We start from the raw sequence: 57,671 nt of genomic DNA, 5'->3' as shown, positions 1-57,671 counted from the left end.
GTGTTGGAATTGGCAATAAAGTAGGTTTCGAACGCCTCGTCTTCCACGCCTTGAGCTATGGCTTCAGAGCCTGGCACCAATCTGCGGGCCTGAACTCCCGAAAGGCCTCCAAACCATGCAAGCTGAACCTGATTATTACGGAACGCTGAAACGGCAGCTGCATAGGACTTCACCGGAATGTAGCGAACGTCCACATCAAGTTGCTCGGAAAGGTAATCCGCTACTCCACGAAAACGCTCGACCAGTTTGGTTTCGTCTTCATCCGGGATCGCAGTGAATACAAACGTCTCAGCCGATGCCGCAGCAGCGGTGAAACATAAAAAGCTGGAAAGCATCAACTTCCGTATGATATTCAAAGCCATTTGAATTCCTTGATTTGTTATCTGATTGATTAAACAGAAATGCCGCTTACGTATTAAATCATAAGCGTCTGAGAGTTGGAGGATACTCTGATTTCCTGTAACCCTGAACCGCTATGGATCTCATCATGGCTACGCCGGGCGCTACTTCTCACTCTCGCAACGTGATCGGTTCTATGGACCCGCTTTCATCCTGAAGGGTAACCCTCCCGATGATAGCTGCGTGCGGATAACCCAGCGCTTTGAGTTCCCGGACGCAGTCTTCCGCGTTATTCACCGATACGCCCGCCAACAAACCACCTGCGGTTTGTGGGTCGAAAATAAGTGGGTAGCGAGGGTGTATTGCCCACGTCTGCTGATCCCGGATACTACAACACATCCGTATATTCGCCGGCTGCAAGGAGCTGAGAACGCCCGCCGCTGCAGTTTCTTCAGCACCGGGTAAGATCGGGACAGCTGTAAGATCCAGTTGCGCATCCACTCCGGAAGGTTGCGTCATCTCTAACAGATGGCCCAACAACCCGAACCCGGTCACATCCGTACAGGCTTTTGACCCAAAACGTCGGAAGCAGTCTGCGGCGGATTTGTTGGACTGAACCATAGAGGCGAGGGCGGAATCAATCCAGCGACCTTTGGCTGCAAGGCGTGCGTGGGCCGCAAACAGTGTTCCTGTACCTATCGGCTTGGTGAGGATCAGGACGTCGCCCGCTCGCAAGCCACCTTTACTCATCACCTGATCCGGATCAATCAAGCCATTAACTGCAAAACCCAGCGCCAGCTCACGACCTTCTCCCGTATGCCCCCCAACCAAGGCGCAGCCGGCTTCATTTAGCACATCGAGGGCACCCGACATCATCTGGAATACCACGTCTTCAACTTTGGATTCAATGCCGTAGGGTACCGTAGCCACAGCGGTCGCACTCTGAGCTTCCGCGCCCATGGCATAGATATCACCGAGGCTGTGGTTCGCTGCGACGCGACCAAAGGTGTAAGGGTCATCGATGAACGCCCGGAAGAAATCGACGGTGTGAACCACGGCTTTCCCGGGAGGTACTTGTAAAACAGCAGCGTCATCTGGGGCATGAAGGCCAATGATGATGTCGTCCCGATCGATAGGTCTGAGTTCACCCAGAGCCCTTAACAGTGCGGTGTTGCCTACTTTAGCACCGCACCCTCCGCAGCGCATGGCAACCGCCGATATCGCCTGAGCGGCGTCTTCGGGATTCTGTGCTGCGGCGGTATCGGGCAGGTTACCGACTTCTTCCATGGGCGGGAGATCGGTGAATTTTTTCATGAACTGGCGATCAATCCAGTCTTTCCAGCGCCACACCATAGTGCCGTCAAACTGCATATCGCCGCGAGACGCTACTGCAAATTTATCGCCAGTACTGATCAGTGCCAGCCATTTTTTCTGGGGATGAAAGTCTTTTGGTGCTTTGCCCAGAGCCATACGCTTGAGGTTATCCGCAAGAGGCGGTCCTTGGCGTACCGCAAACACTCCGGCTTTTTCCCGTGGGTGATTGATTACATTGGCAATGTCACCTGCGGCAAAAATACTGTCATCATTTTCAACCTGTAGCGTGTCGCGAACACGCAGAAACAAGCCTTCATCCAATGCGAGCCCGGTTTCCTCAAGCCACGACGGTCCGCCCGCTCTGGTTACCCAGAGAACTTCATCTGTCTGCAAGGTTTCGCCAGCAGCCGTACGCAAAAGCCCTGCGCCAACTTTTTCAACAGGAGATCCAAGGTGGAGTTTTACCCCACGCTCAGAGAGGGTTTTCCGGAAGACTTCACGGACCTTGGCGTTATGGGTAGGAAGAATTTCCTCGGCAGCATCAAATAGATGAAAATGCAGTTGATCGGAATCCTGACCGCGCTGCTTCAGCTCATTTTTCAGGCGATACTGCATTGCCAGTGTAAGCTCGACGCCCCCCGCACCTGCGCCCACAACAGCGACAGTAAGCGGACCCTGGTGACTTTCAATCCGCGTAAGCAAGGCGAGCCAGCGATTGTTGAAGCCGGTAATTGGTTTTACCGGAACCGCGTGTTGTGGAGCACCTTCAACCTCATTCACTCTGGGAGAGGAGCCAATATTGATCGACAGTATGTCATAGGGAACATCTGGACGATCTTTACAAATCACACGTTTGTTATTTCGATCAATTCCGGTAGCTTCTGCGCGGTAAAAGCGTGCACCGGCAAACTCGGCCAGGCGGCTCAGATCAATATGAACATCATCGTAGGTGTAATGCCCTGCAACATAGCCAGGTAACATTCCGGAGTAGGGGGTATGGGTGTCTCGGCAAATAAGGGTCAGCCGGACGCCGGGAACCGGTTTCATTGCAAACCGTTTGAGTACCCCGACGTGGCTGTGCCCGCCGCCAATCAGAACAATGTCCCGTAAAACAGGCTGGTCAGGCGTTAGCATCAACTAATTTTCTTGGCTTCGACTGTAAACTGGTCAGAACCTTTGATGTTTGAAAAACCCTTCAACGTTTCCAGATCTGCGGCTGACGGGTTGGCAATCTGGTCAATCGAGGTGATTCCTGCCTCTTTCATTTTTTTCGCAGTCGCCGGCCCGATACCTTTCACCAGAGTAAGATTGCTTTTATCAACCGGTTTTTTGGCTCTGGCCGCTGGCGCCTTCGCCACTGCAGGCTTTGAAACAGCTGCTTTCTTGGCTGCCGGCTTCTTGGCTGCAGCTTTCTTGGGTGCAGCTTTTTTAGGTGCGGCTTTCTTGGCTGGCTTCTTGGTAGCAGGCGCCTTTTTGAGCTCTTTTATGCTCTCTTTTTCAGCTTTACGAATATCTTCTTTAGAAGCAACCCCCAAGCGTTCGAGTATGTTGGATTGCAGCTCATGGAACTCGTCTAGGCGGCGCTCGAACTCATCGTTAAGGCGCTTCATCTCACGTTCGCGAAGCTCATCAACGTCTTTCAAAAGCTTACGAACCGGATCCTGAACCTGATGTTGAAGGGTTTCAAACTGCTTCATAGCATCGCTGATCAGTCCTTCGATTTGAGAGGATGTTTTCTCAAATTCCTGGTTTACCTTCTTAACGATCTTTTCAACACTCGCTTTGGCTTTCTTCGCCATGGGGTTGTCTCCTCGCAGACAAATAAAACGGATAATGTGATCAGGCCATCTGCCGGAATCCGGGCATGGAACCTGAGGAACGACGTGATTTTAACGACTGCTTTTTGGTAAGAACTTCTCTGATGCGGCGCAGTTTTTCTTCAAGTGCGGTACCGCCGTCAGACTTCAAGTCAACAAAATCAATAGAATAGAAGAAGTTGCTGCAGTGCTTTCTGCGCTCGGTAATAAGCCCCGTAACATTCTCCGCACGAATCTTATCAAACGGCATGTCCATAATCAGATCGAGTACCACGGTATCACCCGGATTGAACATTTTGTCCGTCTTCATAACGCAACCATATCCATCCAATTCGAAAAGCGCAGCCTCGACCCGTTCCTTTCGGAACAGGCCGTGCCGGACAATGAATCGGGCGACAAGATCGGGCAACGCTTCTTTCATGAATACAGGGTCTCTAACAGAGATTACTTGATATTGATTAAACAATAGACACTGGCAAGCTATTTTGCAACGCCATCAGTGCCATACGATAAACCTTTGAGGCTGTTCTTCAACACTTAACGGGTGATAATTTCATACATATCAATTCTGCGGTCTTTAATGTTGGTAACAGAGCCTTCATTGCGTACCAGTTTGAGCTTTTCCAGGTCCATATCCGAGAACATGATCATCTCGGTATTTGGTGTCGTTTCTGCCATCACGGCATCATGAGGAAAGGCGAAATCAGAGGGCGAAAACACGGATGACTGAGCATACTGTACGTCCAGATTTTCGACCTTCGGCAAGTTTCCTACGCTACCGGTAATTACCACGTAACATTCATTCTCGATCGCACGAGCCTGGGCACAGTGGCGGACACGCAAATAGCCGTTTTTGGTGTCTGTCCAGAAAGGCACGCAGATAATATCGACTTCGTTTATGGCTGCAATTCTGCCCAGCTCAGGAAACTCGATGTCATAACAGATAAGAATGGCAACGCGCCCGGCATCTGTGTCAAAGACTTCAAATTTGTTCCCGCCTTCTATAACCCAGTCGCGACGTTCGTGAGGCGTAATGTGAATCTTGCGTTGTTCGTCCACCCGGCCATCCCGGTGACACAAATAGGAAACATTGAAGACCCGGTCGTTTTCCAGTAAAGGCATAGAGCCGGTGATAATGTTGATGTTGTAGCTCACAGCCATTTCGGACATGCGATCCCGAAATTGTTGGGTGAACCCGGCGAGAAAGCGGATAGCGCGGGTTTGGTCTACCTGGTCAGTCAGCCCCATCAGCGGCGCGTTGAAAAATTCCGGGAACAACGCAAAGTCGCTCTTGTAATCCGACAATGCATCTACGAAATACTCAACCTGCTCCAGTACCTCTTCAACAGATAAAAATTCACGCATCTGCCACTGAACGGCACCCATACGGACCTGGGTTTTCTTTTCGTTCAACACTGAGGAGGGCGGGGTATAAAGGATGTTCCGCCATTCAAGCAAGGTCGCATACCCCTGAGACTTCTCATCCTCCGGGAGGTACTTGTGCATTAGCCGGGTGACCTGAAAGTCATTCGACAACTGGAAGCTCAGAATCGGGTCGTAAATGTCTCTGCGGTCGACCCGGTCAATGTACTCGGCAGGTGAACACTGATCCGAATACTTGAAATAACCAGGTATACGGCCTCCAGCAAGGATAGCGCGCAGGTTAATGGCGCGGCAAAGCTCCTTGCGAGCTTCGTATAACCGTCGGCCAAGGCGATAACCACGGTAGTCCGGGTGAATGAAGACATCCAGTCCATACAGGGAGTCACCGTTTGGGTCATGCCGGATTTGTTCGTTGCGTTTGATGAGGTCGTCATAGGTATGAGGGTTACTGAAGCGCTCGTATTTGACGGATACCGTAAGGGCCACAGCAACCAACTGCCCCTTGTCCTCAATACAGATCTGTCCATCCGGGAACTGTTCAACCAGCGCTTTGATGGTGTCTTTTGGCCAGGCACCGCCAATATCGTCATACACCCGGTCCATCAATACCTGGAGTTGTTCGTAATCATCAAGTGTCAGGTTGCGAAGATTAAGATGCAGTTCTTCATGGGCCATTCAGCGGGGCTCCTGTATGGCTGGGAATGGATTTGATAACCAAGTTTATCAGAAGGCTTCAAATAGGTCGCACAGGGAGCTAAATACCTGCGTGGGGCTCAGCGACCAAGCAGCTCAAGGCGCCAGCGCAGGTTGCGCAGCGTTTGGCGCCCCAGGTTGTCGGATTCATCACTTAGAAACGGATTTTCCAGAACGATCATCGTGCGACGATCAAGGTTAAGTGTCGAGACCGCTGCGGCGTAATATTGCTGGAGAAAAGCACCGAAACTCCCATCCCGGATAGCTCGTTCCATTCCCAAGTGCAGGCGGTGTGCCGTGGCGAGATCTTCAGGCCCGACAAACAGGTAAGAGGGCATTGGATAAGCCAGCATCAGCTTTGGCTCTATTACCAGCTCCGGATCATTTTCAACTCCAAGGTCGTTCAGAACTTCGCTGACGCCCCTGGCAAAACAGTCGAAGCGCTCATTCTTCAGCATGCCGAACAGGATTTCATAGCGGGAATGGGTAATTACGGGTATCTTATTTTCGATCAGGACCGGCGTGTCCGGCCAATGCGAACCCTGGCCTATCCGAATGCCTTTCTCACGAAGATCTGCAAGAGAATGGATGTCCTCGAACAACGGAAGGCTTTCAGCTGTAACGACACACACTCGAAAACCAAGCAGTCCACCATCCACAGGAACCGGAACTGGGGTGAGAAAAACTTCTCGCTCTACCGAAGTAGCCACATTCGCTATATCCAGCAGGCGGTTATCGCCTTGCGCGAGCTCCCGCAGCGCTCGGCCCTGGCTCAGCTCCTGACTTCTAAGAATGCGGAAATCGCCGTATTCCGGTGTCTTCTGCAAGGCGAGGCTAACCAAAGCATGAATCGCCGGGCTGTCGTAATTCCGGTACCACAGAACATAATCTTGCGAAGGGGGGTTAACTGAATGATCGACAGCCCACAGTGTCGTGGATGTGCCCGCTAATAAAAGCACAACAGCGACAGTTAACCTGACACCCAAACGAACACAAGCTGAAAAGCCGTGGCCACATCTCAATTTCTGAATCCTTTTTCTTGTCTGTTCTGAATCCATTCCTGCGAACTCAATACCTGATCGCACGTGCATCGCGGTTTATGCATCTTCGCTCTTACTCTAGATCAGAATGAATATGGCGAGTGTGAATCCAGCAAAAATATTGTAAAAGAGTGTTGCGATGTGCAGGTGCCATTGTAATGATTCGCTCCAGGCAAAATTCAGGAGCGTAAAAATGGCCTTAATTGACAGTATTATCGGTGCAACCGGAAACTGGATTTCCACAACGGACCCTAAGGCAACCTTGGCACAACCTGTCGAGTGGTTAAAGAAAACCGGGGGATATGCGGCCGTGAACCGCATCATAGGATTGTCGATTCCGTTTGCGCCCCGAAATCGCTTCAGTGTGGAAGAAGTTAGACCAGGATATGTTCGAGCGCGCATACAGCTGAAGGGCAACAAGAACCACTTCGGTAGCTTGTATGCCGGCGCCTATTTTCTTGTAGCGGAAATTCCTGGTGGGGTGCTCACGCTGTTTGATCTTGGCCCGGCCTACACGCCAATCCTGAAGGAAATGACTCTTGAGTTTCTGCAACCGGCTAATTCTGATGTCACAGTGGAGTTCTCTCTGTCGCCGGAAGACGTTGCTTCAATCCGAGCAGATGCCGACTCTACCGGCCGCGCCAAATTCATGCTGAAAGGGGAGTTACGTGATTGCGATGGCAATCATGTTGCTACATCTATCGCGCAGTACCGGGTACGCAAGAAAGGATTCCAGCAGGCTGCATAAATGAAAGCTCCGGCATTTCCTCATGCAGGATCCAGCCGGGCGATGGCAGAGAGGAATATCTCACCATACTTCTCCAGCTTTGCAGCGCCGACGCCGCTTACGCCAGCAAGCTCATCAAGGGTTTGCGGCTTGCGTTCAAGCATATCGAACAGGGTGGTATCATGGAAAATAACATAGGGTGGCACTCCCTGCTTGTCAGCAAGCTCCTTGCGACAGGCTCGCAAGGCGTCCCAGCCGGCATGATCGGTTACCTGATCCTTGACCGCGCTGCCGGTTCTGCCGCCAGACCCACGCCCAGCCGATGCCTTAACAACTGGATCCTTGCGCAATTCAACCTTGTGTTCACCTTTCAGTAGTGGCCTGCATTGTTCAGTTAATTGAAGAGCGCCATAGCCCTCCGGGTCGGCCCGCAGGTATCCGTTAGCCACCAGTTGCCGAAACACGGATTTCCACTCGTTTACGGAGAGTTCCGTTCCTATGCCGTAGGTTGAGACCTGATGGTGACCCGACTGCATAACCCGCTCGTTTTCCGAGCCGCGCAGGACATCAATCAGATAGGTAACCCCAAAGCGTTGTCCGGTGCGGAATACACAGGATAGAGCCTTTTGAACAGCAACTGTTCCATCCCATGTTTCGGGCGGATTAAGACAGGTGTCACAATTGCCGCAAGGCGCCTCAAGCTCGTCACCAAAATAGTTCAGCAATACCTGACGACGGCATTTTGTGACTTCACAAAGGCCCAGCATGGCATCCAGCTTCTGCCTTTCTACACGCTTGAAGTGATCATTCCCCTGAGAGGCTTCCAGCATCTGCCGAAGCTTGATCACATCCTGCAGACCATAAACCATCCATGCAGTAGAAGGCTTGCCATCACGGCCTGCACGGCCGGTTTCCTGATAATAGGCTTCAAGGCTCTTAGGCAGGTCAAGGTGAGCAACAAAGCGCACATCGGGCTTATCGATGCCCATGCCAAAGGCAATGGTGGCCACAATAATTACCCCGTCCTCCCGCAAAAACCGCTCTTGATTCTGGGCCCGGTCATTTGCTGGGAGCCCGGCGTGATAGGGCAATGCGGTGTAGCCTTTTTGCGCCAGCATTTTTGCTGTGGCATCAACCTTATTACGCGAGAGGCAATAAACAATCCCGCAATCTTCTTCATGTTCTGCTTTTATAAAATCCAACAACTGTTTGTTTGCATTGGTTTTCGGGGCTATCCGATACTGAATGTTAGGGCGATCAAAGCCACTTATGAAATGCCGGGCTTCGGTCAGGGATAGGCGTTCGGCGATTTCCTTACGAGTACGCTCATCAGCGGTCGCAGTCAGCGCAACCCGCGGAACGGTTGGAAACTCATTTGCCAATACTGCCAGCTGCAGATAATCCGAGCGGAAATCGTGCCCCCATTGGGAAACGCAGTGGGCTTCGTCGATGGCAAACAATGAGATGGACGCGTCATGAAGTAGCTCCAGCGTACGGGGCTGAATCAATCTCTCCGGAGCACAATACAGGAGGTCCAGTTCACCGGTGCTCAGCGCATATTCGGTAGCCCGCGCCTGCTCAAAATCCATCGTTGAATTCAGGAAGGCTGCCCGCACTCCCAGTTCTCGAAGGGCTGCAACCTGGTCCTGCATCAGGGCGATCAGCGGCGAAATAACGATGGCCGTGCCTGAACGAACAAGTGCGGGAACTTGATAGCAAAGCGATTTACCACCGCCGGTGGGCATCAAAACCAGGGCATCTCGGCCTGCGGCCAGCTCACGGATGATCTCACCCTGCAACGGACGAAAGGACTCATAACCAAACACCTCATGCAATACCTGTTCAGGGCTTCTGCCGGAGGTAGTTGGGCGCTGTGCAGAGAGCTGTTCAAAGTCTTGGTCGGGATACATAGAATAACCGGCTAATCGCTATGCTGGGGTGAAATCTGGTAGCGGATCATACCAGATTCAGCGCGAGGAAAGGCCTTAAGGGCAACCTTTGGGGAGGCAAAACCAAAGAAGAAACGTTACAATGGCGCGGTTTCAAACTACCGTTTCACGGCTCAACATAATCGTTACTGATAACAACAGGGCACCCATGCAGGAATTTGACGCCATCCGTCCGTATTCGGACGACGAAACTGGCCCCGCAATTCAACGATTGTTAAACGACCAAGAATTTCTGGATATGGTGGGGCGCTTCAAGTCGCCGGCACTGGCGCGCTGGGCACCCTCACTACTAAGGTTTTTTACGCGCCGCTGGCTCGCTAGCCATTTTGGCCATGTTACAGAGGTGGATGAACTTCAAGCCGGGCTTTCCGGATATATCGGTGAGCTGATTACAGGTACGACCACCCGAGTTACCACCAGCGGTGTGCAGGATCTCAGTAAAGATGGCGCCTACCTGTTCATCTCGAACCATCGCGACATTGTGTTCGACCCGATGGTAGTCAACTACCTCCTTTTTCAGAACGGGCTGCGCACCACACGAATAGCTATTGGCGACAACTTGCTGGCCAATCCCGTTTTTGCCGAAATGATGCGTCTGAACAAGAGCTTTATTGTTCGCCGCAACATGACAAGCCCGCGTGAAATGCGTGACGCCTATATTCTGCTTTCGGGATTTATTAATCACAGCATCGCTAATAACGAGAACATCTGGATCGCCCAGCGAGAGGGGCGTGCAAAAGACGGCCTGGATTTCACCGATCCTGCCATCATCAAGATGTTCTACATGAGCTGTAAGAAGAGCGGCCTTAGCTTCGCTGAAGCAATGAACAAGCTCCGCATCGTTCCGGTATCCATATCCTATGAATACGATCCATGCGATGGCGACAAAGCCCGCGAGCTGGAAGCCAAGGCTAGGGCTGGCAGCTATAAGAAAGCGGAAGGCGAGGACACAGAGCAGATCATGAAAGGCCTGACCGGTTTTAAGGGCCATGTGCACGTTCATTTTGGCGCTCCCATTGTAGATGCACCTGAAAATGCCAAAGAGCTTGCAGCCCTGATCGACCATGAAGTGCATGCCAATTACCACCTGCATGCCTCTAATCTGGTGGCCTACGAGAAGCGTGGACTGCATTCCCCCGGGATCATGGATGCAGAGAAGATCCGTGAATCTGTGGTAACTGCCGGAAACTGGTCTGAAGATGACATGCAGGTCGCACGCCTGGAAATGGAAAAAAGGTTGGAGGCTTGTGATCCCGACATCCGACCCTACCTACTGGACATGTATGCTAACCCGGTGCAGACCGCGTTAAATGCAAACACCAGTGAGAACACTCCGGATTAATCCGGACCACACATTCTTTAAAAGACGAGGTACTGCGTGCAGGATCTTCAGTATATTGAGGTAGAAACCCGAGCCAACCCTACAGCGGCCGTTATCTGGCTGCACGGTCTCGGTGCCAGTGGCCACGACTTCGAGCCTGTAGTGCCGGAGCTAGGTTTACCGGACGATGCTGCCGTACGTTTCATCTTCCCGCATGCGCCCAACTTGCCTGTCACTATCAATGGTGGCATGACCATGCCTGCCTGGTATGACATAAAAGCCATGGATATTGACCGGGTTGTGGACACCGAACAGCTGATGGATTCTGCCCGGGCGGTAGGCAAGCTGATCGAGCAGGAAATAGAGCGGGGTATTCCTGCAGAGAAAATCATTATTGCCGGTTTTTCACAGGGCGGAGCAGTTGCCTATGAACTGGGCCTGTCTTTCCCAAAACGCCTTGCAGGTATTCTGGCGCTCTCGACCTACTTCGCCACAGAGAAAACTGTCCAGCCGTCGGAAGCAAACGCAGGTATTCCGATAAAAGTCTATCATGGTACTGCCGATCCGATGGTTCCGGAAACACTGGGCGTGCGAAGTGTCGCAGCACTGAAAGGCATGGGCTACGATCCCGCCTACATGACCTTCCCGATGGAGCACAGCGTGTGCCTTGAAGAAGTTCAGGATATAGGGCGTTTTATCTGCAAGCACGTACTCTGACAACCCCGTCGGCTGGATAGGCTCCAGAGACGGCAACGGGCTGAGGCGGGCTTGTTCCGCTGCCTCAGCTGCGCCAGAAAGCTGGTGAAAGCACAATGACCACGCTCAGAATCTCCAGCCGCCCCATGAGCATACCGACAGCCAGCACCCACTTGGCGGCATCGGGCAGTGGGCCGAAGTTCCCCGCAGGGCCAATAATGTCGCCCAACCCAGGCCCTACATTGGTCAAGGCTGTAAGTGCCCCGGATAAAGACGTAATGAAATCGAGCTGCATAGCGGCCAGCGCAACGGTGATCAGCAACAGACACAACAGGAATATAAAGGTGTAGGCGATCATCGACGCGATGATATCGTCACTGACAGCACGGCCATTGTAATTGCGAGTCAACACCGCACGGGGGTGCAGTAAACGGATCATTTGCTCCCGCAGGACGATCACGGATAACTGAAAGCGGAAAATTTTCATGCCCCCTGAAGTGGAGCCTGAACACCCACCAATAAACATCAGGAAGAAAAACAACACAAAAGCCAAGGGTCCCCAGGCCGAATAATCCTCTGACGCGTAGCCAGTTGTTGTTACAACAGATGTTACATTAAACAGCGTTGCAACATAGTTATGCAGAGGATCAAAAGGCACAGGAGAAACAGCCCAACGATATAGAGTGAGAAGAGCAGGCACCACTAGCAAGATAGTCAGGAACAACCTGACCTGCTGATCCCTGAAGAGCACCCCACGCTGGCCGTGGAGCTCCCTTACAAACAGAAAGAACGGCAAGCTGCCGATCATCATGAAAAATGAAGCTTCCATCAATATCAGATCATTGAACTTACCCATGCTCAGATCTGAAGTAGAGAATCCGCCAGTGGCGATACTGGTCAAGCCATGGTTGAAGGCATCGAAGAGCGTCATGCCCGAAAGCCAGTAGGTCACAACTGCGATGATCGAAAAGCCGAGATAGACGAAAAGCAGACCGCGGCTAAGTGTTTTCATTCTCGGAAGCGCCTTGTCAGTCCACTCCGATGACTCAGTAGCGAACAGCCGCATTCCGCCAACACGGAGGAATGGCAGCACAGCTACGAACATGCCGATAATCCCGATCCCGCCTATCCACTGCAGGATAGAGCGCCAAAGGAGCAGGTCCCTGTCCATGGTATCCAGACCACTTAACACAGTCGCTCCAGTCGTGGTTATACCGGAGGCACCCTCAAAAAATGAATCTGCCGCAGAAATACCATGGCCACTAAGGTAAAAAGGAAGTGAAGAGAGCAGGGCGATGATGAACCAGGAGGAGACCGTAAGCACGAACATATAACGTGGCTTCAGCTCTCGGGGTTGTCTGTACGTGGACACAATACCCAGCAAACCAATGCCGAAGACAATCGCCGCCGACTCCACAAACGACGCTGCGTTCGGCGCTTCCGAGCCGAGTAACAGAAATATCGGCAGCGTCATGAATATGCTCAGCAGCACAAACATAAGGCTGACAATAAAAACAACGGGATAGAGGTTTCGCAATGGATGCCCGAATCAGCTGAACCGAGAGATGCGTCAGAATACCTGCGGTGAACCACATCCGCAAGGTAACCGGGGGCCTGTAGCTTTATGAACCACACATTAAAACACCGACAGTTAGGGCCTCGTGTAGCGGTTGGATATGGAAAAACGGTCAAGTTTGATGCAGTCTCAATAGTCACCATCAACACAAACATACCGGGATTCGAACGTTGAACCATCTCGCCCACCTTTTTCTTGCCCCGGACTCGCCCGAAGCACGGGTGGGCAGCCTGCTTGGGGACTTTACCCGGGGCGTGGATCTTGCGGCGTTGCCGCAGACCGTAAGGTTTGGCGTTCGACACCACCTGGCAGTGGACACTTTTACTGACAGGCACCCCGATGTATTGGCAAGCAAACGGCTTTTTTCCGGGCAGCGACGAAAATTTGCGGGCGTGGCTCTGGATATTCTGTACGACCACTTTCTTTTGTGTCATTGGAGCGAGTTTACTGATACCAACCCGAACACTTTTATAAGGGACGTCTACAAGGAGCTACAAGCCAACGAAGATCTGATGACACCAGATATGAGCAGGACAACCCGGCACATGGTGGCGCACGACTGGTTTGGGTCCTACCGTAGTCTCGACAACATTGGATATGCGCTGGACCGGGTTGCAGCACGCATACGCTTCCAGAACTCGTTTACAGGCATCATTAACGAGATACGACCGCTGCACTCAGAACTTGAAGAACATTTTTTATCATTTTTCCCGGATTTACAGGAATTTGCAGGAGGAATTGAATGAAGTCCCTGATACCTTTATCACTCGCCACAGCACTTGTTTTTCCTGCGGTTGCATGGTCAGAAACAGCCCCAAAGAGCGAACCGTCAGTTCCCGAGACGCTCGGCTTCGTAGAGTGGGTCGTGATGAACGACACAGGCCTGAGACTTAAAGCACGATTGGACACAGGTGCGAAAACGTCATCATTACACGCTGTGAACGTAGAGGAGTTTAAACAAGACGATCAAAAGTGGGTGAAGTTCCAGATACCGCTGGCAGACCACAAAGATCACCCCTCAGAAGGTGATATTGACCACGAAGAGATCATTCTGGAGCTTGAACGACCGGTAGAGCGCACAGTGCTTATAAAGCGCAAAGGCGCGCCGTCCCAGAGACGCTACGTGGTAATGATGGACTTCTGCATTGCCGGTGCCAGCCACAAAACCCAGTTTTCGCTTACCGACCGCGGCAACTTTTCCTATCCGGTGCTACTCGGCCGCCGCTTCATGAGAGACGACAATATTCTGATCGACTCCGCAGACAGCTTTATCGCTAACAAGGAATGCGAGTACATGAGCCTGGAAGAACTCGCGGAGGAGAATCAGGCCAAAATCGTCAGTACGGATGCAACTTAGTGATTGGTCTGGTCCCCTAAGGCAACGGGCACCAAATACTCATCAACAAAATCGCTGACCAGACGCACAACGACATCCGGCTTTTCCCGGTGTGGAACGTGTCCGCATTCGTTTAGCAGCTCTAAAACGCAGGGCCCGGCCGGGAGTGAGGCATAAAGTTCCGGGTGGGCGGCTGTCCCGAACTCGTCGTTCTCGCCGTGAATGGCGAGTACAGGGCAGCTCACTCGGGACAAGGTTTCGTTGAGGGTCCAATGCTGGAAGATTTCTGATAGCCAGGTTCCCGTCCAGGCGCGCAGAACCCATTCTGCCTTTTCACCGTGGTATTTTTTTAGACGATCGATCTGTCCGTCCTGCGCAAAAACCTGCTCTGCATCCCGAATTCCTTTAACCGTAAGATCCTCAACAAACGCCTGGGCCGCTTCGGTGATTAGGGCAACACATCGATCGGGGAAAGTTGCTGCGCAAACGGCAGCCATAGCTCCGCCCACACTGTGCCCGAATGCGATAAAGCCTTTTATACCCAGCTCATCAAGTATCACTGTGAACGGCCCGGTTGCCTCGCTAATGATGAAGTCTGATTCCAGCGCGTCCGCGCGGGCATAGGAGCGTCCGAACCCGGGGCGGTCATAGGCAATAACCTGGCGACCGAGCGAGCGTGCCAGCAGTTCCGGAAAATCCCGCCAGAGCTCAACACTTCCAAGGGAGTCATGAAACAGCACAACCGGTGCAGTGGTTGCGGGTTTGATGCCTGAAACCGGCGTCCAGCTCTTTACAAAGAGCTCGCCGTCAGAGGTCGAAATGAAGCGTTCGGTTGCTGATACGGAAGGCATGGTTTTTATTCCTGTCAGAGCGTATGCGGATCAGGGAGCAAGATAGTCCACGAGCGACTGGGATGGAAGGTTTGGATGAATTAACATGTATTCTCCCGAGCCCGCCATATTTTATTAGTGAGTGCAGCAACGTGTCGTTTTTGAACCTGTCTTTGTTGTCGGCCTTCATCCCGACCTTTTTTATTGTCTCGATCACACCCGGTATGTGTATGACTCTGGCATTGTCGCTGGGCATCACTATTGGCGTGCGGCGGGCAATGTGGATGATGGCAGGCGAGTTGGTAGGGGTGGCTATAGTTGCATCGGCCTCAGCAATTGGCGTCGCAACCTTTATGCTGCGTTACCCGGCCGCATTTGAATTGTTCAAATACGCCGGCGGCGCTTACCTTATCTGGTTGGGCATCCAGATGTGGCTCTCACGAGGCAAGATGGCCATGCCCGAGGGCGACGCAGTGCCTAACACCGCATCGCGGTGGCAGCTCGCAGCGCAGGGGTTTATTACTGCAATTGCCAACCCTAAAGGCTGGGCTTTTTTTGTTGTATTGCTGCCCCCGTTTATTGACAGCTCCTTGCCTGTTGCGCCGCAGTTGAGCGCGCTGGTCATTATCATTCTCACGCTCGAGTTTGCCTGCCTACAGATATACGCCCACGGTGGTAAAACCCTGAGTCGTGCACTGAGAAAAGGGGGCAGTGTTCGCCTCGCAAATCGCATATCCGGAAGTTTAATGATGCTGGTAGGCGTGTGGCTGGCGCTGGGCTAATTACGCATTCTTGTGCTCTTTAATCAATTTATTAAAAATAATTTGCTCGATTGTTCTTGTCGCCCCACTGCAGTGCCAATATCATTTTAATAAAACAACTCTGCTTTAATGACTCTGAATTCTATTTTCTGCGCATGATATTTTTACCTGCCGACAACCTGGTTAACAATCAGCGTAAGTTGTATGTTAAGTCCTACAAATAATGCACATTTGTAAAATTCCTAATAAATAATAACTCATATTCATTATTATTTATTAAATCCCTTGCAGTAATGAAGACGCGTCCTCCTCCAGGGCCCCTGATCAGCTAGAAGATTGATAATCCGGGGGGGTGGCGCGGAGTTTACCAGCAACAACAGTTAACAATTTTGTTTCGAAGTTGGTTTGCAAGCATCAGATTGGCTCTAAGTGTCAATGTTATAGACATGTATAGTTTTAGCTAGATGAATGATGTAAGGCCAGCTGTTTTGATCCTGGCGTTTATGTCTTGCTGTAAAATAAGTTAGAACTTTTTTGCACACTGCCAAACCTTGCCTATACTGATCCCTGTCATAGTAAGTTGTCATGACGCTGTTTGCTGTTAATGGGCCTTGGGCCCGAATCCACGCAACAGGGTTTTGATTGTGCAGTCCGGTCAATCGGAGGAAAGGAAGCTGATCCTCCGCCGGTCAATTAGCCTGCGTACACTTGCCGCGAGGGAAGGCTATGGCAACGTTCGCTAGATCTTCACTAATCGATTTCAGTCGTTTTAAATGGCTGAAACCTCTGGATGCCAGCCTGCTTCTTGATATTGGCGACCGGTCTCCTGACTTGCTCTCCGTTCCAACCAAAGATGCCCAGGAAGTTCTCAGTAAAACCGTGCGGCTGGTCTTGGATCTTCCCCGAAATTCAACACCTCTAGTGGTCTGGACTCAGGGCGACAGTGAGCTTCTGGTTCATAGCGATCAAACTCGTATCGGCTTTTCCAGTGGCGTGGTGGCTTTGCGTATTACCGTTGAGTGCGAAGAGCACGGAAAGCTGGTTGTGCCTGTTCCTATAGGTGTCGGGACGAGTCAATCGCCCACTGGGCTAATTATGTCCACCTTCGAAGATCTTGAAGGTCCCACCGAACTGGTTGACGCCTGGCGCGATGCGTTGATTGCGTTTGCCTGGGAAGCCTTGCTGGAGATCGCCCGCGTTATTTGTGCAGAAGTAGGGAACGACAAGCGTGGATTGCCGCTTGTACCAGGGTCGATAGGTGCATCGCCAGACCGGCTTCTGTTACAGCCGGTTTCCCGTTTCTCGTTATTGCCGGGAGCCTGACATGGGTGCACAACCGAATCTCGATGTGTTTGCGACTCTGGCGGAGGCCGTTGGGCTGACGCGCGACGGAGATCTTCAGGGACAGTGGTTTCAGGATCCGCTAGGCCGACCTGATGGGACCCGGCGTGGCTTGAGTTCCATGATGTATCGCGACGATCAGCGTGATGCTCTGATCGAATTTGTAGACGATGTGCTGGGCGGCGCTGAACGTGACTCTGTGGGAGACGCAATCTGGGTACCGCTTTTCAATGATGCTGGTGCCACTATTTTCGTCGTTGTCCAGGAGGCCAGCGACCGTGTGCTGGTCGGATTCGGTATTGAATACGAGAGCGGCGGTCAGGCTCCTTCTGTCGCTGTTCGAGCTCATGTTCCAGTATTCCAGTTTGAGCGTCAGACGACTGTTCCCAGCGACCCCCTCGGGACGGGCGCTGACCCTGAGTGGCTCGCGCTCGGTCAAAGCGGCGCGAATATCGACATATCTCTGGAAGTCGGCATTTCGGTCGAGGCACCGGCACCGGGCGAGCTGTTCATCGGTGGTGTTTACCTGGGACTTCACCTTCCAACCGATCCTTCCGACGATCTGACGTTCAGTGTGGGTTTCCGTCGCCTCCAGTTACCTGGCAGCAGCGCACCGAAAGACTTCGATTTAACCGTTGATTCCATCGACGAACTCGGCGCCGACTTCCTCGAATTCATGACCGGCCTTATCCAGGCACAGGCTGAAGCACTGGATTCAACCAACCCCGCTACGGCTCCGTTCGCCGCGCTAACAGGCTTGGCCGGGCTCAGAGCCGTAAACAACATTCCGGCATTTCCTCTGGAACAACTGATTTCGAGCGGAATTCCGGCGGTAACACACTGGCTTGAATCCATTCTGCTGAATACCGATTCCCGGAATGCCTGGCTTGGACAATGGGCCGAGTTACTTGGGGGCGCGATCAACACCACTCGCAGCTCGATCGAGTTCAGCAACGGCCAGCTAACCGGGTCTGTCGGTTTGCGAATGCAATCGTCTTCGGGCGGCGGACTGATCGTCACGCCCTGGATGGAGGGTTCATTGCGTCCTCAGTCCGGCGCTGAGGTCAACGCTCACCTGGATCTACTAACGTTGCAGACCCTGGCGTCATCCGTCACGGCGTTACCCAATTTGTCGCTATCTGCAGTCTTCGGGCAAGAGGCAGGTCTGGGATCCGGGCTTCTTACGGGTGATCCGGGGCTGGGCTCCGTCAAGGTGGGCTTGGTTCTGTCCGATGGCAGACCCGCTTTTGCGCTGACGGCGCACGATGTGACCCTGGGGGGCGTGAGTCACGAGCTGCTGGACCTCTCCAGCCCCGAGGCTGCACTGGACGCCGCCGATGGTGTGGTTGATACCGCTCTGGTTGCCGCACTGAACAGTCTGGGAAGGCCCGGAGAAATTTCCGCCCTGGTTTTGGGGCTTGATCCGCCAGCCGGTATCAGCGGGCCATCAGCGATTGATTTGCTCACCGACCCGCTGGGCCGGATTTCTGGGTATTGGAACTCTCTGCGAGGGTCCTCGGCATCGATGAATCTCGTTTTGACTGCAATACAGGAACTTATAACTGGTTCTTCAACTCCGGTATCAGTAAGTGGTACCTCAGAAAACCCATGGCAAATCAATCTTGACCCGGTCAATTTTCTTGTCGCTCTGGATGGTGACTGGGTTCATTTCGATCTTCAGGCGAGTGTAGAGCAGGGCGTATTTGAAGGGAAAGCCGCAGAGGTGTTTGTTGAAGCACGCCTGCTTAAAGTAAATTTCAGCAGCCCGGCCGTTGAGTTTTTCAGCCAGGTAAAAGCGGGCGCAAGGCTAAGGGAGTCGGGCGAAGACACCCTCAGGCTGGACCTTGGGCCGATAGACCTCCTCACCCGTTCGATGGGCGTAGCGCTAGGCTGGACTGCATCCGGGGGACTGAATGCAAAGGTGGAAGCGCCGGAACTTCGCGTTGAACTGGAGTCCGCTCAGGATTCCATCAGCTCGACCGTTTCTATACCGGTTCCACTCCCGGAGTTCCATAACGACGGCAGTGTGACCTTTGCGCCAGACTGGGCTGCTATTGAACAGGCCATCGCGGCGCTGCTGCTGCGCATGGAGTCCCCCATAATCAATGTGGGTCTTGACCTGGCAGGCTGGTCGGGCTCGGGCGCACGCCTTTCTCTCGCCACGTTGCTCTCTGATCCCAAGTCCGCCCTTGAGTCCTGGCTCGGGAGTCTTGTCCTCAATTGTGACCATGTCCGTGAAGCCATGGTTCCGTTGGCTTACCTTTTAAGCGGATTCAGGCAGAAGGCTCCACTGGGCACAGGCAATGAGCGGACACCGTTCCGCGCAGCCATAGCCGCCGAAGCCCAGGCACCGGGCATTGCAGTATGGCTGGACCCCGGCTGCGCTATCCCTCATGGGCGTTATGAGCCTGCAGCCGGCTACTTTGACTACAGCGAGGCGCCAGAGCCATCAACCATGGCGGCGGCCCTCAAATCCGCAGGGGCCGCGCTGCCGGATCTTGATGACTTGATGACGGGCAGGAATAGTCTGGGAGATGGTTTCCAGGCGTTGCTGGATCGTCTCACGGGCACCGATGGCCTGCTTGGCAGGCCGGCGTCACTGCCGGACGGCGTTAACGGTGTCGATATACCCGGTCTCAGTTACCGCGAGTTGGTGGCATACGGTGTTCTGAACCTGTTACCCCAGGAGGCGGCTGGTATTGCTCCGGATTCAGTGCTCTATGTGGGTTGCGAGGATATCTGGGCAGATTGTTTCGGAACAGACAGTTTCGACGCCCGAACCGCCAGCGGAAACCCGGTAATTCCGGCCTCGGCTCAGGGCCGCTGGTCAATTTGTCTTCCCGGCTTTGCAGCCGCTGCTTCAGCACGACCTGATCGTGGCGCCGTCGAGGAGCAGGCACACCGGTTGATCACTGTGCTGGAAGATCGTCTTGAACCCGTTACGGTTGTTGCATTTGGTGCTGCAGGTGCAGCGGTCATCAGGGCTGCCAACTCCATAGCCAACATAGAGCATGTGATCACAGTCGGCACGCCGTGGAGCCCGGTTTCATTGAATGGATTAACCTCGGGGTTGAGTGGCGACGCCCTCAGAGTGATTGAGCTCATTCGGCGCCCCAATGAAGAAACTCTTGCAGAAGAGGAAATCGCGGGCGAATCAGGGCCTGTGTTGCAGTTCGGGTATGTCATCGACCGTGCCGTTACTGCAGCAGGGTTTACAGCCGAGCAGTTAGGTGAGCTGCCGCGCGCAGATGAGCAAACCCGCCGCACGGGAATGCCCGTTAATGCCGTGTTTGGTTCACTGGATGCAGACACACTCGAAACCGGAATGGCCGCATTGATTGCGGATGCAATTGAGTACCGGTACGAACAGTTTGAAACGCCCGAGACACCACCGCAAAAGCTTCACCTCGGTGTCGATCTTCCGGTCTTCGACGCGGATCTTGGCGGCGTACTTGTTGGCGCTGGCGCAATTCTGGAACTTGCCACCTGTGACAGGGGAGAGAGCGGTGATGGCTTTGCAGTTCAGACAGAGCGCCAACTAATTGTTGATCTGCACTTTGGCGTTCACGACGGCTGGTTGATCGGGGGTCCGGGTGCGGAACAGGCGGATATTGAAGTGCGCTGGATTTCTGTCCGGCTATATTTGCCCCTCCAGGGCAGCGCCCGGGTTTCGGGCGCAAGGATAACGCTTCATGAGGCCAACTGCTTTGGTGTACGCAAAGAGCGGTGGGTGATCCAGAATGGCGCGGACCTGGCGGATGCCATCCTGCCAACGCCTGAGATCCACCTGATCATGGCCGAAGTGGTCTCGCGCTTGTCATCGGCATCGTCGTCGCTGTCACAACTGTTGGCGGATGTCGGGCTGGTTCAGTCCGGAGGCTATAACCCGGAGGGTCTGGATGAGCTTATTGTAGACGCCGGTTCTGCGGTATCTGCGGCATTAGGCAGTTCTTCTGAGTCCATGGCCAATGCCGTTCGCGCTCTGGGTGGCTTTTCCGGCACAGGTGCTGAAATTTCATGGGCCATCGATGCGGCTAACATTACGGTAAATCTTGACACTCGAAACATCCGGGTGAGTGTCGAACACATCGCGGGGGATTTAGCGCCCATTTCTTTGTCTGTGGCGGTGTCTGCCGCTTCCGCATCCCTATCGGCCGGCCTTGGGCAAATACGCGAAGATGCAGGAGGGATTCGGTTAACAGGAGGCGCAGAAACCGGCTCTGCAGCCGCAAACCTTGGAATCGAATGGCGGTTGCCGGGTGCACCTGCAACCAGAACCATCAACCTGCTCGCGCCAACCCAGCTTGACGAGCTCGCAAGGCTTGGCGCCTCTTTGATTCCCGCAACACTTGTTGCCGGATTCGCTGACCACCTCCGTGACAAGGCGTCTGAAAACGCCCGGCAAGCCATTGACGCCTTGTTGAGCAGCCTCGACTTGCTGGCGCCAGCATCGGAACTCGCAACTCAGAGAATCCTGCTGCCCTGGGCTCTGTTCCTCGACCCGGTAAGCTGGTTGAAGTTTGGAACCCGACAATGGGCCCTCGATCCTTTCGGCCAGGCGGTCCAAACCTTGAATGCACTGGGGCAGCTGCTGATTCCAGGTTTTTCAGGCGATGGGTACGAGCTAAGCAATGAGGTCGCTGTCGGCTATGGTGTCAACGACGGTCGGCTTGAGTTAGCGGTCAACGTAGAAGCCCGCCATGCTCTGGGGCCAACTCCAGTAAGCATATCGGTTGCGGGTGGACTGTCGATTACGACATCCGGTTCGGTTGCGCCCACTATGGCAACGACCGTTTCGTTTGATGGCAAGGGTTTGGCGCTGACTGTGTCTCCGGACGTCCGCATTGACCTGATTCGCGCGGCTCCGGCAGCACCAATGCCTGTCTATCCATCGGGACCGGGAATAGGCGCTCTCCTTTCCACGGGGGCAGGCATGGCCATTCCTGTGGTCTTGAACGCGCTGATTGCCGAGCGCAATGATCCCGCGCCATCGTTAACAAAAGATGTGGCCGCTGCCATTTATGAACTGGGCAGCGCGTTGGATCTGCTCGAATCAGACCAATTCGCCGACGCCAGTATACAGGTGTTCGCCGCCAACCCGGCGGGCGTTCTGCTCGCCCGATTGCCAAACCTGGTGGTGTCTGCCGTTGATCAATTGGCGAATGCCCTTGATCCATCCAGCACTTTTATCAGCGCATCGTCGGTAGGGCCGGGCATCTCCCGGTTGGCTCTGGGTAGTTCAGACCCGGTGGCGATTACGCTCGATGCCAGTGGTTCTGGCCCCGCCATCGAAGTTTCGGCATTCCTGACGATTACCGATGTCGGAACTATCGGGTTTGAGAAGATTCGGTTAAGCGAATCCGGGGTTCAGGTGTCTGTTTCCTATACAGCATCGGGCTTCGATCTTGGCAACGGTCTGATACTGCGACCTGTTGCCCGTGTTGATGCGGGCATATCCGGTTCCGGTTTTCAGAGACTGGCTGCCATTGGCCTGGCGACCGATGGCGTAGGCGATCAATCCGTGCAATTCCGGTGGGCACTAAACCAGACTCCACCCAGAATGGCCCTGGTCGCAAAAAGCGCTACCGGTGAAACCGAGAACACAGATCCCGCTTCAGTTGCCCTGGCGCTACTTTCCCAGGCTATCTCCATGGCGGCCGGCGTTACGCTTGATGCAATGGGCACTCTGGGCAGCGACACCGTCGATGCTCTGCAGAACGTTCTCTTCACAGGCAACTCCGCCACCCTCGACCCAACCCTGTTTGACGACTTTTCAAATGCAGACCGGATGCTGCAGCGGCTGTTCCAGTTAGGCTTCAACCTGGCAGACAAAAACCTGAAGATCACGATCGACAACAAAATAGAGGTCGGATTCACCCTGAATGGGAACCAGGTGGGGGTGTTCCTCTCGTTGCCTGAAGGTGAACGAATAGCGCTGAACAGCAGTGACCCAACGGTGGATCTTGAAGTTGTTGCAAACTGGATTAACTCGCCAGGCATTGCGCCGGGATTATCCATTTTTCTGTTGGAGAAAGTGGACGAACGCCTGGAACTAAACGCGGGGTTCTCACTTGCTGGCCTCGGGGTCCGGGTCGGTAAAAATTCAGGCCCGCTTCTGAACCTGGGAATCATGAGTATCGATGCCATAGGGGTTCATATATACGGCGAAGCCACCTCTGCCGGGCCTGGTGGTGGTGTACAGGTACAACTTGACGGTCTGGCGATTGTACCTTCGGCAGCAGGCGGCGATAACGCGGTTGCAAACACCATTATGAGCGATGCGGGTAATGATGCTTCTCCTGCCGCTCGCCCGGCATTCAGCCCGTCTTTGGCAATTCAAAAACCACCAGGGCAGGGTCTTGGTATTTCCCTTAGCGCTGGAGATCAGCCCGGGCCATGGTGGTTAACCATCCAACGACAGCTTGGGCCTCTGTACCTTGAGCAATTCGGGTTTGACGTAGCCGAAGCGAACGGCACCGTTACCGGCATTTCACTGCTATTCGATGCACGCATCTCCCTGTTTGGCCTGACAGCATCCGTTGACGAGCTCGGGCTGCATTGGCTCGGCGGAGATCTATTTGAACTGAATAACTGGGCTGTCGATCTCCAGGGCTTGGGCGTGGCAGGGGACTTTTCGGGCTTGTCGATTTCAGGTGGGCTTCTGAAAACCGAACTTGATGGAAAGATCGGTTATCTTGGCATGCTGTCGGGGCGGTTTGGTGTCTATGGGCTTTCGTTATTCGGGGGCTACAACGAAGACAATGGATTACCGTCTTTCTTCGTATTTGGTGCCATTCAGGGGCCGATTGGCGGGCCGCCGGCATTTTTTCTGACGGGTATCGGCGGGGGGCTCGGGATCAAGCGCGGCCTCCGTGTGCCCGACGACCTTTCAAAGTTCGGCGAATACCCGTTCATCAAAGCACTGGACCCTTCTGCCAGCGCATCAAGTGACCCCCTGGAAGAACTGCGGCAATTGGCTGCGTATTTCCCGCCGGAACCCGGAAATTTCTGGTTTGCTGCAGGCATCAGCTTTACCAGTTTTTCACTGGTCGACGGCGTCGCCGTTCTTTCAGTGTCCATTGGAAACGGTCTGGAGTTGAACCTGTTTGGTTTGGCGAGATTAGCACTCCCCAGACCACAAGCTGCTCTGGTGTCGATTGAACTAGGCCTATTAGCCCGATTCTCGTCGTCGGAAGGGCTTTTCCTGATTCAAGCACAGCTTACTGATAACAGCTGGCTGCTGTACCCCGAAGTGCGACTGACCGGCGGTTTTGCCTTTGCAACCTGGTGGTTGGGGCCAAATGCGGGCCAGTTTGTTCTGACTCTGGGCGGCTACCACCCCAGCTTCCACCGGGACGGATATCCGGTGGTTCCGAGGCTCGGGCTTCAGTGGCGAGTGACCGATGAAATTGTAATCAAGGGTGAAGCGTATTTTGCGTTGACCTCTGAAGCACTGATGGCGGGTATTGATGTCGAAGTCAGTGCAGATTTTGGTTGGGCCTGGGCAAGGATAGCGTTTGGTGCCTACGCCATTGTCTATTTTGACCCTTTCTACTTCCAGGCGGGAGCCTACGCCAGAATATCGGCCGGCGTCAGAATTAAAACCTGGTTCGGCACTATCCGCATCAGCGTAAGCCTGGGCGCCCAAATTCAGGTGGAAGGGCCGGACTTCAAAGGTAGGGCCACTCTCGAAATCGGGCCTTGCGATTTCACGGTAAGGTTTGGAGGCTCGCGCGAAATCCGGGAGCCATTCATCGTCTGGGATGATTTTGTAGCCAAGTATCTGGAAGAAGCAGGATCGGGCAGGGCGCGAACTCTTTCCGGTATTTCCGGCAAGGGTAGCTTGCCCGCTTCGACCGATGGCGCCAACTCGGCACCCTCCAGTGACGGCAGCCTGGCAAAGCCATTTGAAGTCTTTGCTGAATTTGAGGTCTCAATTGTCGCGTCGGCACCGATCACCGAATTCGATTTTGGTGATTCTGAGGGTTTTTTCGAAGTTGATGGATTACGCGTGAATAAAGTCATCTCACCCAAGCTGCCAGACTCAACGATAGTGACCATGGGTATCAGCCCAATGAATGCTACCGGGCTCAAAGGCACTCTCAAGGTCAGGCTTTCGCGATGGGACGGAGAAGACTGGATAGATGAAACATTGCGGCTGCGTCCTTTAGTTAAAGGAATGGTAGACGAAAAAGTATCCAAAGAAGGTCCTACCTATGGCATGGAAGCCTTCCCGATTGGCGTTTGGGGCACCGCCGAAGATCACGAGTCGTCCACGAGTGCTCTCCCCAAAGGCGACGTTATATTCGCAGGCAGCAGGTTAAAACTCGTCGCTGCGGCGGATATGAGCACTCAAACCGGCCCGGAAATAGATTACTACCGTGTCGAGACAGGCCGCAGACTCCTGCCGTTATCTGCCACCGGCAATCGCCGCCAGAACAACATCGATCGGGGCGCATCCATGGGGCTTTCTGCCAACGTCAACTCTGTGTCTGATGCGTTTAATGAGGCCCGGAAATACCTGTTTGCAGAGGGTGTACGAGAAGTGCCCGAAGGTTTGCTTGCCGTTGGATCACGGAGCACAAAATCCCAGGCCATCTATGAAAGTTCAAGAACCGCACCACCTATGTTTGGTTCCCTGATGGATGGGCTTGAACCATTCAATGCTGAGAACGCCTCAGTAAGCGTGATGGCGACAGGCGCAACCGTAGCTCCGCGGAAACCCGCCAGGCCATTCGTGACTGGTGTCATGACCAGCGGTGCCGGTGTGGCTTTGCGAGCGGTGACCACCTCAGTTTCGGATGGGCGAATCAAGCGCAGGCCTGCACCTTCCATCGAATCTGTGCGTGGCCGCCTGGGTCGTAGTTTGCCGATCAAGCTCAACCTTACTCACGCTCCCTCGCGCATGAGCAACGAGACCGTTGTACTCCGGGGTTCACTACCACACACCAGCATTGCGGGCCTTTCGCAAACGTACCTTGGGGACCGCGTAGGCTCGGGTGCTGGAACCGGCTATGTAAAAGGTCTGGCTTCGGGGCCAGCACCCCAGGCGCCTCAAACCAGCCTTCGACCCGGTGACTTCGTCACAATGCGCTGCCCGGATGCAGCGATTGACACAGGTACTGCCCGTCCTCACCTGCGCATTTCCGGTTTCGCTCGCGTTGTCATGTTGCTTGGCAATGGTGCCGTGCTTCACGACACCACGCTTCAAGACTCGAAACTTGAAGTGCCTGCCCAAACCAGCCTCATCGCGGTGCAGGCCAGCGGAGGCGGCGATGGCCGTGCGACGGGGCTGCAGGTACAAGGCTGGCACGATCAGTCACGACTGATACGGTTGTCCGGACGGTCAGCGCTGGGCGCAGGCTGCGTACTCATACTCAACGGCACCAAAGGCCGCACCCGGATAGGTTGGAACATCGCGCAGGATATAGTGCGCGGTGCGGCCTCCGTTTCAACCTGTTTTGGCTCTCATGTCACCTGCATTGGTGTGGTCCTGAAGGGCGCCAGCTCCAACGCTTTGAATGATGTTGAGGTTGAACTATACGGAGCGACTCACCGAACAGAACCCGTGGAGCCCATCGTGGTTCAGGCCGGCGCCAGATCCATTCTTCTGTTCGATGTAATCCCGGATGGAAAAAGTCCAGGCATTTCAGTTCGCGTCATTCAGGGTGGCGCAAAGGAAATAGCCGGCATGATAGCGGCAGTTTCTGACGCAGATTCTCTTGCAGAACTTGTTGCTGAAAAGGGGTTGCCCGTCACCGTTTCACGCTTACGGGCGGTGTCGGACAAGAGCTGTGATATCGAATGGATTCCGGTGGAGGAGTGAAAGCACATGCCTGTTGGTGAAGGAAAATTCAAGCTTCATGCCAAATTGGCGGCGCCATTAACAGCCGGTTTGTGGCGGCTGAGAGCAGATCAGCATTTCACGGCACAATCCGGGGATACACCGCTCGATGAGAGCGACCTGCGCGTGAATCAGGAAAACGTGCACTTGCGCATACGATCGCCCCGATATCTTCTGCCACCGGACCAGATTCTGTCTACCTACCCACCTGCAAACTCATTCGGGAGCTATGGAAGCCGCTTACCGCAGGTGGTGATCAAACGCCGAACGCTGCCTTGGGAAAGAAGCCTTGATGGTGCGCCAGAAAACACTCCCTGGCTTGCTCTGGTTCTGATTGCCGAGGGCGAAGCAAAACTTGAATCCTCAGTGGATGTGAACAACTGCGTAACAGCGGGTGTGGAACTGAAAGGCCTGAAAGAGGTTGCGAAAGGCAATTGTCTGGTTGCCAAAAGGTCTCTGATTAACAGTGTATTCCCTACCAAGAACGATATTGATCTGCTGGCCCATGCGAGGGAAGTGGACATCCGGGACACTGAATTGATGATGGGTGATGACGATGGGTTCCTCGCTGTCGTGATCAGTAACCGTCTGCCGTTGCCAGGAAAAGACGAAGAAGGAAACGACGCACCAGTTAAATACCTGGCGTGCCTGATTAATCTAGAAGGCCAGTACGATGTGTTACTTAATCGCTCGCCAGATCCCGCACCCGCCTTCGCAACGCCGTTCCTGTTCAAGACCCTTCTGTATCAGGAACAGCCTGCGCAGGATGATCATCGGGTTATGGGAACGGCACTTGCACCCGGAGGTCCGGGTATCAACCCTGTAGATCTGGGTGAACTGACCAATCCGGTACCATTAGCACAAGGAATCAAAGGCTCTCGCAGCACCCGGTACCAATCCGGTGCTGCGGTGGGCGCGGGGGCAAAGCCCTTTGCGGGCAGCGGTCAATGGTCAACATCTTCACCGGTGATCAACACATCGGCGAAAGTTTCCCTGCAGATGGCAGAGCCTTTTCGCATTGTCGATGATTTTCAAATGCATCCTTATGATCCGGAATATCGTTTCCCGGTTCTTTTGCACTGGAGCTTTACCACAACGGGCGATACCACTTTCCGTTCCCTGATGACCAACCTTGATTCCCGTTTGCTTGGCGACAAGGGCGGTTCTGCAAAGCCTTCAAATGGGCGGCTTCCCCTTGAAGTTGCCGAGAGCGGACATGTCGGGCTGGGGCATCAGACACGCGAAGGCGACCGGGTACGGGCCTGGTATCGCGGTCCTCTGGTACCACACCCTACGAAAAACACCGGCTCTGACAGGCTGAAGCTTGCGCATAGTTCGGACCAACTCAGGATCGTTATCCCCGATGGCCGCGAAGACCTCTCGCTGGCAACGGCCTTCGAAATCGGGCGATTACTGACGCTTTCGCAGCCTTCCATTATTGCCTCACTGATGCGCTGGCGTCAGGCGGATTACCACGCGGCACGTCTGCATTCGCTAATGGCCAGTAACCGAAGCCTTTGGGAAGAGATGCTGGGTGTCAGTTTTGAAAAGATCGACGCGCATAAAATTGGCCCCCTGGTAGGCCGGTTATTTGCAGACGCCATCGTCAAAAACCCGGATCAGTTCCTTGGCAACCCCCTAGCTCGTGTTACGCCCGGTCGACCGCTGGAGTTCGAGGGCAAGGCAAGCGCCGTGCTGGCGCGAGGGCTTGGGTTGGAAAAGTCTCTTTTTACCGGGAATCTGAGCAAGGTACTCAATGGGCTGCGTGATGCCAAGATTCCGAGGGACGACTTGCTGTTAAATGAACTGGGGCTCGTCGATGTTCGGGACACCCTCGGAGTGGATCTGGACAAACAAAGGATCGATCTGGTTTCCGGTGCGCTTTCAAACAAATTACTGGACGACCACCTGACGGGCCCGGCTTTCCCGGTGACAGAACGCTTAAGGGTAGACGTCCTGAACGACAATCTGGATGTAATCCTGCGTGACCCAAGGCGTCATGGCTTCACGGATGAGGACGAATCATGATCAATATAAGCAGCGATATTCTTGAACACCTTGGCGCTGAAATTGTAAATGCGGAGCGTCGTCCCTTTACAGAATTCAAGCCTGACGAAAACACCGCTATGCCGGCAGAACTCAGAAACTGGCTCGTTCGGCTGCGGTTACTGGAAGGTGTGCCTTTTGCCAACCTGGTTGCCGACAGCGAACTGCTTCCACAAGAGTCAATTCGCTGGTTTTATCTGGATCGACGTTGGACAGACGCCGTCGTGCAAGGTGCGCTGAGTGTCGGCACCGTGAACAGCGACGACCGAATACAAATCGATGCCCAGTACCCCGCTATTCGCGCAGAGCTGGATACCGAGGAACGGAATGTTCGACGAGTTGAAGGCATGGCCAGATTCGCAGGGCAGCCAGGCCCCATCAGCGGCTTTCTTTTGCGCTCTTCGGCCGTATCCGGCTGGCCAGGTTTTCATGTCCGTGCATTCAATGTCGATCTGGAAGACCGCGAAGATGACCGATTCCCGGAGGAGGATCCCCGTCGAATGCGACTGTTGCGCCTTGAACGTCTGGCCCCGGCGGTGTTGCTTTGCATGTTTGACGGCATCCCCAAGGTCGTCCACATCGAGGAGCCAAGACAGGGCGTTCAATTCGGATTTATGCATGAGGACAATGGCAATCAGCGCTCTGCCAAGCTGCGCCCCCGTAACAAGGATGACTTTGAATACCTTGATGAAGATGGCGCAAAGGATATAGACGTTCCTTTCCGGGTTGGCTCATCTGGCGTGGTGGATATTCGCCGTTTGTCTGAAGCCCTTGCGGCACATGATGAGACAGGTGCCAACGATGACGGTCTGGACAGTGCCGAATACGCTCTCCAGCTAATCCGTTTTCCATGGCGACAGGTGTTTGGCGAAGTTCAGGTGCCGCCGGTCCATGAAATGTTCCGGCCTTCCATCGAGTATGTGTCGATGGTCAATACCACCTTCAAACTGTGAGGCCGGCCATGTTTAAACACTTGCTCAAGAAGGAAACTCTCACCAAGGCCGTTTTCGACGAACGCTGGGCATGGCTGGTCAGGGCGAACACAGACTTGGGTTCTGTTACAACCTGGGACCCGAACCTGCGCCGAAGCAAACGAATACTGGTTCCCATTGATGTTCAGGCCTACGTCGCCAATGAGGGCAACCGGGAAACCCTGGTACCCGTGACAGGAGGGCCGGGTGATCCATTGCCGTTTGCCGAAGGCACGCTGCCTGAGGCTGGCATACATCTGCACTGGGCGTTACCCGATGCGTTGCTCAGAGGCGGCGATTCGGCAGCAGGCGGCGAGCTTGAAATGACCGAACTTCCCGACCGCTGGGTGGTTATTCGCTCGCTGTTTCCTGTGGGCATCAAACGACCCATGCTCCGGGGCTGGGTGGTGGATTCAAAGAAAGGATCCGTAACACCACTGGACCAATATAGTGGTGAAACCAATAACAATGAGGATAAACCGACCTTCGGCCAACTCGACGGAACTATTGGCGGGTCGCCCCTGTGGACAGCGTCCTACCAGGCGAGTGCAGGGCGGTTTGGCTTTCACGATGCCCTGGAGGATCTGCCCAGCCTGAAGAAAGTTGCAAAGGACGGCTTCGAGAAAAACGTGGCTACCTACGTGGTGGCAGGCTGGCATACCGACAGCAACAAGGACCCCCTGGCTGTCGGCAAGGGGGATCTGCTGGATGTATTGTCGGAGCTTGGCTGGCAGCTTGACCCGGAGGCCGAACCGCCCGGAAACGAGCCAGACCTTGCTGTTGCAGAGCGGTTACTCGCCAAGGGCAAGTTAAAGCAACCGGCCGAAACAACACCCACGAAAATCGTTGCCCGCGGCAGAGAAGAATCGTTCACTTACATTGATGTTGTCCCGGACATGGCTCTGCCGGTTTTAAAAGCATCCAAAGTTTTGATTGCTCAGAAACCACCTGAATTTCTGTCGCTCTTTCACGGGATGATCACCGGTGTGCCCGTGGATGCATTGCTACCAGACGCTGATGAGCGGCCCAGAAAGGCGTCGCTATCTGTTTCTGCGGGTTTTGATACCGACGACCTGGTTACAGCTCTCGGTGCTCAAACGTTAGGAGCCAGCTTGTCTCAGCGGCGTGCGGCAGAAATGATAGCGGCAGCTTTTACCAGCGATCTGATTGACAGGATTGGAACCCAGGATGGCCTCAGGGATATTGCCGAACGCGAGCACAATGACATGTTCAGCTCCTTGCCCGGAAAGCCCTTGCCGGCAGCGAAGCTCGACCACCTCAGAGCTGAGGACTCCGCATCGGTACATGCCACCACAGTAGGCCGAAAAGGCCGGGCGAAACTCGGGCCACAAAGCAATGATAAAAACCTGAGCCCGGTGCCAAAATGGCGGGACAAGGTGATCTTCCGGCCGGCAGGCAAAAAATCCAGCGGAAACGCACGCAATATTGAAGAAAAGTCGGCTAAAACTGTGCCAGGGAACCGTCGAACCGTGGAGCGGCCAGCCCCCAGAGTATTTATCCCTCAACCGCCCTCTATTGCCATAAAAGGGGCCCGACCCAGCCTGCGTCACCACTTCGATGGCTTACACGACGATGAAGGCCGTTTGCGGTGCCGTTACCCGAACGAAGCCCAAAAAGGTATCGCAGGCGTCGTTAAAGCCCGCGACCTTGTACCAACTCTCGGGTCGGGTGCCATTCCGCCAGAAGTTTTAACGGTCGTGCGCGAGGCAATGGTGCTGAATCCTTATTGCAGCCGATGGCTGGCCAACGCTGCTGCGGACGAAGAAGCGAATCAGGTTCAGTATCAGCATCGCATCGAAGGTGAAATGCTACGGATGTTTTCCATCGATGGGCGTTACGATGGGAGTGGGGTATACACGCTGTCCGAGAGCGAACTCAGTCCGCAGGCACCGGGAGAGGAAAGCTGGCGCTCTGTGTCTTTTTCCCGGACCGCGTTGAAGAAGCAGGCCGCGGCCGAACTGAGCCGTGCTTCATACCTCCAAGGCTCCAGCCCGGACCCCTTGGGGGTGACCGCATGGCGGCAGCCCTGGGTCCCCCTATGGCTGGAGTGGCGTGTAGAACTGGAAGGATCGACCCGGATCAGCGATTGGGAGCTTGGCCAACTGGAGATGATTCGTCGTGGCGATTCGGCTGACATCCAGTTGGTAGAGATATCGGGCCGCAGCCCGGTCAACAGGGGGCTTGGCACAGCACTTCATAGCGGCATTGAACGGTGGATAAAAGCCGAACAGGAACGTGAGGCCACCAATGAGTCACTCACTGTGTCACAGCAAAGTTCACTCGAATCACTGGCGGATTTTCTGGAGCCACTGGATCTCGCTTCAGCTTCGTTAGACGGAGTCCGCGAACAGCTTTTAGGGCTTAACTATCGCGGCGGTTTTTTCTCTGCCCCCGAAGCCGACGATCGCCCGGAAGTAGTTGCAGACCCACTGCCGCTGTTTGGTGGCACTCTCAAATTCAGCGCACTGCGGTTGGTGGATGCGTTCGGGCGAGTTCTGGATGTGCCCACCAACAACATCCACACGATTACATCATTAGAAATCAGCGACGAGCCCTCGTCCATGAAGATGTCGGCAAGGATACAAGGCGGGGCGCGCTGGCTGTTTCGTCTGGTTGACCCTGCCTACCAGGGCGAGCCTTTGCTCGCACCGGAAGCCTTTGTTAATCAGTTGGAGCCGGATCTGGCGGTCAATCCTGTCGCCGGCTTCCTGCTCAGCGATCACATTGATGAATCGCTGGAGGTGTTTGATATTAAGGGAAATGCTCTCGGCCAGATCAGCCATCATGAACTCACGGGGGCCGTGCGCTGGGAACCTGCACCGGGGCGGCCACTACCGCCGGGAGCTGGCCCCATGGCAGAGCTTCCGCCCAGCGCCACGCCTTTGGGCAAGCTGGCAGCCGGCGTTATCCGGTCAGATGTCCGGCAGCGCGACGGCAAACTTCCTCACTCGGAAAGTTCTCTGACCGCGCTTCTCCGCGCAATCGACACCACTCTCTGGTCAGTAGACACCTACAGTACGCTTGGGTCGGCAACAGTCGCCGGGCTGGTTGGCCGCCCGATTGCCGTGGTGAAGGCAACGTTAAGGCTCGATATTCCTGATGATCTGGATGACGTTCGGGTTGACTCGGAAGAAACCGCGAAAGCCAGGCGCGCAGCTTTTGACGCCTTACGGGATGAGTCTTTTCCTGTGCGTTTGGGCGACTTGCAGAGAAGCGACGATTCGTTGCTGGGTTATTTCATTGACGACAATTACGACCATTTTCATCTGGTCGACAAATCCATAGCCGCTCTCGCCCGGGATTCCGGTCGCCGTCGTGGCCAGCTTGGCTTGCTAGGCCAAGTCCACATACCCGATGTTCAACCCCTGGATCACCCCTACTTGTTCAGCGACGACACGCTCTATATCCGACCCGGGCAGTCATATCGACTGACCTTGCTGATGCTTCCAGCGGGCAAGGTAAACCTGACGTCGGGTGTATTGCCCAGAAAATCCCTGGCGCTGAACGATGCGTGGATCAACCAGGGGCTGAAACGTGTTATTCCCTCAGTAAGAGTAGGGCCGGTGCTGGTGGACCCGGAGGAAATCAGACTGCCGAAGGTGAATCTGTTGGGAGATCGACAACAATTCACTAAACGAACGGGGCCGCTGACATGGAGAGATGATCCAATCGTGTCTGCGAGCCAATCTGCCTTGTTACCGCGCATGCCTCATGAATTTCAGGAAGGCTGGATTCGCATAATCGAGGAGGATGAATCATGACCAACGCATCCACCGATCCTCGCATTTCCGCGGAAAAAGCATGGAAGCGCAGGCGAGACAGGAAAGCCAAAAAACAAAAAAATTCAACGGCTCGAGATGCCTTTCTCGAGGGGAGTACAGGTTTTGTAGACCGCCAGGCCCTGTCGGCGTCGTTAAGTGCATTCATGTCACAGGCGGGAATTGGCGAATTTGATGAGCCTGGTCGAGCACCGGGGCCGTCACCGATGGCTGGGCCTGCACCCATGGCGTTTGCCGTTAATAACTCTAATCGCTGGGTCCCCATAGGTCCCTCGGTTGTCAGGCAAGGGCAAGCGAATGGACGCCCCAGAGTATCCGGGCGAGTCCGCGATCTGGCCGTCAGCCCCGATGGCTTGCGGGCCTATGCAGGAACGGCCAAAGGTGGCGTTTGGTACACTGGCGATGGCGGCGCAACCTGGGAACCGCTTGGTGGCTGGGCCAATGAGCCGAGACGAATGGGTGGCCATACCAGTGCTTTTGCTACCGGCTGTCTGTTGGTGTCATTTGGTGCCGATGCGGTAGCTGATTTTGTGATGGTAGGCACAGGGGAAATTGGTGCGGCCCAGGATTCGGCTGGCTCGGCACCAACCCTTGGTATGGGCATTCTCGCGGCCTGGGGTCCAGCACATACGGCTTTGAATGCTGATCCTTGGGAAACGATAACCGGCATCGACAGGCTGGAAGGTGTTTCTGTTGTTCGTATGGTAAGAGTCCCTGGTGCAGTCGCCGGTTCGGATACAGATCAGGTTATCGCAGCAACATCCGGCGGCTTGTTCCGGGGCACACGATCCATGGTAGGTGCCAATCTGGCCTTCGCATGGATCCCGCTGCAGTTCCCACCCGCACCGGCAGTGCCGCCTGCTCGAGGTGTTGCGATCCAGTTCGTCGACCCCACTGATCTCTGCTACGTAGGCAATCGGCTGTTCGTCTGTTTCAGCCACACAGGCGTTGCCTTCTCCGATGACAACGGCAATAGCTTTTCCTGGGCAACGATGAACTTTCTACCGCCCCCGGCAGTGCCTGTGATCAGTCGCCTGCTCGGCCGAATGAGCCTCGCCGTAAACGACGATAACAACCGAATCTACGTGCTGGGCGAGGTGGATACCAACCCTTTCGCCGATAATTCCCCCCTTGTTGCTCACGTCTGGCAGATTGCGAATCCCGGTGCGATTGCGCCCGCGGTGCCCAACGCTACCCCACTCAACAATGTGCCCACCACGGCTGATCTCTGGCCGGGACAGCGGGATTATGACCAAGCCATAGTGGTTACTACCCGGGCATCCGACAGTTCCCCTCCGGCCAGAATCGACCGCGTCTACATCGGTGGATCTCTCATCTGGCTGACAAACTGGAACGCCTCTATCTGGGCCTTTGATGTCAGCGGAAACAATCTGATTCCTTCGCCGGGCGTTTCTGATCAAATCACCAACACATCCGAGGGTCCTGTGGGACCGGGGCTCATTGGCCACACAGTTCACCCTGACGTTCACAGCCTGCGTAAGGCCAACAATCCCGACGGAACGAACCAGATCTGGGTAGGATGCGACGGAGGTGTGTTCGTTTCCCTGCGTAACGGACAAATCAACACATTTGCAGCAAAGAACGTGGGGCTAGCCTCCATCGAGTCGGTATTTTGCGCAAATCACCCGACCTCCAGTCACTTCGCGATGCTGGGCTGCCAGGACAACGGTCGACAGGTGAGGGTAGGCAGCACAGTCTGGGAAATGAAAACGAACATGCAGGGCGATGGCGGTGGTGTCATTTTCCATCCGGTGCAGTCGCATTATGTGATGGGGCAGTTTAACACTGCGGACTGGGCTTGTGATCCTTCCGCAAGCTACGTGCCGCCGTGCATACCCCCGAACCCGCGTGACCCGACTGGCAGTGACGCAGAATTCGCCGCCAGTAATTTCTATTCAGGCATTGCCGCCATTCGTCGTGCGGCGGGAAACCTTGGCCGAATTGCCTTGGGCACCAACCGGGTCTGGATCACGGATAACCTGGGAACCCGCAACCCCAATATCTGGAGAGTTCTGGATGCCAGCGCGGCCGGCGGGTTTGTACAGGCCCGAGATCCACGCACGGGCGGACGGGGGCCCAGCACACCCGCAAACCTGGCCTTTGGCGTGCCGGCCGGCGGGCTTGGGCCAATTGTCACGGTGAAATGGGCAGATGAACGCACGGTTCTTGCACTGTTTAATCAAGGTGTTGTCCGATACCAGGAAAGCTTAGACAATCCCGGGCGCTGGACGTCGACGATCTTGCTATCGCCGGCTACGCTGGCTCCTGCTGCACCATTGGTCCTGCCGAAAGCAACGTTTTTTACAGATATTGAACCGGTGCCCGGAACGAGCGATTTCTACGTTACGGGAACCGGCCAGACCAGCCAGTGGACACCTGCAATCCCTGCTTCGCCCCCAAATGCCGCCGTGGCTGCGGTTCCACCGGATGTGGCTCAGGACACCTGCTACTATTTTGACAATGCCGCAGGCGGATTTCGCCTGACCGGTCTGGGGCAGGTCCTGCCGCCAGTCCCGCCGTTACTGAACGGTCCCATCGATCCGGCGTATTCGGTTGTTGTCGATCCGGCCAACGCCAGCGCCGTGTATGTGGGCACCGCGTCAGCGGTTTGGCGTGCCACCAAAATAGCCGGTAACGCTCACGGCCCATGGCAACTGTTTGTGAATGGTCTGCCAGAATCCACCGTTCAGGACCTGACTGTATGGACTGATCCTGCCGGCGCAGCAGGCTCACCCCGCCTTCTGCGAGCGGCGTTGCAATCCCGTGGCGTATGGGAAGTAAACCTTGCAGCCGATGAACCGAGCCGCACTTATCTGCGGGTACACGCCCGGGACGACCGCCGGATGTTCCCGACACCGATGCAGAATCCCAGGCGGCGGCCAGGCGCAACAGCAGAACCCTTTTTCGCCAGCCCCGACATCTGTATCCGCCCCGAGGCACCGGTTGCAACCCCGCCGTCTTTCCGTGGTTCCATTCTCCGGAACAGCAATCTTCGCTACCAGCTTTGGACATTCCAGACGGCTTTTCGTTGGATTTATCCGAGTGTCATTCCCAATGGCCAATGGAGTGACCAGTTTGGTGACCTGGTGGAGAGACACCGCAGATTGCTAACACTTCCAGCGCCCGGATCCCGGCGAGTAGATGCTGCGTTATGGACAGCTGTGATGGCCAATGCTCAGGATGAAAATGGCGCTCCCGGCGTTTATCGGGCTCCCTGGCAAAACGCAGCAGTCCCCGATCTTCCAGGTTCTGAAATAGACCTGATGGAGACCGTAGTGCCGCAGCGAGATACCAATAATGTTTGGCGGGTTTTTCGAGAGCGAAGCACTGTGGACGTGTTATTGCATCACCGTGACACAAGGCCGGTCGCGGCTAACGGTGCGTTCGTTGTGCTTTTGTGGCGCTCTGATCCGTCCCAGAACATTTTGTTGGCAACCGATTGCTCCGATCTCATCCCCTTCGCCAGGAGCCTTACCGGCGGCGCGCCACAGCCAATACCAGCGGGATGGAATGTGCCGCTTGCCGCTGACGGCATGCCTCTGCACAGATTGCAGGTTCCACTGGCTGCGCGTATGCCACGTGCTGTCTCTATCAACATTGACCTCTCAGCAGTGCCCACCGGGCACCGCGTTCTGCTTATAGCGATCGCCGGATCAACAGCAGATCCGTTTTCGGCAGTTCCCGCTGGCGCACTGGAGCGAGTGGAAAACCTGGTTCGGCATTGGCCGCACGCAGCAGCTCGGGTCATCAGTGTCTGGCGCAGGCCCGGAACCCAACTCTTTCCCTGAGTTTTTCTATTTAAAGAAGGAAGCCACCCATGGAATTTGATGCACTGACTATAGTTATCCTGACGCTGGTTATTCCGGCCTCATTTTTGCTCTCGGCCGCCGCCGGGCTTGGCGGATCACTGGTTCTTGTGCCAGGCCTGATGCTCGCCATCGGAACCCGTGAGGGGATTGCTGTGGCTGCGTTGCTTCTGGCGTGTAACAACATAGCCAAGGTGATCGTTTACAGAAACACACTACCCTGGGCCTCGTCTGCATTGATTGTGGTTGCCGTTATGGTTGGGAGTGCGTTGGGCGCAATCCTGATGCTGCAAATGCCAGAGGTGTGGGTTCGCTATGCGGTCGCAACCATGCTGTTGCTTACACTTGCCGGGGACTTCTTTGTCCAAGGGCCTGTTCGCAAAGCGTGGGCAGTTTTCCTGGCCTTTCTTTCCGGCAGTACCTCCGGTTTCTCGGGTACATCCGGCCCCTTGAAAGGCGTTGCTCTCCGGAGCCTCCAGCTGGAGCGTTTTTACTTCGTTGGGGCCGCGTCTCTGGTCTCCATGGTGGGCGACATGACAAAAGCTCTGGTATTCAGTCAATCCGGCCTGATTTCCACGAGCCATCTTTTACTGGCTGGCGCATTGGTCCCGGTTATGGCCGGTTGTACCTTACTCGGCCGGAAAATCAATCGCGACATCGGGGAAAAGTGGTACAGCATACTGTTCTGGACCGTAATGGGCGGGTATCTGACTCGTTTAATGGTGGCGTAAATGGCGGACAAAAAGCAGCAAGGCACTGAAAAAGCTCACACCACCAGCCCACAGGAACCGGAGTGCCAGCATGAGAAAGGGCATCACGCAGATAAGCACGAGGTCTGCAAACCAGATTTTGATGAAAAAGATTCAAACATCTCACCAAACCGCAAAGCAGCGGGACCGAACCTGAGAACTCTTAACCGGTCAGCGTACCCAGAAAGCAACACATCCGAGCAGGCCCCTGAAAGGGCTAGGCCGCCTGAAGCAAAGATCAAGGATGAGCCACCTCCCGAGCCCGGGCGCTGATCATGACAACCATTGTCGACAACTTTGAACTCGACCTATCAGCAACTGGCGGCCAGGCCGGAACCATCACAGAGCCCAGCTTGGCAAGTTCGGGGAAACGGATAATCGTGACCGGAAACTGGTTTTGCTCACGCTCAACAACAGGAGGGAAAACCTGGAAGTTCATCGACCCATACACAGAGCTGCCCCCGGTGGATGCCGGTTTTTGCTGCGATCAACTTATCCACTACTGTAAATCGCGCCGCCTCTGGATATGGTTGTTGCAGTTTTCCGCAAACAGCAACGGCAACATGATTCGTGTGGCCGTCAGTTCGTCCGGCAAGCCGGGCACCTGGACGTGGTGGGACACTCGCCCTCAGGACATAGAGGAAAACTGGGATCACGTATGGCTGGATTATCCGGACATGGCAGAAACAGATGCCAACCTTCTGCTCTCATTCAACGTGTATTCAACAACCTCGAATCGCTGGCAAAAAGCCGTCGTTTTGAGGCTGCCGCTCGACCAGCTCAACGCCCGCGAAAAACTCACTCGTGAAGCCTGGTCAACGACCGGGTTCGGATCTCTACGCTTTGCTCGAGGTGAGGGCAGTACGGCCATTTTTGCAAGCCTGAGCACCAGCCGACCGTCGCTTGAAATATTCCGCTGGCCCGACTCTGAAAGTGATGTTTCGCAGGTTTCAGTGCTGGTTACGCCTTGGAGTAATGGGCCATACACCTCCAGTACCGACGCTACCAGCGCATGGATGAACCGATTGGACGACAGGATAACTGGCGGCTGGAGTTCCGATGGCGTTCTCGGATTTGCCTGGACAGCCTCTGCCGACGCTCTGCATCCGTTTCCCTATGTTCGAGTAGCGCGCGTTGATGGAACAACAAACGAACGCATCGATGAGCCGGACTTGTGGAACTCTGACCGCGCATGGGCTTACCCGGCAATCAGTCCAAACCAAAGAGGTGACGTAGGCATAGTGGCATTTTGCGGAGCAGGGGGGCGGCACCCCACTTTAGGTGTGGGACGTCTCGATCCGTCGACAGGACTTTGGAACATGACGCTGGGTGCCGCTTCAACCCACCCACCTGCAGCCCGAGCCTGGGGTGACTATCTTGATATACAAGCTGATCCCAGGCGCACAACGTATTGGATGGCATCGGGGTTTACTCTCAGAGGGGGTGGCGAAAGGGGCAACATCTTGCCTCGGGTTTTAATTTTCAAGCCTTAACTTTGGCTTGGAGGCCGTCAGGGAGAATTGAAGGTGGCTATTGCCTCTAACCGGGGCTGAAACATGCGGGCGCAGCCTGCGGTGACATTTGCAGGCTGCGCAATAACTCAAGCTTTCGGGTAGTTCTGTGGAAACAGTTCACGCCTTGCAGCTTCGTCACGTTCCGTCTTGAAGTCGAGGTCCTTACCCACCTCACGTGCTCGCGCAGCGGCAGGGCGGCTGTTAATGCTGTCAAACCAACGCTTCAGGTTCGGGTAGTTTGCCATCCCGTCCTCACCCAGAATGAAGGGCCCCTTGTCGATCCATCCCCAAGCGGAGATATCCGCAATGCTGAAGCTCTCGCCAACCAGGTAATCGCGGTTTTCCAGGTGTTTATCCAGCACCTCATAATGACGCTGGGTCTCCCGCTCGTAGCGATTGATGGCATATGGAAGTTTTTCTGGCGCCATATGTTTGAAATGAACTGCCTGACCGGAATAGGGGCCGACGCCACTTGAAATGAACATCATCCATGACAGAATTTCGGCGCGATCCTCAGGGGCACCACCCAATTTTCCGGACTTCTCGGCGAGATAGAGCAAAATGGCGGTGGAATCGAAAACGCGAACGCCGTTGTCGTCAATGGCGGGCACTTTGCCGTTAGGATTGATACTGCGAAATGCGGGTAAATGCTGCTCGCCTTTCAAGGTGTCGACCGGTACCAATTCATAGGGCAGGGCCGTTTCTTCCAGGTAGAGGGCAACTTTCAAAGGGTTGGGCGTGGGGTGAAAAAATAATTTAATCATAGGTCGCTCCATTTATTTTGAGTGATCATTCAAGCATTTCTTGAGCGGTCATTCAAGTTTATTGATTTTTTTTGTGGAGCAACAGTGCTGCCCGAGCCAAAACCGTTCGGTTTACCGGATTGGAGTCGTATCAGAAGTGAGAAACGGGGCTGGGTTTTATCGATTTCAGAACATGGGAAAGGCGAAATTAGGGCAAGTAGCAACGAGTCTACTCGCCCCGATGTAAGCGTTAAGAAGATATTACAAATGTGGCGGCTTGTTCGCACCCGTGCGTTCTGCCTGCCATTCAGTCAGGGTCTGTGCGGCTTTATCGCCTTCAAGTGATCCTATCACTTCAAAAAAATCGCTACGCAGAGGATCGTTTACAACCTGATCCCTTTTTTTACCACGAACAACATAAACCGTTTGCAGGTTCTGATGGTCAAAGGCACGCCATTGCTGAGTGTCTTTCAGTAGGGTGAATTCGTGACCCTCGAGCGCTTTTATAAGTTCCTGCGTTTTTGTAGTGCCGGCACGCTCGACGGCGTCTTTGTATTGATAGACGATGCCATAGGCAGTGGCTGCTGTAGAGGTTGGCCTTACGCCGTATTTCTCAGTAAACGCCTCCGCAAATTCCTGACCACGGACAAATCCCAGTTGATAGGGGATCATCCACTCCCATGGCGTGGTGGATATAACGTCTTCCATAATGGTTGCGCCTGCATTCTGGGCGATTCCCAGAGTAATATTGGGCAATACGATTTTCATCTTGTCTTTCAGGCCCATCTCATAGGCAACCTTGAGCGCTCTGACCAGATCATCACCGTATAAAACAAGAATGAGCACATCAGCTCCACTTGCGTCAGCTTCCGTAAGAGCTTTTTTGAAATCCTTGATAAACGCTCGTGGGAACGGGGTCAGAGCATGGGGATGGGTCTCTGTGTCAGAGGTGTTCGTAAACTTGCGGATGGAGGCTTCCGATGACCAGCCCCAGGTGTAGTCGGCGGTAACGTAGAAATACTTTGCGTCATCAAATGTGGAGGTGAGATAACTGCCAAGTGCGTTTGCCGTCATCCAGGCATTAGGGTACTCACGAAACATATGGTCGTGTCCCTCGCTACCAGTTGTGGCATTCGCGGAGGTTGTTGTACCAAAATAGAGGCGGCCCAGTTTTTTTGCGACTTTGCCAGAGGCAATCGTCACAGCGCTTGAAGCACCACCAAAAATCATGTCCGCTTTTTCTTGCTTGATGAGCTCTTCAGTATTGGTGACGCCACGCTCGGGCGACCCGGCTGTATTACGAATAACCAGCTCGACGTTCTTACCAAGAATCCCGCCGGCGTTGTTTATTTCTTCTACAGCCAGAAATGCAGCGAGTCTTTGTTGCAGACCCAAATCTTTGTAACGACCAGACTCCGGATAGTTAAACCCAAGCTTGATGGTATCTGCCAAAACAGGGAAGCTGCACAGAAAAATCAGGAACCCTGCAAACACGGTTGCTTTTTTGTTCATTGATTATAGACCTCGTCATTATATGACTATTATTTTTGGACCGGAGACTATATAACCAAATCATGACAAAAATCAGGTTTCCAAAGTTACAAAGGGCGCGGTTAACGTTACCGAGTGTAGTCGCGCAAGTGCTTAGAACTGGCAAAAGAGCCTTAGCAGAGCTCTCTGGAGAGTTCTCTGGGTTGTTGAGACGTACGCCCAAAAGACACACAGGATTAACAGCTATAAAATACACCATTTAACATAATATACATTATGCGCAGTACGGTATGCTGGTTTGTTAAAGTGGCGCTTATGGACGACCACAGAAAACGCTAAAGAATAATTACCGCCCCAACAACAGGTACTCGGCCACTGCCTGGTAAGCTGGCAAGGAAGTCGGATCTATCTTTCCGTTCTTCGCTGTTGGATAGGAAGCAAACCGGACGATTACTATGTCGGCCTTCGGATCGACATAGATCGTCTGCCCATGGACGCCTCGGGCCGCATACGAATCGTGCTCGTTGTGAAGCAGCCACCACATGCTGTGATAGCTGCCGCCTTCCAGGGTCGTGTAGCCGGCCTTTGCAAAATCGTTCTTACTGCCACCCTTACGAATGTTGGCAACCACCTTTGATGGAAACAGTCGCTGGCCGTTAATTTCGCCTTCGTTTAGCATCAGCAAGCCTATGCGCCCCAGATCTCGCAAGCCTGCACTCAGACCGCCGCCGGCAAACGGTGTGCCCTTGCCGTCTACCGTAATGTAGGCATCCTGCTCGGCCCCCATCCGACGCCATATGCGCTCTGACAGCAGCTCGGTTACTTCCAAACCGGATACACGGGAGATTATCCAGCCAAGGGCGTCTGTGTTGATCGTTTTATAATGGAACGCATCACCATGATCGCCTTCGGGTTTAACAGTTTGAAGGTATTCGAAGTAACCATCGGGCCCCTCATAGCCCGTAGGCTTTGGAAACGGGCTGGCTGCTCTGGAGTATATCCAGATGTCGGCGTCGGGATCGGAGTAGTCTTCGCTATAGGCAAGCCCGGTGGTCATATCCATCACCTGCCGGACGGTTGCGGACCCGAATGCACTATCGGCAAGCTCTGGAACGATGGAGGAAACCAGTGCATTGTCGTCCAGCTTTCCTTCTGCCACGAGTATTTCCGCAAGCAGGCCCGTCATCGACTTGGTCATCGACATAGCTCCGTGCTTGCCGGTCTCGTCGAGGCAGCCGAAGTACCGCTCGTAGACAATCTTTCCTTCATGAATGATGAGCATGCCGTCGGTAAAGTTTGCTGCCAGCGACTCTTCCCACGTCATCGTTTCGCTGCTGCCCATAGGTGTAAACGTCAGCGCATCGATTGCAGCCTCATTGAGGTTGTACTCAAGGAGAACCGGTGCGCCAATTCCACGGCTAACCTGCTCCGTCGGCAAAAGTTCGCGAAAATGGCAAACGGTCCAACGGAGCTTCGGAAAACTGAAGAAATTGGAGTCTGGCTGCGTTACCAGTTTGTCTGGTGGCGGAGGAAAACCTTGCATAAAACCCAGTTTTTTCGGATCCGATGCCGCCGCGTCCAGAGTGTCGTTTTTGGCGGCCACACCAACAGAGATAAACAGAAGCAGTGACAAACCAAGCTGCAATATGTGCATTGGCCAGGACACTCCTAGGAAAATTCCGCGATGGTTTGAATTGAGTGTAGCAGCCTCCAATGACCTGCCCCCGTATTAGGTCCACCCCGAGTTGGAAAAATCCGCTTCTTGAGCTGGACGACAGATTAAGTGCTGCCTGGACGACAGTTCGCTTCACCCAAACCGAAAGGCTGAGAGTTGTGTTTTCATAACTCGTTCTGAGTAAACTTGGATCCCAGGGTCTTCATTAGCTGCACCAGAAACAACCATTAACGGAATCAGATGCTCTTCCTCTCCGCTGGGATGACACTCCAATGCATGAGGAGCAAGCGTCCAATCTTGTAAATGCTGAAACTTCTTATCCGGACCTGATTGGATCGTTTCTTTCAACCAGGCATCGAACTGCTCGGAGGCTGTGGTAAAGCGGTCATCTCCGTATCCGGACATGTTGTGGAAACTCATTCCGCTACCGATGATCAATACACCTTCTTTGCGGAGCGGGGACAACGCCTTGCCGGCCTCCAGGTGCGCAGCCGGAGAAAGCCCATGCCTGAGTGAAAGCTGTACAACAGGAATATCTGCCTTGGGAAACATCACCTTCAGTGGAATGAACATTCCGTGGTCAAACCCTCGCTCCGCTTCCTGATGAACCTCCAGGCCGGCATCATGCAGTAGATCACTCACACGCTGAGCCAATGCAGGCGAGCCTTTAGCAGGGTATTTCAACTGGTAGGTGTGCTCCGGAAACCCGTAATAGTCATAGATCAAGCCCGGTTGCTCCGCTGCCGTTACGCTGAACTTCGGTGCCTGCCAATGAGCCGAAATCAGGACAATCGCTGTCGGCCGTTGCGGGAGAGAAGTCTCAATGCTGCGAAGAAAATTTTCCATGCCATGCCAAGTGCCGAAGGGATTCCAGTCCATAAAGAAGCAAGGGCCCGCTCCATGCGGGATAAAAAACACGGGTTGAACGCTCTTGGCACTTTTACATCCCGACACGGGTTATCCTCTTTGAATCTTGATAACGCATTTGACTAACGTGAAGCTGCAGAGTCCTGGCTATCACTTTGTTTTGCTATCTTATGCCCATCTTCCGTCTGGCCGATCTTCCAATAGCTGGACACATAGAATTGGGCTTTCGGCACATCAAAAACCTGGCGAAAATACTGCCTTAAGGCACGCATAGAGCCGAATTCACAGGCTGCCCATACCGAAGGTGTGCCCGGCATAACAGCCAAAGACTGCACTTTCTCCAATAGAGGGCGCCCCTCAGGGCATGGTTTTGGGTTGATGACCCAGTGGGTTTCCAGTCCAGGCGGGTGCTTCAAGGTCTGAATGTCGCCCTCCTCGCGAACTTCGATCACCGCATAACCGCGAGCATCCGCGGGGAGTTGTTCCAGATTGACGCTAAGGGCCGGAAGTGCCGTCATGTCAGCTGCCAGCAGGAACCAGTCGCCGTCTTGACTGACAAGCTTCCGTGCCCCGGGGCCTGCCACAAGAATCCTGTCTCCGGGCTCAGCTTCACTGGCCCAGGCAGACGCCGGACCATGGTCCTCGTGTATGACAAAATCGACGTCGATTTCTTCGGAGCGCTGATCGCGGATAGTGTAGGTTCGCATCAAGGGGCGAGCGTCACCGCCTTGAGGAAACAGCAGTTTGATATAGGCACTCTCCTGCCCTTGTGGAAAATCTTCCAGCCCATTGCCGCCGAGGGTGATTCGGAGCATGTTTTTCGTCACCCACGAACGCCTTTTTACTTCGAGCTCTCTCGCTTGGGGTTTAGCCAAAACGTCACTCCTGATTTATCTAGGGGGTATCAATAATTAAGGAAAAGAGTGCCTGTGTAGTTTCCAGCCCCTGCACTATAGTCAACGCATCTGTGTGTTAGAACCGGCTATAATCACTGGAGAGCTTTAACTGAGAGTAGGAAGTAAACATTGGACCGGTATACCAGTATGCGTGTTTTTGTCCAGGCGGCCTCTCGCGGCAGTTTGTCAGCTGCGGGACGGACGCTAGGAATATCTCCGGCTATGGCGACCAAACATGTCGATGCCCTTGAAGCGAGATTTGGAGTCAAGCTGCTCCATCGGACAACCAGAGGGCTGTCCCTGACCGATCCTGGCAGAGAATATCTGGAAGGATGCCAGCGTATTCTTCAGGATCTGGACGAAGTGGAATCTGACATCTCCGCCCAGCGGCAAGAAGCAAAAGGGCGTTTGCGGGTTAATGTTCCGCTCTCCTTCGGGCTTCGGTTCATTGCTCCACTGATCCCCGGGTTTACCGAGCGCTACCCGATGGTGGACGTTGAACTGGGGCTGAGTGATTCACGGCACAATCTATTTGACGGCAGCTGGGACCTGATTTTCCGCGTGGGATATCTGGCGGACAGCGATCTCAGAGCGCGGCGCCTGGGAGATAGCCCCATGAAAGTCTGTGCCTCGCTGGATTACCTCGCCAAGCACGGCACACCTCAACGCGTGTCGGATTTATCCAGCCACAACTGCCTGAGTTATACCCTGTCTCCGTTCCAGAGCAAGGGTTTTTGGGCGTTTGGCCACCATGGCGAAATAGAGGTTCCAGTAAAGGGCAACCTCAGAGCCGACAATGGCGATGCCTTGATGGCGGCCGCCATTCGGGGCCAGGGCATTATCTATCAACCCGAGTTCATCGTGGCAGATGCCCTGGCCAACGGCGAACTGATATCCCTGAGCCTGGACCACCCACCTCTGGAGCCAGGCGGGCTATACGTGCTGTTCTCGCCTGATCGGCGGCTACCCCTTAAAGTCCGGGCAATGATTGATTACCTGGTTGAGGTGTTTTCGGCCGAAATCCAGGAGTGACCAGCGTGACCAGTAAGGATGGCGTTAGCCATCCTTACTGGGAATTTCAAAGGCTTCACTTCTCAAAGATTCGTCCAACGCTGGGCAAAGAAGTCCAGAAACACCTGAATACGCGCCGACAACGTCGTATTCCGGTAATAAACCGCATTGACCAACTCCCGGGGATTCGGCCGGACTACGTAGCCATCCAGCAGCTCCACCAGGTCTCCTTTTTCGAGGTCATTGGCGATCATAAAGCGGGACAGGTAGGCAACTCCGTTGCCCTGTAGGCAAAGCTGGCGCACCGCTTCGCCGCTGCTCGCTCGAATGGTCGGTCTCATCCTCATTCCCTCTCCCAGGTGCCAGATATTCAACGACTCCGGGGCGGTAAAACCAATAATGTCGTGTTCCTGGAGGTCGGCAGGCGCGGCACACCCACCTCGACGTTCCAGATACTCCGGTGATGCAACCACTGACAGCGGAGAACGACCGAGTACCCGGGCGTGGAGGGTGGAGTCATCCAGTGCGCCGATCCGAATGGCGATGTCGATTCGACGTTCCAGGAGGTCAACGATCGTGTCGCTCGCCGTCAGTTCGAGCTCGAGGTCCGGATAAACGTTCCTGAATTCCCGAACGTGCGGAACGATCTGATGCAACAGAAACGGGTTTGCGGCGTCTACCCTCAAACGCCCGGCCGGCCGTTGCTTGCGAATGGCGAGTTGCTCCTCCGCCTCTTCCAGTGCGGCCAAACCACCTCGCACCTTCTCCACAAACAGGCGCCCTTCCTCTGTCAGCCCTACTTTTCGGGTGGTTCGATTCAGAAGCGTGGTGTTAAGGGACTGCTCTAAGCGGGTAACCGCGCGGGAGACCCGGGTTACGGATACCTCCAGTTGCTCCGCTGCGCCACTGAAGCTGCCACTGTCCACCACCGCGAGCAGGAAGTGGAGATCGTCCGAACGACTTTTCATTTTCATTATCCGTAAAAGTAATTTTCAAAAAGCACTGTTTATCGCAAAAGTATGGAAGACCACACTAGGCAACGTCAATCAACTCCAATGGAGAACCGTTATGCCTATTGCACTATTCGCACTGACGTTAAGTGCTTTTGCAATTGGAACCACCGAATTCGTGATCGTCGGACTGGTTCCAACTATTGCCCAGGATCTGGGCGTTACGCTTCCTTCGGCTGGCCTCCTGGTCAGCTTGTATGCTCTGGGGGTCGCCGTTGGCGCCCCTGTACTTACCGCATTAACGGGTCGCTGGAATCGTAAATGGGTGCTGCTGTCGCTGATGAGTCTGTTCATCATTGGCAATGTGCTTGCCTGGATGGCCCCAAATTACGCTTCGCTGATGACTGCTCGAATCCTCACCGGGCTCGCTCACGGTGTGTTCTTCTCGATCGGTTCAACGATTGCCACCAGCCTGGTTTCGAAAGACAAAGAGGCCAGCGCCATCGCCATCATGTTCACCGGCCTCACGGTTGCACTGGTGACAGGCGTTCCACTGGGCACGTTTATCGGACAAACCTTCGGCTGGCGCGCTACGTTCCTGACCGTCGCTGCCCTGGGTACCATTGCACTCATTGGCAGCGCGCTACTGGTGCCAAAAAACCTGAAGAAATCAGCGCCAGCTACGCTTGGCCAACAGCTTGAAGTTATCACCCATCCGCGACTGCTCCTGGTGTACGCCATGACCGCCGTCGGCTATGGCGGTACCTTCACGGCCTTCACCTATCTGACACCTATTTTGGAGGATGTCAGCGGATTTGCGCCTGGCATGGTCAGTCTACTGCTTCTGGTTTATGGCATCTCTGTAGCCACTGGCAACATCTGGGGCGGCAAGCTGGCTGATCGCCTCGGGCCGACCTCGGCGTTGTACATCATTTTCGCTGGCCTGGCCGCCATCCTCTTTGTACTCACCTTCACAGCCTACAATCCCATTGCAGCAGTCATCACCTTGCTTGTCTGGGGTGCCTTTGCCTTCGGTAACGTGCCGGGCCTGCAGGTCTACGTTGTCCAGCTTGCTGAGCGGTATACGCCCCATTCCGTTGACGTCGCATCCGGGTTAAACATCGCCGCATTCAACATCGGCATTGCCGGCGGCGCCTGGCTCGGTGGGCACGTGGTCGAGGATATGGGGCTGATGAACACGCCCTGGATTGGTGGGGTTATTGTACTGAGCGCCCTGCTCCTGACCCGGATTTCTTCAACACTGGATAACCGCGAACCAGCTACGGCCTAATGCACCGCTACGCCCTTCAGACCGGAAGGGAGGGTCTGCTCCGGGAACTGGAGGAGATGCAGAGTGCTGGTGTAAACCACACTGGCGAGAGAACTGGAATATCGATCACGTTCCCGGCGTTGACGGTGCAGGCACTGTGCTCAAGCTGGGCGAGAATGTGAAGGGTCTTGTTCCCGGACAAAGGGATATTGTGGCGATTCCCTCATCTACCAAACGAGCGCACCTGGCATCGAATCTGAAGGGAATGGACTTGGTTTTATCTGCCAACGAACTGTCTGAAATAACAATGTTGAATAGTAATCATCGAATAGCAGATCCGGACTTTGCGCCAATCTGGGACTAATAGAATCAATGGCGAACAGCGACCATGAACGTTTAATTTATTTTTGGTCGCTGAGTGCTTTAGTAGCGAGAAAGTTCGCTCTTGTTTGAAAGTTTGGGAAGCTCGGCTTGGTCGCAAAGCGGACATTCGGACTCGCTGAGGAAAGCAAAAATTCAGAGTTCTCTGAATCTCTATTCGCAAAGCTGACATTGAGCCCCGGTCTGCCAAGCGAAAGTGAGCATTTACGCCCTCTCAAAAGTAAGCGGCCGGTGATCATACCTTGTCAGGTTTAGCCGGCTTCCAGTTGTAGAATAATAGCTCGCCGATGGCGTTGTTTTCCCGCGTAGGCAAGCGAGCCAGCGCATCCTTTAGGTAGGCATGAGGATCGTCTCGGTTCAGCTTGGCTGATTGGATCAGAGTCATGACAGCTGCTGGTAGCTGACGACTGCGCAGTGACACCGCGAACAGCAAGTTGGAACAACCTAGCGCCCATGGCCGGATCTGGGTTTCCACCCAGTTGTTGTCGATGGGCACAGCGCCATCGTTCATGTTAAGTGTCCACTAGAAAATAAGTGGATACTATCCTCACCTTGGCAGCGCCAGGATCAAGATAGGATCACCGGTCGCTTACGGAATGTCGGCTTTTAAGCCTTGATGGATAAATCGGATTGGAAAATCTGTTGACAGATTTTCTGCCACCACTGGAGACCTGAATGCTTGATCCGATGACCCTATATAAAGCACGCGGGAGCAAGATAATGCTCGCTTTCGCTTAATAGCCTCAAGTCGTGATGCAGTCATTCAGATTGATAAATCGTGTTAAATCAGTGACTTTGGCTGCCCGACCCGCTCGCATATTGATAGCCGGTCTGATAACTTCTCGATCCCAGACTTGGCTGAACTGCCGCTTACCTGCCCCATTCCGGTGGTTTTGATTTGTGATCGAGGGAATTCGATAGTCTGAGTGCTTCGTATCTACAGGGAGGTTTCAACATTTTTTTCGTTCTTAAAATCAAGGAAAGCATTCTCGCGTGGGGCATCACCCTCATCATCGTTACAGCGTTCGCAAGACAAAGTAGATTCGGAGTTGCTGAAGAAGTTTTCATTGATGTTCTACTGGTCGCCGCCCTGCCCGTCATCTGGGGCCTGAACTATCTAACCTTCTGGCATCGAGACGAGAAACCTTACAAGCTTTCGCAAGCCTTGGCATTCCCTTTGTCGATCGCACTAGGTGTAGCGCTGACCTTCCTGATCACTTCACTGCTGGGGAAAAGTCTTCAATCCATAGAAGCTCTACTTTTCTTTATTGTGGCGTCAATATTTCTTGAGTATTTCGTTGAAACGCAGATCGAGGCCTATCGAAAACAAGCTGATTGCTCCTCAATCCAGCGGACGATTGGAAGAATCGCGACCGTGACTCTCTGGGGGGTTATCGGCTTCCTTCTTTTTATGCTCGCTTATGGCCGGCTTCGTTTTTTTGGAGCGATCGAAGGCCCAGAATCAATAGACGAGCTCTCCCTTTTTGTCATCAATGACCTTTACCTCTGGTTCTTGGAAGATGCATAGATTCCTAATGCTTTTCATGCTAGCGGCCATTATGGCGTCGGCTGGTCTCACTCACTCAGCTTCTATCGTCAGTGCAGGCCGAGAGATTCTTCAAACAACCCCCTTACCTAGAGCTGCCAGCAAGGTTTATGCAAAGTTATCTGAAATCATTAAACCGGTGCGGATTAAGTTTCCCGAAAACCAAAGCGTAGACACGATAAAAGCAGCCGTCCGAGAAGGCGTCACAGCGACAACCACCGCAACTGCAGCATCTTCTTCTCAGGCATCCGAGAAATATGATCTGACAATTGAGACCAATGTCGATGATCCCAAAATCAGAATCATGAACATTGCTCCAAAGTACAAGGACGGAATTGAGCTAAGACCAGGCGATTACGAAATTTTTGTTGAAGCAGAAGGTTATCGTTCAAAGCGATTTTGGATTGCACTTGAAGACGAGAGCAATCAGGACAATGAGGTAAACTTGGACGTTAATCTCAACAGACTTGGGCTGCCTCGTTGCACTGAAAAAGTGACAATCGAAAACTACGCTGGAGCATTTGACTCCACCGGTGGAAACATAGTTCAGTTTCAGGCAGTTTTCGACGATGTGAACATCAACGATCTATACCAGTCGTACGCTAAAGAGACAAAAGATATCAACTTCAAGGAAGTCATCGACACTGTGGTCTTCCCAGACTACGTCGAGTTTCGGATAGCCACACCCACCTCAATTTCTGCCCAAGACATGGAAAATAATCGACTCATTGAAATCGACGGTAATAGATTTGTGATGAATCGAGTGATGTTTGAACAAGAGGGCTCAGGCGTGCGGTTTACTCAACAGCAATTTATGCCTCCCGGCGTATTCATCACCGATATGAATAAGGAGGTTCTCTGTGAATACACATTCAATTTCTAAGGGTACTTTCATTGCAGCCATACTGCTGACGCTGGGAGGCTGTGCAACCGGTAACCTCGTATCATCAGATGGCTTTGAACTCTACGTGTCAGAAAAGCGCTACGCGAATGAGAGTTGCCAAGTTTTGGAGCAAATGCACAGCAACCTAAGATCAAAGAATCAGATTTATTATGCAAGGCGGTACACTGGCCTAGATGCATACCCCCATCCGATTGCTCCTCGGCACGAACGACAGCTAGTCATCGCCAATCTGAATGCCGTCATCTCAGCTTATCGGGATAAATGCTGAACTTGCTTTTTGGAACAGTTTGATTTCGTCACGGCTCGACAGAGGATGCTAACCGGTCACTCAAGCTACCAATTTCTTATTGAGCAATGGGGCTCGCGATGTTTTGAAAACCGCGAGGTTCTACCCCGTTTTACATTTAAGGCTTGTCGCTAGAATGGTACCGGATTACCAAAGCCCAGAATAAGCGGGTTTTCAAACTCGAATTGAAAAAAACAGCATCTGTCACCATCCTCAGAATCGATCCATTCAAAACTAAAGAGTCCGGCATAATAGAGCCCTGAGCGAGAGACAAATGCCGATATCAGCGCGTTGTAAAAGGTCAGCTTTGGTGGTCTTCGATCGGTTTGTGAATATCTACTTTTGTTTAGGTGCTCATGAGGTCGCAAAGCGGGCGTTCAGATCGAAGTCCGAGGGCCGCAGCCTCTTTAAAACTGTCCGTGGAAACTGGGTATGACCCAGAAAGACCTGAGCTTTCGCAATGTCTTCGTAAGCGGAGGACGGACAATGTCTGGTTAAAATCTGCGACCGAATCCATTGGCACCACTATGGGCTGCATCACAATAAGCGGCTATTCAGAGAATAAACTCATAACCTGAAGGATTTTTGGCCGCACGAGCGGCGCTGAGTGATCATCGCAGATTTCATTCACTACTTCCTAGAACAAACTGCATCCGATCGGAACCAAGCAAATAACAATACCCCACGCTCTTTAGAAGAAGAGTCCATTCATTTCTAGGCTGGAGCTCAGCCCATCAAAGCGGCAATAGACCGACGTTAACCCTCCAAAAGCAAGGATCTTTTATGACAGAAGTAGATCAGCAAGCGACAATGGAATGTCCGATGTGTGCCGAGATAATAAAGACCAAGGCGAAGGTCTGCCGTTTCTGCAACGCCGACTTAACTGGCAGTGCGGGAAAGCCACAGGAGAAAATCTATCTTAAGCACCCAATCACGGTCACCAGCGAAAAGGTTTATCCAGATTCTAAGAAAGACCCGATCCGGCTTCGGGATATTACCCATGTCAGTTCTCATGTTTCATCCAAGCGTCAGGGCTACTACACCAGTTTGGGTTGCTTCGCAACAGCATTAGCATTTGGGGTGGCTGATCTAGGTGAATACTTTGGATTCGTTGCTCCCCTGGTGATTGGTGGGGCGTACTTTCTCTATAACTCGTTCCTGACCTCTCACTCGTGGGTCATTTTCACAACGCCTGCTGGGAAGTTCACCACGCACTGTGATGACTATGACCATGCTGGCGATATCAAAGCGGCAGTGGATAAAGCGATCTACGAAACTGCCTGAGCCAACCCTTCTTCCCTGCGTGGGTGGCGCCACGCAGGGCTTTCATTCGAAAATCCCATTCCACCCCTTCTGAGTCCGGCAGACGAATTTTGTACTTGTAGATAAATGGTGGTCGACTAGTCATTACTATTTGCCGACCCATACCCCGTATTAGGTCCACCCAGAGTTAAAAATCCTGGGGTAGGGTCTTTAGGGTCACTCATTCAGCGTCGGGAATTCGCTCTGCCAATCATATTGGATGAAATCGCTGCGATTAGCTTGGAGGCTCTGGAGAAAAGCCCTGATTCGAATGTTCGTTTTTGTTTAGGGCTGGAGTGGAGGAGTCTGATCGAAACCCAAGGGTGATCATCGACCGGATCTGGCAGCGTCTGCAACATTCAGCGACCAAGCCAAGTTACGCATTTAGATCTCAATACTCTCGGCTATCTCCAGAGCATCCTCGACTTCGACGCCAAGGTATCGCACGGTGCTCGACATATTCGTGTGTCCCAATAGCAACTGAACAGCTCGCAGATTTTTGGTCTTCTTGTAGATCAATGTCGCTTTGCTGCGTCTCATCGAATGGGTTGCGTAGACTGAAGGATCAAGTCCAATGCTGGTTATCCATTTTTTGACGAGACGGGCATATTGATGGGTAGTGATGTGGTCGAACTTTCTCATCCGACTCGGCCACAAATAATCCATACCTGAGAGTCCGCGCAATTCGATCCACGCTTCGACCGATTCGCGCGTCTTTTTCGTTATCTCAAATTGAACAGGTTGACTGGTTTTCTGCTGAGTGACTTGCGCCCGATCCAGAACCTCTCCGTTTCTAGAAATATCTCGAACCAAGAGCTTTACCAAATCGCAGGACCGGAGCTTGCAATCAATTGCCATGTTGAACATCGCAAGCTCTCGGATGTTCTTAGCAATCTCCAACCGAATACGGATAGCCCATATTTGTTCGAGTTTGAGCGGTAGTTTCTGACCAACGAGCTTTCCCTTGTTCCAGGGAGCTTTGCTGATAGGAAATGTCATGGCGTGGCCCTCTTCGGAGGGTAAGGGCCTTTAAGTATGGCTCAGAAAATTGTTTCCTGTTGTCCAACCTGGTCGCAAAGCGGACATTCAGATTTAGAGATAACGCCCTCTTAAGCGGACAAAAATTGTTAGCTATAATTTTGTGAGGAACGATCAATAGCCAACTGTTCTTGTTCCGTTTTAAAGCGTTTGTTAGGTGAAGCCTTACCTCGAAATGCATACTACACAAAAATCTCACGACGCTCTTCAGCACTTAGCAACTTGGCTTCATCACACTTGAAACTTGTCTTCAAAATTAATTCACTTTCTCGATATTGACCATTACACAACACTTCTGAATCATTAATTTTAATAGCGAATATAGGGCGCTCATCCACTTCGATAGATGACGCTTGAGCATAATTTCTTAGACCTGAATAGTCTTTAGCCCATGAATTTCCGATGCATTCAACACTTTCACCCACTCGACCGATGCGATATAAAACCAACTCTTTACCACTTGGGCTATATGTTTGCTCAAATCTTGAAAGATCAAAATGAAAGCAATCATAATTGCCAGATATCACATCTGATGTATATAACTTAAGCAGAATTTCTTTCTTATTAGGATCTTTCCAAATCTCGTAGACATCCTCTAAATGACAGGACAAAAAGTGAAGTAAAACTTCTAGGTTTTCGCCATGCTCATCAGAATAAAAGTCACCTTGAAAGTCTGTGATAGATTTCAACGTTGTACTGAGATATTGCATTTCGCTTAACGTCAAGTATCTAGTCAAATACTCAGTATCAATACCAATGACACTGAAAAGTTCTTTCAAAAATGGGTTCATATCACTCATTACATCGTTCAAAAATTACCAATTGATCATTTCGATTTGAATTGGCTCACCTAACGCCGCATTCAGCGGCTTGTCCGCTGCAATGCTTTGTTAGCAGCACTCTTCTATTTTTAATAACTCAAAAAGTCCCTCAAGCTCTTCATTTTCCGCAGAAAATACAGCAAGGTTAGTGCCCCCATCATCTTTGACGCTTGGGTATTTTATACCCTTTATACCGCCACCTTTCTCAGATTTAAACTTATATCTAAAGTATTCAGAAACGATTTGTGTGGGAACATAATCAACATGCTCCTGTCCATCCTTAGAAACTGGAGCAACCAAATCATTGATAAATGCATGTAAAAAATATCTATTATGCCTACTTTCATAGAGGCTAGGCTCAAAAATACTTGGGACGTCCGGTAGAGTTGAAAAATCTATAATCGGGATATCAATTTTTGAGCGGTACTTCGCTGTAAACCACCGTTTAGACCATTCTAAAACTTCTTTTTCGGCAGTATCTTTTCTATAAGCTAGGTATAGATATGAAATGCCAGCTGGATTCATTCTTCCCGCACTGGCCACCCCTGTTGGTGGTACACCCATTTCAGAAAATGTAGTAAAGCTATCGCTCTTTGATGCGTGCCTAACTCGATAGAATTCAGTTCCCGCAGGAACAATCGTTACCAATTTTTCCTTGATGCAGGCATTTCCAAGAGCATCAAGCATGCTAGCTATAGGTATGTAGTCAGGTCTGCCTGATGAGAATTCATCTTCAGGCTCTGCTAAGAAAAGATATCGAGTTTTCGTTATAACTTGATGTTTAAAGCTATCCCAGCCGTACATCAATGTGTCGCTAGGGTTATCAATTGACCAGTCTCCATCTGAATGCTTAACCCAATAGATATTTGGGTCGAAACAATCGGCAACATCTTCGCAAAACTGTGCATCCCAACCCGGATCGAAATTCATAAGAACTTCTTGAATATACAGTTGGTCGGACAGCCATCCCTTCTCGACCCAAGGCATATTGACATCCTGGGCATCAGAAAACTCTTTTGTCACTGACTCATAAATTCGATGCATAACTATATTAAATGGAGCCGCTATAAATGAGCCTTTATTTACTTCGCCACAGTAATCACATGATTTAGATGACAAGTTTTCATTCACAAGCTCTACTAATGCGCTATCTACTACGCACTCTTCACATACATTTTTATCCAGCTCTGAGATCTGTGGCCCTTCATGCATTGATATTGAAAGATCTGAAAAATATCCCATATGATGAAATCCTTGCGAGCTGCTAATGCCTGCATAAACGGCGGCTTTTGCGCAGCGAAGCGGAGAAAAAGCCGTCCGGTGGAGGCCCATCGGGCCGGAACGAATTTAATGCACTGGTTATGTGGTGCGCGGCGCAAACATGATGATTGCCATACCTACTAACGCAATGCCTGAGCCTACCAAGTCCCAGGCAGCTGGACGAATGCCATCGACTGCCCATAGCCAGAGTATGGCCATGAAAATATAAACGCCACCATACGCAGCATAGACTCTGCCGGCGGCAGTCGGATGCAATGACAGCAGCCAAGCAAACGCCGCAAGACTCAGCGCACCTGGCACCAGAAGCCAGATAGTTTTTCCCTCGCGAAGCCAGAGATAAGGCAAATAACAGCCGACAATTTCCGCTAACGCGGTAACAAGGAAAAGGCCAACGGTTTTCAACTCAGTCAATAGAACCTACTCCTTAGGAGCGACATATAACGCCCGCCATCACCGGTGACAAAACCGGCGCGAAGCATAGGTTTTGGCATCCGGTGCATGGCCTGGTTATGCTATTTCCCCCGGTTCTTGCTGCCAGACTCATTGATTTGCTGCCGTTTCTTCTCAATTTCCGGAATTTTGTGGTCCAGAACGAAGGTCACCTCAGGCGGTGGAGTATTTCTATCTGGTTCCGCAGAGGTTTCTTGTTGGCTTGGCTGGCTTTGGTCATCTTTATCCGACATATTTGACTCCTAATTTTCAAAGAAACTCGCCGAAACGATGAGAATAGCAGAGATGCTGAGAGCCCACATTGCTACCCCAATATCTCGATAACCCTTGATAAGAAGTTGAGACTTTTCTGCATTTCCTGCTCTGGCATACTCCAAAGCTGTTGAACACGTCCGCATCAATGAAAAATGTATGGTTGAGAGGGACTTGGGTTCGTACTCATTAATAAAGTTTTCGTGGAGCGGCAATCGGGGCATCTCAATAAATCGCAGAGCCCGATACAAGAAACTCCACGCAGAGACCAGCGCCAAATAAGTGAAGGCAATAACACTACAAGCTGCCCACTCTAAGATTCCTTCGGGTGGAAAAAAGGCAGAAGAGAAAAAACGCAGCATCAGTGAGTATGCAACAATGCCAATTGATAGAAAGCTAAGGTATTTTGCTGCTTTATCTTCGATATTCCGGAATCTTTGCAGCTCGTCTTCGAACGCAGCGCGGGCATATTGGTAAAGAAACTCGTGCTTCTCACTCTTCATTAATAGACCTAGTTCGAATGCTAAGTTTTTCGAGCATAACGCTCGTCTCAAGTGCGTGATCTTGTACCACTTTGATGGACACTTTATGCACTGAGCTTTTCATAATCCTCCGGGGATTGGTAGCCCAGAC

At 53.1% G+C, this 57,671-nt stretch carries 41 protein-coding genes and 1 pseudogene (1 of these 42 running past the window's edge); 20 read left to right on the top strand and 22 right to left on the bottom strand.

The features are described 5' to 3' along the window. From Q4606_RS11610 to Q4606_RS11585, 6 genes are all read right to left on the bottom strand, one after another. Nucleotides 1–362, bottom strand: the start of a protein-coding gene (locus Q4606_RS11610) for a putative selenate ABC transporter substrate-binding protein (protein WP_303607624.1). It extends 514 nt beyond the left edge of the window; 362 of the gene's 876 nt are visible here — the first part of the coding sequence; its start codon is at nt 360–362; its stop codon lies off the left edge, out of view. 148 nt (nt 363–510) lie between these two features. Continuing rightward, complete coding sequence (gene selD, locus Q4606_RS11605) at nt 511–2,787, bottom strand: selenide, water dikinase SelD (protein ID WP_303607623.1); 2,277 nt, start codon at nt 2,785–2,787, stop codon at nt 511–513. Next, nucleotides 2,787–3,452, bottom strand: coding sequence for a phage tail tube assembly chaperone (locus Q4606_RS11600; RefSeq protein ID WP_303607622.1), 666 nt, complete (start codon nt 3,450–3,452; stop codon nt 2,787–2,789). The genes selD and Q4606_RS11600 overlap by 1 nt, the downstream gene beginning before the upstream one ends. 40 nt (nt 3,453–3,492) lie before the next feature. Further along, on the bottom strand, nt 3,493–3,891 hold the full coding sequence (locus Q4606_RS11595; protein ID WP_303595949.1) for a hypothetical protein: 399 nt from the start codon (nt 3,889–3,891) through the stop codon (nt 3,493–3,495). A 116-nt stretch (nt 3,892–4,007) separates the two neighbouring features. Continuing rightward, complete coding sequence (locus Q4606_RS11590; RefSeq protein ID WP_303595948.1) at nt 4,008–5,528, bottom strand: bifunctional GNAT family N-acetyltransferase/carbon-nitrogen hydrolase family protein; 1,521 nt, start codon at nt 5,526–5,528, stop codon at nt 4,008–4,010. Between the two features lie 98 nt (nt 5,529–5,626). After that, complete coding sequence (locus Q4606_RS11585) at nt 5,627–6,388, bottom strand: hypothetical protein (RefSeq protein WP_368502313.1); 762 nt, start codon at nt 6,386–6,388, stop codon at nt 5,627–5,629. A gap of 391 nt (nt 6,389–6,779) precedes the next feature. Between Q4606_RS11585 and Q4606_RS11580 the strand changes: the two genes are divergently transcribed. Next, nucleotides 6,780–7,334, top strand: coding sequence for a DUF4442 domain-containing protein (locus tag Q4606_RS11580; protein ID WP_303607621.1), 555 nt, complete (start codon nt 6,780–6,782; stop codon nt 7,332–7,334). 20 nt (nt 7,335–7,354) lie between these two features. Here Q4606_RS11580 and recQ read toward each other — a convergent pair whose 3' ends face one another. Continuing rightward, nucleotides 7,355–9,223: a DNA helicase RecQ gene (gene recQ / locus Q4606_RS11575; protein WP_303595945.1), complete on the bottom strand. Its 1,869-nt coding sequence runs from the start codon at nt 9,221–9,223 to the stop codon at nt 7,355–7,357. A gap of 187 nt (nt 9,224–9,410) precedes the next feature. Between recQ and Q4606_RS11570 the strand changes: the two genes are divergently transcribed. Together Q4606_RS11570 and Q4606_RS11565 are read left to right on the top strand one after the other, a co-directional pair. Then, nucleotides 9,411–10,604 (top strand): 1-acyl-sn-glycerol-3-phosphate acyltransferase, encoded by a 1,194-nt coding sequence (locus Q4606_RS11570; protein WP_303607766.1) that lies wholly within the window; start codon nt 9,411–9,413, stop codon nt 10,602–10,604. A gap of 36 nt (nt 10,605–10,640) precedes the next feature. Further along, complete coding sequence (locus Q4606_RS11565) at nt 10,641–11,300, top strand: alpha/beta hydrolase (protein WP_303607620.1); 660 nt, start codon at nt 10,641–10,643, stop codon at nt 11,298–11,300. A gap of 64 nt (nt 11,301–11,364) precedes the next feature. Here the strand turns inward: Q4606_RS11565 and Q4606_RS11560 are convergent, their stop codons facing one another. Then, nucleotides 11,365–12,777 carry a TrkH family potassium uptake protein gene (locus tag Q4606_RS11560; protein WP_303596193.1) on the bottom strand — a complete coding sequence of 471 codons (1,413 nt, stop codon included), beginning with the start codon at nt 12,775–12,777 and terminating at the stop codon, nt 11,365–11,367. Between the two features lie 248 nt (nt 12,778–13,025). Here Q4606_RS11560 and Q4606_RS11555 point away from each other — a divergent pair, with 248 nt between their 5' ends. Continuing rightward, nucleotides 13,026–13,601, top strand: coding sequence for an ACP phosphodiesterase (locus Q4606_RS11555; protein WP_303607619.1), 576 nt, complete (start codon nt 13,026–13,028; stop codon nt 13,599–13,601). After that, nucleotides 13,598–14,212 (top strand): ATP-dependent zinc protease, encoded by a 615-nt coding sequence (locus Q4606_RS11550; protein ID WP_303595942.1) that lies wholly within the window; start codon nt 13,598–13,600, stop codon nt 14,210–14,212. The genes Q4606_RS11555 and Q4606_RS11550 overlap by 4 nt, the downstream gene beginning before the upstream one ends. On the opposite strand, the gene Q4606_RS11545 is transcribed toward Q4606_RS11550, so the two are convergent. Then, on the bottom strand, nt 14,209–15,042 hold the full coding sequence (locus Q4606_RS11545) for an alpha/beta fold hydrolase (RefSeq protein ID WP_303607618.1): 834 nt from the start codon (nt 15,040–15,042) through the stop codon (nt 14,209–14,211). The genes Q4606_RS11550 and Q4606_RS11545 overlap by 4 nt on opposite strands. A 131-nt stretch (nt 15,043–15,173) precedes the next feature. Here Q4606_RS11545 and Q4606_RS11540 point away from each other — a divergent pair, with 131 nt between their 5' ends. The 10 genes from Q4606_RS11540 to Q4606_RS11495 all read left to right on the top strand — a co-directional run bounded on the left by Q4606_RS11540 (nt 15,174) and on the right by Q4606_RS11495 (nt 39,853). Next, nucleotides 15,174–15,803: a LysE family translocator gene (locus Q4606_RS11540; protein WP_303607617.1), complete on the top strand. Its 630-nt coding sequence runs from the start codon at nt 15,174–15,176 to the stop codon at nt 15,801–15,803. Between the two features lie 705 nt (nt 15,804–16,508). Next, on the top strand, nt 16,509–17,105 hold the full coding sequence (locus tag Q4606_RS11535) for a hypothetical protein (protein WP_303607616.1): 597 nt from the start codon (nt 16,509–16,511) through the stop codon (nt 17,103–17,105). A 1-nt stretch (nt 17,106) separates the two neighbouring features. Beyond that, complete coding sequence (locus Q4606_RS11530; RefSeq protein WP_303607615.1) at nt 17,107–26,949, top strand: DUF6603 domain-containing protein; 9,843 nt, start codon at nt 17,107–17,109, stop codon at nt 26,947–26,949. 6 nt (nt 26,950–26,955) lie between these two features. Continuing rightward, a complete protein-coding gene (locus tag Q4606_RS11525; protein WP_303607614.1) occupies nt 26,956–28,995 on the top strand; it encodes a hypothetical protein in 2,040 nt (679 codons plus the stop codon). Beyond that, entirely contained in the window at nt 28,992–29,966 is a 975-nt protein-coding gene (locus Q4606_RS11520) for a hypothetical protein (protein WP_303607613.1), read from the top strand. The genes Q4606_RS11525 and Q4606_RS11520 overlap by 4 nt, the downstream gene beginning before the upstream one ends. An 8-nt stretch (nt 29,967–29,974) precedes the next feature. Beyond that, entirely contained in the window at nt 29,975–33,766 is a 3,792-nt protein-coding gene (locus Q4606_RS11515) for a hypothetical protein (protein ID WP_303607612.1), read from the top strand. Beyond that, nucleotides 33,763–37,593 (top strand): hypothetical protein, encoded by a 3,831-nt coding sequence (locus Q4606_RS11510; protein ID WP_303607611.1) that lies wholly within the window; start codon nt 33,763–33,765, stop codon nt 37,591–37,593. The genes Q4606_RS11515 and Q4606_RS11510 overlap by 4 nt, the downstream gene beginning before the upstream one ends. A gap of 29 nt (nt 37,594–37,622) precedes the next feature. Then, a complete protein-coding gene (locus tag Q4606_RS11505; protein ID WP_303607610.1) occupies nt 37,623–38,342 on the top strand; it encodes a sulfite exporter TauE/SafE family protein in 720 nt (239 codons plus the stop codon). After that, complete coding sequence (locus Q4606_RS11500; protein ID WP_303607609.1) at nt 38,343–38,633, top strand: hypothetical protein; 291 nt, start codon at nt 38,343–38,345, stop codon at nt 38,631–38,633. Nucleotides 38,634–38,635: 2 nt separating this feature from the next. Next, the gene (locus Q4606_RS11495; RefSeq protein ID WP_303607608.1) at nt 38,636–39,853 is read left to right on the top strand and encodes a hypothetical protein; all 1,218 of its coding nucleotides are present in this window, start codon (nt 38,636–38,638) and stop codon (nt 39,851–39,853) included. Between the two features lie 107 nt (nt 39,854–39,960). Here Q4606_RS11495 and Q4606_RS11490 read toward each other — a convergent pair whose 3' ends face one another. The 5 genes from Q4606_RS11490 to Q4606_RS11470 form a co-directional block, all read right to left on the bottom strand. Continuing rightward, the gene (locus tag Q4606_RS11490) at nt 39,961–40,638 is read right to left on the bottom strand and encodes a glutathione S-transferase family protein (protein ID WP_303595930.1); all 678 of its coding nucleotides are present in this window, start codon (nt 40,636–40,638) and stop codon (nt 39,961–39,963) included. A 240-nt stretch (nt 40,639–40,878) separates the two neighbouring features. Next, a complete protein-coding gene (locus tag Q4606_RS11485) occupies nt 40,879–42,129 on the bottom strand; it encodes an ABC transporter substrate-binding protein (protein ID WP_303607607.1) in 1,251 nt (416 codons plus the stop codon). Between the two features lie 325 nt (nt 42,130–42,454). Beyond that, nucleotides 42,455–43,762 carry a serine hydrolase gene (locus Q4606_RS11480; protein ID WP_303607606.1) on the bottom strand — a complete coding sequence of 436 codons (1,308 nt, stop codon included), beginning with the start codon at nt 43,760–43,762 and terminating at the stop codon, nt 42,455–42,457. 153 nt (nt 43,763–43,915) lie between these two features. Further along, a complete protein-coding gene (locus Q4606_RS11475) occupies nt 43,916–44,662 on the bottom strand; it encodes a class III extradiol ring-cleavage dioxygenase (protein WP_303607605.1) in 747 nt (248 codons plus the stop codon). A gap of 110 nt (nt 44,663–44,772) precedes the next feature. Beyond that, nucleotides 44,773–45,525, bottom strand: a complete 753-nt coding sequence (locus Q4606_RS11470) for a siderophore-interacting protein (protein ID WP_303607604.1) — start codon at nt 45,523–45,525, stop codon at nt 44,773–44,775. A 168-nt stretch (nt 45,526–45,693) separates the two neighbouring features. On the opposite strand from Q4606_RS11470, the gene Q4606_RS11465 reads away from it, so the two are divergent. Continuing rightward, entirely contained in the window at nt 45,694–46,578 is an 885-nt protein-coding gene (locus Q4606_RS11465; protein WP_303607603.1) for a LysR family transcriptional regulator, read from the top strand. A gap of 62 nt (nt 46,579–46,640) precedes the next feature. Here the strand turns inward: Q4606_RS11465 and Q4606_RS11460 are convergent, their stop codons facing one another. Beyond that, the gene (locus tag Q4606_RS11460) at nt 46,641–47,525 is read right to left on the bottom strand and encodes a LysR family transcriptional regulator (protein WP_303607602.1); all 885 of its coding nucleotides are present in this window, start codon (nt 47,523–47,525) and stop codon (nt 46,641–46,643) included. 100 nt (nt 47,526–47,625) lie between these two features. Between Q4606_RS11460 and Q4606_RS11455 the strand changes: the two genes are divergently transcribed. Continuing rightward, complete coding sequence (locus Q4606_RS11455) at nt 47,626–48,798, top strand: MFS transporter (RefSeq protein ID WP_303607601.1); 1,173 nt, start codon at nt 47,626–47,628, stop codon at nt 48,796–48,798. 595 nt (nt 48,799–49,393) lie between these two features. Here the strand turns inward: Q4606_RS11455 and Q4606_RS11450 are convergent. Beyond that, nucleotides 49,394–49,669, bottom strand: a pseudogene (locus tag Q4606_RS11450) (transposase domain-containing protein); the annotation flags it as partial. Nucleotides 49,670–50,335: 666 nt separating this feature from the next. Between Q4606_RS11450 and Q4606_RS11445 the strand changes: the two are divergent. The 3 genes from Q4606_RS11445 to Q4606_RS11435 all read left to right on the top strand — a co-directional run bounded on the left by Q4606_RS11445 (nt 50,336) and on the right by Q4606_RS11435 (nt 53,178). Continuing rightward, complete coding sequence (locus tag Q4606_RS11445; protein ID WP_303607600.1) at nt 50,336–50,686, top strand: hypothetical protein; 351 nt, start codon at nt 50,336–50,338, stop codon at nt 50,684–50,686. Between the two features lie 7 nt (nt 50,687–50,693). Continuing rightward, the gene (locus Q4606_RS11440; protein ID WP_303607599.1) at nt 50,694–51,587 is read left to right on the top strand and encodes a hypothetical protein; all 894 of its coding nucleotides are present in this window, start codon (nt 50,694–50,696) and stop codon (nt 51,585–51,587) included. 1,090 nt (nt 51,588–52,677) lie between these two features. Continuing rightward, nucleotides 52,678–53,178 (top strand): hypothetical protein, encoded by a 501-nt coding sequence (locus Q4606_RS11435; RefSeq protein ID WP_303607598.1) that lies wholly within the window; start codon nt 52,678–52,680, stop codon nt 53,176–53,178. A 402-nt stretch (nt 53,179–53,580) separates the two neighbouring features. On the opposite strand, the gene Q4606_RS11430 is transcribed toward Q4606_RS11435, so the two are convergent. From Q4606_RS11430 to Q4606_RS11405, 6 genes are all read right to left on the bottom strand, one after another. After that, nucleotides 53,581–54,195 (bottom strand): tyrosine-type recombinase/integrase, encoded by a 615-nt coding sequence (locus tag Q4606_RS11430; protein WP_104322452.1) that lies wholly within the window; start codon nt 54,193–54,195, stop codon nt 53,581–53,583. A 221-nt stretch (nt 54,196–54,416) separates the two neighbouring features. Then, the gene (locus Q4606_RS11425) at nt 54,417–55,034 is read right to left on the bottom strand and encodes a hypothetical protein (protein ID WP_303607597.1); all 618 of its coding nucleotides are present in this window, start codon (nt 55,032–55,034) and stop codon (nt 54,417–54,419) included. Nucleotides 55,035–55,124: 90 nt separating this feature from the next. Further along, nucleotides 55,125–56,297, bottom strand: a complete 1,173-nt coding sequence (locus Q4606_RS11420; RefSeq protein WP_303607596.1) for a HEPN-associated N-terminal domain-containing protein — start codon at nt 56,295–56,297, stop codon at nt 55,125–55,127. A 117-nt stretch (nt 56,298–56,414) separates the two neighbouring features. Then, complete coding sequence (locus tag Q4606_RS11415) at nt 56,415–56,747, bottom strand: YnfA family protein (protein WP_303607595.1); 333 nt, start codon at nt 56,745–56,747, stop codon at nt 56,415–56,417. A gap of 101 nt (nt 56,748–56,848) precedes the next feature. After that, nucleotides 56,849–57,019, bottom strand: a complete 171-nt coding sequence (locus tag Q4606_RS11410) for a hypothetical protein (protein WP_303607594.1) — start codon at nt 57,017–57,019, stop codon at nt 56,849–56,851. Nucleotides 57,020–57,028: 9 nt separating this feature from the next. Continuing rightward, nucleotides 57,029–57,541: a hypothetical protein gene (locus Q4606_RS11405; protein WP_303607593.1), complete on the bottom strand. Its 513-nt coding sequence runs from the start codon at nt 57,539–57,541 to the stop codon at nt 57,029–57,031. Nucleotides 57,542–57,671: the final 130 nt, after the last annotated feature.

The sequence above is a fragment of the Marinobacter sp. 1_MG-2023 genome, from assembly GCF_030549045.1.
Classification (GTDB): Bacteria; Pseudomonadota; Gammaproteobacteria; order Pseudomonadales; family Oleiphilaceae; genus Marinobacter.
The sequence above is the reverse complement of the archived record's forward strand: the minus strand, read 5'-3'. Positions and strand labels throughout refer to the sequence as shown.

Bases quoted from the DNA above. Each gene is read 5' to 3' on its own strand.
- Q4606_RS11595 (WP_303595949.1), bottom strand. From the start codon at position 3,891: ATGAAAGAAGCGTTGCCCGATCTTGTCGCCCGATTCATTGTCCGGCAC.
- Q4606_RS11500 (WP_303607609.1), top strand. From the start codon at position 38,343: ATGGCGGACAAAAAGCAGCAAGGCACTGAAAAAGCTCACACCACCAGC.
- Q4606_RS11545 (WP_303607618.1), bottom strand. From the start codon at position 15,042: ATGCCTTCCGTATCAGCAACCGAACGCTTCATTTCGACCTCTGACGGC.
- Q4606_RS11600 (WP_303607622.1), bottom strand. From the start codon at position 3,452: ATGGCGAAGAAAGCCAAAGCGAGTGTTGAAAAGATCGTTAAGAAGGTA.
- recQ (WP_303595945.1), bottom strand. From the start codon at position 9,223: ATGTATCCCGACCAAGACTTTGAACAGCTCTCTGCACAGCGCCCAACT.
- Q4606_RS11525 (WP_303607614.1), top strand. From the start codon at position 26,956: ATGCCTGTTGGTGAAGGAAAATTCAAGCTTCATGCCAAATTGGCGGCG.
- Q4606_RS11505 (WP_303607610.1), top strand. From the start codon at position 37,623: ATGGAATTTGATGCACTGACTATAGTTATCCTGACGCTGGTTATTCCG.
- Q4606_RS11455 (WP_303607601.1), top strand. From the start codon at position 47,626: ATGCCTATTGCACTATTCGCACTGACGTTAAGTGCTTTTGCAATTGGA.
- Q4606_RS11510 (WP_303607611.1), top strand. From the start codon at position 33,763: ATGACCAACGCATCCACCGATCCTCGCATTTCCGCGGAAAAAGCATGG.
- Q4606_RS11410 (WP_303607594.1), bottom strand. From the start codon at position 57,019: ATGTCGGATAAAGATGACCAAAGCCAGCCAAGCCAACAAGAAACCTCT.
- Q4606_RS11535 (WP_303607616.1), top strand. From the start codon at position 16,509: ATGGCAACGTTCGCTAGATCTTCACTAATCGATTTCAGTCGTTTTAAA.
- Q4606_RS11475 (WP_303607605.1), bottom strand. From the start codon at position 44,662: ATGGACTGGAATCCCTTCGGCACTTGGCATGGCATGGAAAATTTTCTT.
- Q4606_RS11530 (WP_303607615.1), top strand. From the start codon at position 17,107: ATGGGTGCACAACCGAATCTCGATGTGTTTGCGACTCTGGCGGAGGCC.
- Q4606_RS11430 (WP_104322452.1), bottom strand. From the start codon at position 54,195: ATGACATTTCCTATCAGCAAAGCTCCCTGGAACAAGGGAAAGCTCGTT.
- Q4606_RS11570 (WP_303607766.1), top strand. From the start codon at position 9,411: ATGCAGGAATTTGACGCCATCCGTCCGTATTCGGACGACGAAACTGGC.
- Q4606_RS11490 (WP_303595930.1), bottom strand. From the start codon at position 40,638: ATGATTAAATTATTTTTTCACCCCACGCCCAACCCTTTGAAAGTTGCC.
- Q4606_RS11460 (WP_303607602.1), bottom strand. From the start codon at position 47,525: ATGAAAAGTCGTTCGGACGATCTCCACTTCCTGCTCGCGGTGGTGGAC.
- Q4606_RS11515 (WP_303607612.1), top strand. From the start codon at position 29,975: ATGTTTAAACACTTGCTCAAGAAGGAAACTCTCACCAAGGCCGTTTTC.
- Q4606_RS11405 (WP_303607593.1), bottom strand. From the start codon at position 57,541: ATGAAGAGTGAGAAGCACGAGTTTCTTTACCAATATGCCCGCGCTGCG.
- Q4606_RS11580 (WP_303607621.1), top strand. From the start codon at position 6,780: ATGGCCTTAATTGACAGTATTATCGGTGCAACCGGAAACTGGATTTCC.
- Q4606_RS11590 (WP_303595948.1), bottom strand. From the start codon at position 5,528: ATGGCCCATGAAGAACTGCATCTTAATCTTCGCAACCTGACACTTGAT.
- Q4606_RS11440 (WP_303607599.1), top strand. From the start codon at position 50,694: ATGCTTTTCATGCTAGCGGCCATTATGGCGTCGGCTGGTCTCACTCAC.
- Q4606_RS11520 (WP_303607613.1), top strand. From the start codon at position 28,992: ATGATCAATATAAGCAGCGATATTCTTGAACACCTTGGCGCTGAAATT.
- Q4606_RS11480 (WP_303607606.1), bottom strand. From the start codon at position 43,762: ATGCACATATTGCAGCTTGGTTTGTCACTGCTTCTGTTTATCTCTGTT.
- Q4606_RS11550 (WP_303595942.1), top strand. From the start codon at position 13,598: ATGAAGTCCCTGATACCTTTATCACTCGCCACAGCACTTGTTTTTCCT.
- Q4606_RS11420 (WP_303607596.1), bottom strand. From the start codon at position 56,297: ATGGGATATTTTTCAGATCTTTCAATATCAATGCATGAAGGGCCACAG.
- Q4606_RS11560 (WP_303596193.1), bottom strand. From the start codon at position 12,777: ATGTTTGTGCTGCTGAGCATATTCATGACGCTGCCGATATTTCTGTTA.
- selD (WP_303607623.1), bottom strand. From the start codon at position 2,787: ATGCTAACGCCTGACCAGCCTGTTTTACGGGACATTGTTCTGATTGGC.
- Q4606_RS11485 (WP_303607607.1), bottom strand. From the start codon at position 42,129: ATGAACAAAAAAGCAACCGTGTTTGCAGGGTTCCTGATTTTTCTGTGC.
- Q4606_RS11435 (WP_303607598.1), top strand. From the start codon at position 52,678: ATGACAGAAGTAGATCAGCAAGCGACAATGGAATGTCCGATGTGTGCC.
- Q4606_RS11495 (WP_303607608.1), top strand. From the start codon at position 38,636: ATGACAACCATTGTCGACAACTTTGAACTCGACCTATCAGCAACTGGC.
- Q4606_RS11425 (WP_303607597.1), bottom strand. From the start codon at position 55,034: ATGAGTGATATGAACCCATTTTTGAAAGAACTTTTCAGTGTCATTGGT.
- Q4606_RS11465 (WP_303607603.1), top strand. From the start codon at position 45,694: ATGCGTGTTTTTGTCCAGGCGGCCTCTCGCGGCAGTTTGTCAGCTGCG.